The sequence below is a fragment of the Streptomyces sp. NPDC047525 genome (assembly GCF_040643025.1).
Taxonomy (GTDB): Bacteria; Actinomycetota; Actinomycetes; order Streptomycetales; family Streptomycetaceae; genus Streptomyces; species Streptomyces durmitorensis.
This window is the reverse complement of the sequence record NZ_JBEYTL010000006.1, coordinates 1-55,485: the sequence shown is the minus strand read 5'-3', so window position 1 is coordinate 55,485 and position 55,485 is coordinate 1. Positions and strand designations below refer to the sequence as shown.

Sequence of the window (55,485 nt, the reverse complement as noted above, 5' to 3'; positions counted from 1 at the left end):
GGCGCGTCCTCGAGGACCTGGGGCCCACCCTCCTCGACCTCGTGTGCGGCGACCCGGACGGCGCCGACGACATCGGCGGCGTCGTCATCCACGACCCGCACGACGAACCCGTGCCGCCCCCTCAGGCGCTGGTGCTCGGTGTCGCGGTGCACGATCCGGTGGAGATCGTCCAGCTTCTCGACGCACTCGCCGCGCAAGGCGCCGCGGGGCTCGTCGTCCGCGCGCCGGTCGCCGTCGACGAGAAGGTCACCGCGGCGGTGACGCGTTCAGGGGTGGCGCTCCTCGGCCTGACGCGAGGCGCCTCGTGGGCGCAGCTCGCCGCGATGCTGCGCGCGCTCATCGCGGAGGGAGACGTCGGGGAGACGGGCCGGGAAACGCTGGGCGGGGTGCCGTCCGGGGACCTGTTCGCGCTGGCCAACGCGGTCGGGGCGCTCCTGGACGCGCCCGTCACCTTCGAGGACCACAGCTGGCGGGTGCTCGCCTTCTCCGGGCGGCAGGACGAAGCGGACTCCTCGCGCGTCGAGACCATCCTCGGGCGCCAGGTGCCCGAACGCTTCACGCGCGTCCTGGAGGAGCGCGGAGTCTTCCAGGCCATGTACCGCAGCGACCGTCCCGTCTACGTGGAGCCCCTCGTGGAGGTGGAGGGCGGCGATCTCAGTCTGCCCCGGGTGGCCCTCGCCGTCCGCGCCGGTGACGAGATACTCGGCTCCATCTGGGCCGCGGTCCACGGCCCGCTCAGCGCCGAGCGCGACCAGGCGCTGCGCGACGCGTCCAAACTGGTCGCACTGCATCTGCTGAGGCTGCGCGCGGGCGCCGACGTCGAACGGCGGCTGCGCGCCGACCTCGTGGGCACGGCACTTGAGGGCGGCCCCGGCGCGGCCGACGCCGTCGCCCGGCTCGGGCTCACCGAACAGCCCGGCGTGGTGCTCGCCCTCGCCGTCGCGGACCGCGCGGACGGCGACCGGTCCGCCGCGCGGCACGCCCGGTACGTGGCCGAACGCCAGCGCCTCGCCGACGCGTTCGCGATGCATCTGACCGCCGTCCACCCCCGCTCGGCCGCCGCACTCGTGGGTGACGTCGTCTACGGCATCGTCCCGGCCACGGCAGGCCGCCCCGACGCCGAGGAGCGGGCCTGCCGGGTCGCGGACGAGTTCCTTGAACGCGTGGGCGAGCGGCAGGAGTTGCTCGTCGGGGTCGGCCCGCTCGCGCGGGAGAGCTCCGCCCTGCCCGTGTCCCGGGCCGGCGCCGACCGGGCGCTGCGGGTGCTGCGCGCGGGCGAGGGGACCCGCTCGGTGGCCCGCATCACCGACGTACTGGTCGAGTCGCTGCTCCTGGAACTGACGGACGTGATCGCCGAACGCGGCGACCCGCCGTCCGGCCCGGTGGCCCGGCTCGGTGCGTACGACGCGGCGCACCACACCTGCCTGGTCGAGACGTTGCGGGCGTGGCTCGACGCGTTCGGCGACGTGGCCGCGGCGTCCGCCGCCGTCCATGTGCACCCGAACACCTTCCGCTACCGGCTGCGGCGGCTCGCCGAGGTGGGCGGCCTCGACCTCACGGACGCCGACGCGCGCTTCGCCGCCATGCTGCAACTGCGGCTGTGGCCGCACGCGCGACGGTCCTAGGTCCTGTCCGTTCGACGACAGGGCCCAGCAGCTCACCCCACCGGTTTGGTGCCGGTCGATGGAACGTGGCCCCCCACATGGTGCGCGCGGACGAATCGCCGCTCGCGGACCACGGCCTAGCCTCGCTGCCAGACCCCCGATGGACAAGGGAGACGCATGTCGAAGGCACAGTCGAAGACACAGGCATCACGGCAGCAACTCGACGCCCTCCAGGCCTGGTTGAGCGAGCGCCTCGCGGCTCTGCTCGACGAGAACCAGGTGCCGGGTGCCGCCGTCGCCGTGAGCGTCGGTGACGTGGTGATCGACGCCGCCGCGGGCGTGCTCAGCAAGGACACCGGGGTCGACGCGACACCGGACTCCCTCTTCCAGATCGGCTCGATCACCAAGGTCTGGACGACGACCCTCGCGATGCAACTCGTCGACGAGGGGAGACTGGACCTCGACGCACCCGTGCGCGACCACCTGCCGGACTTCAAGCTCGCCGACGACGAGGCCGCGGCCCGCATCACCGTGCGGCAGCTGATGTGCCACGTCTCCGGTTTCGAGGGCGACTTCTTCACCGACACCGGGCAGGGCGACGACTGCCTGGAGAAGTTCGTCGCCACGCTCGGCGACACGCCTCAACTGTTCGCGCCGGGCGAGCGGTTCTCGTACAACAATGCGGCCTACTGCGTGCTCGGCCGGGTCGTCGAAGTGCTGCGCGGGAAGCCGTACGACGCGTGTCTGCGCGAGCACCTCTTCGCCCCGCTGGGACTCACCCACGCGGCCACAGGACCGTACGAGGCGATCCTGCACCGGGCCGCGGTCGGCCACATCCGGGCCACCCCGGACGCCGATCCGCGGCCCGCACCGGTGTGGGCGCTCGTCCGCTCCAACGCCGCGGCGGGCGCGATGCTCGCCATGCGGCCCCGCGACCTGCTGACGTTCGCCCGGATGCACCTGGCCGACGGCCTGGGACCGGACGGCGCGCGCGTACTCGGCGCCGACAGCGCGCGAGCCATGCGCCGACCGCAGGTGGACGTACCGCGCCTGGGGCTCATGGGCGACTCCTGGGGGCTCGGCTGGGAGATCTTCGACTTTCCCGGCGGCACCGTCGTCGGCCACGACGGCGGCACCATCGGCCAGTCCTCGTTCCTGCGCGTCGCGCCGGGGCACGACATCGCGGTGGCGGTCCTGACCAACGGCGGCAATCCGTTCGGCCTCTACACCGAGATCGTCGGACGCGTCTTGCGCGACCTCGCAGGCATCAAACTGCCCGCGCTGCCGGTGCCGGACCCCGAGGCACCACGCGTCGACGCGTCGCGGTACGTCGGGACGTACGCGTCGTCGGTCGCCGACACGGTGGTCAGCCAGGACGCCGAGGGGCGGATATGGGCCGAGCGGACCCCGAAGGGGATCTTCGCCGAAATCGGCGGCGTGCGGGAGCGGATCGAGCTGGTGTCCTCGCGCGAGGGCACGCTGATCGCCGCCGAGCCGGAGCACGGCGTGCACCGGCTGCACTCGTTCGTCGGCGACGACGGCGCGGGCCACGCCCAGTTCCTGCACACCGGGCGGGCCGACCGCAGGGTGGCGCCGTGAGGGCCGTGGCGAGGGCCGGGAGCAACGTGGGCGGCCTGAGCACCGCGGCCGCCGTGAGCGCCGTGAGCAACGTGGGTGCCCTGAGCACCGCGGCCGCCGTGAGCAACGTGAGTGCCGTGAGTGCCGTGAGCAACGTCAGCACCGCGAGGGCCGTCAGCGCTGGAAGCGCCGCCAGCACCGCGTGCACCACAATCGCCGCCAGCACCGCGTGCACCGCGAGCACCACAAACCCCACAGACGCCGCGACCAGTCACGCCGCCTGAACCCGCACCCCCGACCGGAGCCGGGCCCGCACCGCCGGAGCCCGCGGCAGCGCCCGCCGCGCACACACCACCCCACACCGCCCCACACCACCACCCACCACACACCCACCCACCGCAGGGAGACACGGATGAGATCTGCGCGCATCGCCGCGGCAGTCGTCGGCGCCGCCGCTCTGGGCCTCGCCGGTTGCGGCGGTGCGCCGGACGCAGGCGGCCCCGCGGCCTCGGGCGGCAGCCTGGCCGACGGGAAGAGCTTCACCATGGCGGTCCCGTCCGACCCCGGCACGCTCGACCCGGCGATGACCGTCATGGCGACCGCCATCCAGGTCGACCGCTTCCTCTACGACCCGCTGATCCGCGTGGCCAGGGACGGCGGTGTGACGGCAGGTCTCGCCGAGAAGTGGGAGGCGGACACCACCACGGCCCGCTTCACCCTGCGCCCGGGCCTCACCTGCGCGGACGGCGCGCCGCTGACCGCGCGCGACGTGGCCGCGAACATCGCGTTCGTGGCCGACCCGAAGAACAGATCGCCGCTGGCCGGTCTGTACGTGAACCCGGGCGCCACGGTGAAGGCCGACAACGAGACCCGTGAGATCACCGTCACCAGCAAGATCCCCGACGCCTTCCTGCTGCGCAACATCGGCATGGTGCCCATCGTCTGCGGCAAGGGCATGGACGACCGCGACTCGCTCGCCAAAGGGCAGCACGGCACCGGCATGTTCACCCTCACCGAGGCGGTGCCGGGCGATCACTACACCCTGACCCGGCGCGAGGACTACACCTGGGGCCCCGGCACGTGGCAGGCCGACCAGAAGGGGCTGCCGGACAAGGTCCACATCCGCGTCATCGCGAACGAGACCACCGCGGCGAACCTGCTCCTGTCCGGCGAACTGAACGCCGCGAGCCTCGGCGGACCCGATCAGCAACGGCTCCTCGGCCGCGGCCAGTTCCACGCCGATGTGACGTCCGCGCGGGGCGAGATGTGGTTCAACCAGGCTCCGGGGCGCCCCGCACGGGACGAGCCGGTGCGGCGCGCCCTCGCCAAGGCCGCCGACCTGGGGGACATCGGCAAGGTGCTCACCGCCGGGACCGGCAAGCCGTCGCGGGGACTCCTCACCGTCGACCCGAAGCCCTGCAAGGGCGACGCGGTGTCCGGGAACCTGCCCGCCCACGACGTGCGCGCGGCCAAGTCCGCCATCGACAAGGCGGGTTGGAAGGAGAACGCCGACAAGATCCGCGTCAAGAACGGCAAGCGCCTCACCCTGACCCTCGTCTACCCCAGTCAGATCGGGCAGCCGGCCGCGTCCGCCGCCGAGCTGGTCCAGAAGGCCTGGCAGGACGTGGGGGCCGACGTGACGATCAAGGGAGTCGACAACACGGGCATCAATCAAGTGGTCGCGGGCAACGCGTCCTGGGACGCCGCCGTCCTGCCGCTCGGCCTGGGGCTCCCGCCCCAGCTCAGGCCCTTCGTCTCCGGGCCGAAGCCCCCGGACGGCACGAATTTCGCCCACATCGAGAACGACGCGTACGCGAAGCTCGCCGACGAGGCCTCGCGCATGCCGGGCGGCAAGGGGTGCCCCACGTGGAGCCGCGCCGAGGAGGCGCTGATCACTTCGGTGGACGTCGTGCCCTTCGTCGACGCCGTCGTGCCGACGTTCGGGGCGGGCGCGCGCTTCGAGCTGAGCCACGGCAGCATCACGCCGTCGTCAGTACGCATGTACGGGGGCTGAACGGAAGGTGACACGCAGGGATACGCCGCCCGCGGACGACGGCCCTCCAGCGGTCTCGTAACCAAGTGACGCTACGCTGCCCCACGGCAAGGGAGTGATCACCCCTCGCTCTCACACCTCCCGTATCCCCATCACATGACCGCACCCGCAGCCCATGATCCGTAGTTGGACGGCGCAGTTTCCATGTCTTGGCTTGAATCCTTCATCCTCGGGCTCGTCCAGGGACTGACCGAGTTCCTCCCGATCTCGTCCAGCGCGCATCTGCGGCTGACCGCGGCGTTCGCCGGATGGCACGATCCGGGGGCCGCGTTCACCGCGATCACCCAGATCGGCACCGAGGCCGCCGTGCTGATCTACTTCCGCAAGGACATCGCGAGGATCATCTCCGCGTGGTTCGGCTCCCTCTTCGGGAAGGTGCCGCGCTCGGACCACGACGCGCAGATGGGCTGGCTCGTCATCGTCGGCTCGATCCCGATCGGCGTGCTCGGCGTCACGTTCAAGGACCAGATCGAGGGCCCGTTCCGCGACCTGCGGCTCATCGCCACGACACTGATCGTCATGGGCATCGTGCTCGGCATCGCCGACCGCCTCGCGGCCCGCGACGAGACGGGCGGCAAGCACCGCGCCGTCAAGGAACGCAAGAGCCTGAAGGAACTGGGCGTCCGCGACGGCCTGATCTTCGGCATCTGCCAGGCGATGGCCCTGATCCCCGGCGTCTCCCGCTCCGGCGCCACGATCAGCGGCGGCCTGCTGATGGGCTACACCCGCGAGGCCGCGGCCCGCTACTCCTTCCTGCTCGCCATCCCGGCGGTCCTCGCGTCCGGCGCCTTCGAACTGAAGGACGCGGGCGAGGGCGGACACGTCTCCTGGGGCCCCACGATCTTCGCGACGATCATCGCCTTCATCGTCGGGTACGCCGTCATCGCATGGTTCATGAAGTTCATTACGACGAAGTCCTTCATGCCGTTCGTGTACTACCGCATCCTGCTCGGCATCGTGCTGTTCGCCCTGGTGGGAGCGGGTGCGCTGAGCCCCCACGCGGGTGAGTCCGCGGGGTGAGGGGCGCCCTCACTGATCTCGGCGTGCCGGAACGAGCGGCCTGCCACACCCTGGGGTGAAGCCCGGCAGAGCCCTCAGGCAGCAGGAGGAATGACCATGCCCGTCGAGAACGCCACGATGCCCGGCCTCGTCGAGGCGCTGTTCGCGAAGTGGCGTGCCGTCGAGGGGCAGGAGTTGCTCCGCGAAGGCGCGAAGATCGTCCTTCATCTGAAGGATCACGGGCCGCTGCCCATCGAGGTCGCCGACGCGATGCTGCCGGATGCCGAGCGCGCCAAGGGCATCGGCATGGTGCGGTTCTTCCGGGACCGGAAGTACGACCTGGAGATGGACGGCCGCGGCAACATCGTCGGCGCCGGCCTGTCGCTGATCAGCAATTCCCGGCACACCGCCGAGATCGACGGGACGCTGTTCCATCAGTGGTGCGTGGCGGATGCCCTGATGTTCCCCATCATCTTCGGGGACCGCTCACCGGTCACGACCACCTGCCCGGCCACCGGGGAGAAGATCACGTTCACGGCGACGCCGGACGGCATCGAGGACTCCTCGCACCCGGACGCCTGGTTCACCCTCGCCCCGGGCACGGGCGGGTCGGTACGGGTCCGCTTCTGCGACCGCGTCAACCTGTACGCGGACCGGGCAGGCGCCGAGGCGGCGGCCAAGGCCGACCCGGAAATCGCCGCAGGGCCCGCAGGTCAGGCGTGGACCGTCTCCAAGGACCTCGCCGAGCTCTTCTAGCCCCGGCCGGGCTCCACGTTCCCTCGTTCACGGCTCGCCTTGCAGAACTCCAGGCCCACCCAGATGGCCACGGCGGCGACGGTGGCCAGGACGGTGACGCCGATGAGGAACGGGATGATCATGCGGGGAGTTTACCGAAGCGCCGTGCCTCCGGCCGCGGCCGGGGCGCTGTGACCAAAGGCATGCCGAAAGACCCTCTTCAGGAGGGTTTGCCCGGCCTACGGTGAAGGGATGTCGCCCCTCGCCCGCATCAGCGCCTCGTACGCCCCGCGCTTCGCCGAGTTCGCCTTCGAGCCCGGTTTCACGGCCGCCGTGGACCAGCACGTCGCGGAGCTGCGCGAGCGGCTCGAGATGCGTGGGGCCGACCTCGTACCGCCGGCGCCGGACCCGGAGATCCTCTCCGACTACGCCCTGGGGTTCCTCGACGCGCTCTCCGAGAACGGGTGGCGGGAGCCGGTGGGCCACGACTACGCGGTGTGCCGCCTCACGGCCATCTCCTGGCTGGTGAGGCGGCACGACCTGGTGCCGGAGTCCTCGGGGTCCTGACGGGCCCCGAGGCAAGGGCGGGTCACATGTCGTTGCGTTCGCGCTCCTGGACCGGCTGGTTGGTCATCGCGTCCTGCCGGCCCGCCTGGTAGGCGCTGACGCTGCCACGGGCCTTGGCCGTCTCCTGCTCCGCCGTGTTCAGCCAGCGCTCCCAGCGCTGGCGCATCGGGCCGATGAGCCCGCCGCCCACACCGACGATCAGGATGCCGGCGCCGGCCGCGAGGGCCGCGTACAGAACGGGCTGGGTGACCGACGTGGCGATGCCCGCCTGGCCGAGGGCCGCGATCACGCCGAGCGCGACGATGCAGGCCCAGACGATCGTGCCGACGGTCTTCCCGTACGACATCGAGGACAGGGCGCTGGTGACGATGTCCCGTACGACGTTGGCCACCGCCATGGCGACGACCATCAGGACGATGGCGACGACGGCGCGCGGAATCCAGGAGACGATGCCGTCGAGCATCGTGGAGACCGGGTTGCTGCCGAAGACACCGAAGCCGAGCTGCAGGGTGATCAGGAGCAGGGCGTAGTACACGACCTTGCAGACGATCCCCGTCATGTCGTACTTGGAGTTCGCCAACATGCGGGAGGCGCCCGCCCGTTCGGCGAGTTTCTCGGAGCCGACCTTGCGCAGGACCCGGTCGAGGACCCTGGCGATCATCTTCGACACGAACCAGCCGATGGCCAGGACGACCAGGAAGCCGATCAGCTTCGGCACGAATTGAGCGACCTTCGACCAGGCGTCGTTCAGGCCTTGGGTGAAGTCCACGGAGAGACTGATGTTCTGGGACATGAGTGGTCCTCCACTCGGTGGGCCCCGGCCGCCACGGCGGCGTCCCAGGGCGTCGGATCCCCCACGGCGCGCGGCTTCCGGCGCGTCCCTGCCCCCTGGATATCAGGGGCCACGGCCGGGCACGGTGCGGTGATGGGCCGTACGGGTGAAGGACGAGTGACGCGGCGACCACTGTGCGGATGCTCACTTGGAGGATCTGTCCAGTAGCTGAGAGTTCCGATTGTCGTAGCTATCCCCTAGGCTTGACGCATGCCCTTAAACCCCCAGTCCCGTGGTTCCGCACGGTCTGCCGCGGAATTGAACGAGCGAATCCGCGGCCTGTGGATGCGTGCAGGCGGCCGCCTCTCGCCCGAACAGCGCCGCGAGTACGAACAGTTGGTGACGGCGTGGGCGACCGCTGTGCGCGAAGAGGTCGTGGAGGCGGCCTAGTTGACGCCCTGGCGCCCCGGCGCCCTGGCGCCCTGCGGGGCGCTCTCGATCGTCGTCGGCCAGTGCCTTGCGCGTGGTCACCGCCGAGCCGTGAACTCCTCGACGCGCGCGAGGGTTTCGGCCGTTCCGGTGTGCACGTGACCGTCCATCCCCAGCGCCCGCGCGGCTGCGACATTGGCGGCGGTGTCGTCGATGAACAGCGCGTCCGCGGGCTCGATGCCCAGCAGCCGCAGCGCGATCTCGTAGATCCGCCGGTCCGGTTTGGCGCATCCCGCCTCGCAGGACAGGACGAGGTGGTCGGCGACGTCCAGCAGCCCGCCCCGCGACATCCGGGTGCGAAGGCCGGGCCAGGTGTTGCTGACGACGGCCGTCGGCACACCCCGCGCCCGCAGGCCGCGCAGGCCCGCCACGAGCGCTTCGTCCCAGGTCTCCCTGGACGCCAGGTCCCTGCGCAGCTCTGCGATCACGTCCGGGCCCGTGCGCAGCCGCTCCCGGACGGTCTCCCACCACGCCTCGGCGCTGACGCGGCCGACGAGGACCCCGGACTCGTCCCCCTCGTACAGCGCGGCCATGAAGGCGGCGGCCGGAAGACCAAGACGCCTGCCCCAGGCGGCCGAGGCGGCGGGAAAGTAGTCGCGGACGAGCACGCCGCCGACATCGATCAGTACACCGCGGGAGTGCGGGCTCATGAGCCGTACCTTCGCCGAGCCGCAGCCGCGCCGTCAACGGCCACCGTGTCAGCCCTTGCCCTGGCGCTCCTTCTTCGCGATGCGGCGCTTCTGTTGCCCCGTCAGTTCACTGCGATTGCCCTGGCGTTTGTACGCCGCGATGCGCATCTCGTTCTTCACCGGGCCTCCAAGATCGGAGTGTTCCTGCTCCTGCCGGTTCTCAACTGCCGGGCATAGTACGACAGTTCGCCGCACCACGACCCGATCCGGCCGCAACATGGGCGCCGCGATTCCGCACCCTTTCCCGCACGTTCCTGCACGCCTCTTGGCTCGGCACCCCCCGTGCCCAACACTGACCCGATGACGCAGCGCGTGGAACTGGCCGCCGTGATGGACCGATTGGCCATCGACTCCCTCATCACCGAGTACGCAGTGACCGTCGACGACGGCGACTGGGACGCCTACCAGCGGCTCTTCACGCCGGACGGACGCGCCGACTACAGCTCGGCGGGCGGCATCGACGCGAGCGCCGCGGAGGTGGCCGGATGGCTGGCCGGGACGATGGAGCTCTTCCCGATGCGCCAGCATCTGATCGTCAACAGGAGGCTGCGGTTCGGGACGCTCGACCAGGACATCGACGACATCGCGCAGGTCCAGGCCGACTACGTGAACCCGATGCGCTTCACGTCAGCCGAGGGCGGCGGGGATGGTGCCGCCGGCACGGAGTCCTCGGCCCCCGACTTCATCTGCGGCGGCCGCTACGCCTTCACGGCACTGCGTACGCCCCAAGGCTGGCGGCTGCGTCAGGTGACCGTGCAGGAGAAGTGGCGCCAGGTACAGCAGCGGTCCCAAAACCATACGGCCGGCTGAGAAACGGCACGGTAGGCGCACTGTCCTAGATCGTCCGGGGCGCGCACACTGGAGGAACGACCGGGCGTCGGGGCGGAGGGAGGCGCTGCATGGACCGAACCAGCGACGACCGGGACCGGCGGTGGCCAAGCTTTTCGGCCGCCTCGGCGGCGGGGCTGCTCGCCTCGGCCCGCTGGCGCGGCTGCCTCGCCGTCCTCGCCGGCGCCCTGCCCGCCCTCGCCTTCCCCGCCCCATCGCTGTGGTGGTTCGCCTACGTGGCGCTGGTGCCCTGGATCCTGCTCGCGCGCTCGGCGCGGACCGGGCGCAGGGCCGCGCTCGACGGCTGGCTCGGCGGTCTCGGGTTCATGGTGGCGGTGCATCACTGGCTGCTGCCGAGCCTGCATGTGTTCACCCTCGTCATCGCCGCGCTGCTCGGACTGCTGTGGGCGCCGTGGGGCTGGCTGGTGCGGCGGCTGCTGGGCGGGATGCCTTCGGCCGGTCGGACCGCGGCCGCGCTGGTCGTCCTTCCGTCCGGCTGGCTGATGGTCGAACTGGTCCGTTCCTGGGAGGGGTTGGGCGGGCCGTGGGGTCTGCTCGGCTCCAGTCAGTGGCAGGTGGGGCCCGCCCTGCGCCTCGCGTCGGTCGGCGGGGTGTGGCTGGTCAGCGCCCTGATCGTCGCCCTGAACACCGCCGTCGCGGCGCTCGTCGTGGCCCAGGCCGCACGCCCGCCGGGGACGTCACGTACGGCCGCGCGCACCCTCCCCGCCACCGCGGGACTCGTGGCCGTGGCCGCCGTGACCACCTCCGCCTGGGCGTGGGCGCCGCGCCCCGAGGCCGCGGGCGGGATGCGCGTGGCCGTCGTCCAGCCCGGCGTCATCGACGGGGTCGGCGGCGCCGACAAGCGGCTCGCGCGCGAGGAGGAGCTGACGCGCGGCCTGGCGGGCCGCGACCTCGACCTCGTCGTCTGGGGCGAGAGCAGCGTCGGTTACGACCTCGCGGAGCGCCCCGACGTCGCGCGGCGCATAGCCGCGCTGTCCCGGGAGGTCGGCGCCGACATCCTGGTGAACGTGGACGCGCGCCGCTCCGACGAGCCGGGCATCTTCAAGAGCTCCGTCCTCGTGGGCCCCCAGGGCCCCACCGGCGACCGCTACGACAAGATGCGCCTCGTCCCCTTCGGCGAGTACGTCCCCGCACGCGAGCTACTCGGCTGGGCGACGTCCGTGGGCAAGGCGGCGGGCGAGGACCGCATGCGCGGCGAGCGCCCCGTCGTGATGGACGTCGGGAACGGCCTGAAGGTCGGCCCGCTGGTGTGCTTCGAGTCGGCGTTCCCCGACATGAGCCGTCATCTGACGCGCGAGGGGGCCCAGTTGCTGCTCGCGCAGTCGTCCACCTCGTCGTTCCAGTCGAGCTGGGCGCCCGAGCAGCACGCCTCGCTCGCCGCGCTGCGGGCCGCGGAGACCGGCCGCCCCATGGTGCACGCCACGCTCACCGGTGTCTCCGCGGTGTACGGCCCGGACGGCGAGCGGGTCGGAGCGCCGCTCGGCACCTCGGCGAGCGCCACGGCGACGTACGACATTCCGCTGGCCAAGGGCGTCACGCCGTACGTCAGGCTGGGCGACTGGCCCGTGCACGCCGCCCTCGCCGTGCTGGCGGTGCTCTGCGCGGCACAGGGCGTGCGTTCCGTGCGGGGACCCGCGAAGGGGCGGTTCAGGCGGCCTGCTCCTGAGCCGCACGGACCACGCGCTCGCACAGCTCATGGGTCGCCAGCGCATCACGGGCGCTGAGCACCTTGCCCGCGCGGACGGCGTCGAGGAAGGCGAGGACGACCTGCTCGATGCCGCGCTGGCGGGCCACGGACACCCAGTCGCCGCGCCGCCGCACGCTGGGCTGGCCCTTGTGGTCGATGACCTCGGCGAGGTTGAGCACCTGCCGCTTGGTGTCCTGTCCCGACACCTCGAGGATCTCCTCGGTGGAACCGCTCAGCCGGTTCATCACGCCGATCGCCGTGAACCCGTCCCCCGCGAGCTGCAGCACGACGTGCTCCATGAGCCCGTCCTGGATGCGGGCGCGCACGCCGACGTGGTCGATGGGCCCGGGGGCGAGGAAGCGCAGCGTGTCCACGACGTGGATGAAGTCGTCCAGGACGAGCGTGCGCACGTCCTCGGGCAGCCCGACGCGGTTCTTCTGCATCAGGATCAGCTCGCGCGGGTGCTCGACGCACTGCGCGTAGCCGGGTGCGAAGCGGCGGTTGAAGCCGACGGCGAGGCTGACCGAGCGCTCATCGGCCAGGCGCACGAGCCGCTCGGAGTCGGCGAGTTCATACGCGAGGGGCTTGTCGACATACGTGGCCACCCCCGCTTCGAGCAGCCGCGTCACGATCTCGGGGTGCGCTGCGGTCGAGGCGTGCACGAAGGCGGCGTCGATGCCCTGGGCGAGCAGCGCGTCCAGGTCGGTGTGGCAGCGCTCCTCGGGGATGTGGTGGACGCCCGCGACGCGGGCGAGGGTCGCGGGCGTGCGCGTCTGCAGGTGCAGCTCGACTCCCGGCAGGGTGGTGAGCACAGGCAGGTACGCCTTCTGCGCGATGTCACCAAGTCCGATACAGCCGACCTTCACCACTGTCCCCTGTCTCCTCTGCCGAAATGTCTCACTGCTGCGCTCATGTCTCACTGCTGCGCTGTGCGAGTTCTGTTCCCGCAGCATACGGCTGCTGCGGCGGGCGCCAGTCGGCGATCGAGGCGAAGCTCCGCAGGATGAGGTTCGGACCGAGGCGCGCCGCCGCGGCGATGAGTCCGTTGCGTACGGCGATGAGCGGGGCGCTCGTCAGGTGGTTCATGCGGGCTGCGCGCGCCGCCTGCCGGACGATCGCGGTGGTACGCGGCACCCGCACCGCGCTGTAGCCGGCGAGCCCCGCGGTGAGGTCGCCGCCCGGGGCCGCGTGGTGGGCCAGGACGACGGCGTCCTCGATGGCCTGGTTGCCGCCCTGGGCCAGGGTGGGTGCCATGGCGTGCGCGGCGTCACCGATGAGGGCGGTCCGGCCCCGGTGGTAGTGCGCGAGGGGCGTGCTCATGTGGCGCACGTCATTGCGCAGGATGTCATCGGGGCGTGCGGCGGCGATGATCTCGGGGATCGGGTCGTGCCATGCGGAGAAGCGGCGCACCAGCTCGGCCTTCTCGCCGTCGGGGCTGTGGCCGCCTTCGGGGACGGTGGCGGTGGCGTACGCGTAGATCCTGCCGTCCTTGAGCGGATGGGTGCCCCAGACGCCGCCGCGCCCCCAGGTCTCGTGCGGTTCGAAGGGGCGGTCGGGCGCGGGAACGACCAGGCGCCAGGCCGTGAATCCGGCGTACGTCGGCTGCGGGTGCGCCGGGAACAGGGCCGAGCGCACGGCCGAGTTGATGCCGTCGGCTCCGACGACGAGGTCCGCCTCGATGTCCCCGTCGTCGGTACGGACGACGGCCCTGCGGTCGGCGGCTCCGGGATCGGCGAGCTCGGCCCGCACTCCGGTGCGCAGGGCGTCGGCGGGCAGTGCGGAGACGAGCAGGTCGACGAGGGTCGCGCGGTGCACGAGGACGAGGTCGCCGCCGAACTCCGCCGCGGTCGCCGCGCCGCTGATCCGCACGAGCCAGCGCCCGTTCTGCGCGCGCATCCCGCCGCCGCCCTCCCAGGCGGCGAGCGCGCGGACCCGGTCGCCGAGGCCCAGGACGTCAAGCGCGCGCTGGGAGTTGGGGGCGAGCCCGATGCCGGATCCGACGGGCTCCAGGGTGGCGGCCCGCTCCAGGACGGTGACCCGCCAGCCCGAGAGGTGCAGGACGATGGCGGAGGTGAGTCCGCCGATGCCGCCGCCGATGACGACGGCGTAGGGCCTGCGGTCTTGCTGTGCCATGGCTGACTCCTCCGCGACTCGTGCACTACATCTGTAGTAGCAACGACACTGACGCTACTACACCTGTAGTGAATGCGGCTAGGGTGAACACCATGTCCGTACACCGACGCAGCGCGGGGCCGCCCCGCAGCGAACTGATCGCCGACACGGCCCTGGCCCTGCTCGCCGAGCGCGGCATGCGGGGGCTGACGCACCGGGCCGTGGACGAGGCCGCGGGGCTCCCGCAGGGCTCGACCTCGAACCACGCGCGCACCCGGCTCGCCCTCCTGGAGGCGGCGGTGGGGAGGCTGGCGGTACGCGAGTCAGCGGTACTGACCCCTGCCGAGCTGCAGACCCTCACCACCCCCGACAAGAGCAACCGCGAGCCGCTGATCACCGCGCTCGCCCTTGCCCTGCACCGCTACCTGACCGGCGACCACCGCCACCTGCTGGTCTCCCGCTACGAACTGGCCCTGGAGGCAACGCGCAGACCGGAACTGCGCGCCTACTACGACGCGGCGGGGGCCCGGTTCAGGGAGCCGCTGGTGGCCCTGATGCGGACGATGGGCTCGCCGGATCCCGAGCGGCACGCGCTGTCTCTGGCGGCGTGGTGCGAAGGCCTCCTGTTCTCACACGCGGCGGGCTCCTTCGGCACGCCCCCGCCGAGCGAGGAGTCACTGCGGACCGGCTTCCGCGAGCTCCTCGCCGGAATGCTGAACGAGCCCTAACGGCTCCGCCGCTGCGGGGCCTCCCTCACCCGTTCACCCGGCCCCACGAAAAGGCCCCCTCCCGCCGCTGCGCGGCGGAGCCCCCCACCCACCCACCCACCCACCCGTTACCGGGCGGACGGGAAGGCAAGCACAGCACCGCGGCACCACGGCACCACGGGGCAAACGGGTGGGTGGGTGGGAGAGATCCGCCGCGAAGCGGCGGGACAGACCGGCGTCGGCCCGCAGACGAAAACACCGAGCCCCCACCACGGAGTGGCGAAGCAACAGAGCCCCTCACCAGCCCCCCCCCACCCCCTCCCCCCGCCGGCCAGAGGCGCACTCACTCGTGCGGGCCAACTTCCCCCCATTCCCTCGCCGAAGCCACCCCCCACACCCCAGAGTTGCGCGAATGCACCGAACCACGACCGCCGCCACGCTCCTGGTCTCTGTGGCGGTCACCGCCGTCTCCGGCTGTGTGAGCGTCGAGCGGCAGCCCGCGTCAGGGCCGTCCCTCGCGAGCGCCCCACCCCCGGCACCCCGCACCGACGGCGACTCCCGCCCGCGGGTCGTGGAGGCCCCCGCCCGCGAGGCCCTGGAGCTCATCGGACCGCCCCGCGGCCCGGCGCCCCGCGCCACCGGCACCGCCCCGACCGTCCCCGCCGCACCACCCCGCACCGCGAACCCCGCGCAGCGCTCCGGCCCGCCCCCGCAGCGCCACGGTCACCGCCCCGAGGCCGTCGAACCGCCCGCGATTCCCACCGCGGCGCCGACCAACCCGGACCTCTGCGCCCTCGGCAAGAAGTACGGCGGCTGGCAGCCCGGCAGCCCCGAGGCGGTCATCTGCGAGGACGCCTACGGGCATTGACCCGCACCCGCCCCGCGGCCCCCGCCCCCACCTGCCTCACCCCAACTCCACTCCACTCCCCCCACCTCACCCCACCTCACTCCACCTCGCTACCCTCCCCCAACCGCATCTCCAGCCTCCCGATGGCCGCCCGAACCCCGTCCCCGTACCCGTCGTCCCCCAGCGCCCCGACCGCCCCCCGCGCCCGCCGAATGTGGTTGCGCGCCGCCTCGGGGCGCCCCAGCTTCGCGTAGTCCGCGGCGAGGTTGAGGTGCAGGGACGGATAGAAGCCACGGACCGCGATCGAGTCGTGGTGCTCATGGAGGCGCTCGTCCGTCAGCTCGTCCGCCGCCGACAACGCCCGCAGATCCCACGCCAGCTCGTCCGAGGGATCCTCCTGCGTGTCCGCCATGTAGTGCGCCAGCGTGCAGCGGTGCAGCGGGTCGCCCTCCTCGCCGATCTCCGACCACAGCCCCAGGAAGCGTCCCTGCGCCTCCTCACGGTCGCCCCCGTGATGCAGCATGACCGCCTGCCCGATCCGGGTCATCATGGCGTCTTCCGCCGCCTGCTCCTGCTGCTCCGCCACCGGGTCCTCCACACTCGTACGCCGTACGGCCATCGTGCACACCGCTCTCGACGCTATCCGCCTCCACTGACAATCACGGTCAGGCGCGATCGGCCGCGAGGCGCTCCCCCATACCGCTGGGCCAGCCCGGTGACAGCCCTGGCCGAGCCCGAGAAGGTCACGTACGGCTACGGGCGGCCGCACGGCAAACGAACGGCGGCGCACGCATCGCGCACGCCGCCACCGCAAGCAAGTTCACCCGCACCACAAGGCCCCGGCATCACCAGCACCACCAGGCCCCGGCGTCACCAGACCCCGGCCAAGCTCAGCCCAGATCCGGCACCCGCCAGTCGATCGCCTCATGGCCCTGCGCAGCGACCGCCGCGTCGATCTGCGTGAAGGGGTGCGAGCCGAAGAACTTCTTGGCGGAGAGCGGCGACGGATGCGCGCCCTTCACCACCACGTGCCGCTCCTCGTCGATGAGCGGCAGCTTTTTCTGAGCGTAATTGCCCCACAGTACGAAGACGGCGGGGTCGGGGCGGTCGGCCACCGCGCGGATCACCGCGTCCGTGAACTTCTCCCAGCCCTTGCCCTTGTGGGAGTTGGCCTCTCCCGCGCGGACCGTGAGCACCGCGTTCAGGAGCAGGACGCCCTGCTGGGCCCACGGCATCAGATAGCCGTTGTCCGGCACGGGGTGGCCGAGCTCTTCCTTCATCTCCTTGTAGATGTTGCGCAGCGAGGGCGGGGTCTTCACGCCGGGCCGCACGGAGAAGCAGAGGCCGTGCCCCTGCCCCTCGCCGTGGTACGGATCCTGACCGAGGACGAGGACCTTGACCTGGTCGTACGGAGTCGCGTCGAGCGCGGCGAACACTTCGTCACGCGGAGGGTAGACGGGACCCTTCTCCCGCTCTTCCTCGACGAACTCGGTGAGCTCCTTGAAGTAGGGCTTCTGCAGCTCCTCGCCGAGGACTCCGCGCCAGGACGCGGGCAGCATGGCGATGTCGGTCACGTCAACAACCTCCGGTGTGCGGTCACTTCTCACCACAGAACCTACCGGCGGCCACTGACAATCGGCCCGACCCCGCCCCGCTGCCCGCGGACTCCCACCACCGGCCAGTCGTGCGCGCTACCAGCCGGTCGGGTCGCGCGCTACCAGCTGGTCTTGCGCTGGAGCTCCCACATCATCATGATCGCCGAGGGATCGAGGGCGCGCTCGCCGCCCGCGATCTCCTCGCTCGCCATGATGTATTGCTTGCCCTGCCACATCGGGAGCAGGCGCGCGTCGTCGACGAGGAGCTTCTGGGCCCGCTCGAAGTCGTCGGCCACCGCGCCGCGATCGGCCTCACGGCGCGAGCGCGGCAGCACCTCGTCGGTGATCTCCCGTGACGGGTACGGCGTGTTGAGCACGTTCTTCGTGCCGATGAACGGCGCGATGAAGTTCTCCGCGTCGGGGAAGTCGGGGAACCAGCCACGGCCGAAGACGGGGTACTCGCGCTTCTTGGTGCCCGCGTCGAACTCGGTCCAGGGACGGCCCTTCAGCGTGATCTTGAAAAGACCCGAGTCCTCGAGCTGCCGCTTGATCTCCTTGAACTCCCCCTCGGTCGCCGAACCGTAGCGGTCGGTCGTGTACCAGAGCGTGAGCGGAACCGGTTCGTTGATGCCCGCGCCCTTGAGGATGTCCGCGGCCTTGGTGACGCTGGGGTCTCCGTAGTCGTCGAAGAAGCCCGTGCCGTGTCCGGTGAGGCCCTGGGGGACCATCGAGTACAGCGGCTCGACCGTGTCCTGGTAGATCTTGTGGGCGATGGCCGGGCGGTCGATGACCTGGGCGAAGGCCTGGCGGACCGGCTTCTTCCTGGCCCAGGGGTCATCGGGGTTGAACACCAGGTAGCGGATCTCGGTGCCCGAGCCCTCGACGAGCTGGATGCCCTCGCGCGCGTGCTTGTTGGCCTGCATCTCGACGATGTCCTCCGCCGCGAGTCCGCGGAAGGTGACGTCGATCTGCTTGTTCTTCAGGGCCTCGACCATGGTGGCCGACTTCTTGAAGTAGCGGATCGTGACGGCGTCGTTCTTGCGGTCGGCCGCACCCTTGTAGTGGGTGTTCTTGACCAGCTCCGCCCGCTCACCGGCCTTGTACGCCTCCAGGGCGTACGGCCCCGAGCCCGCGATCGAGGTGCCCTCGCGGAGCTTGTCCGCGGGGTACTCGCGGGGGTCGACGATCGACATGGCGGGCGTGGAGAGCACGAACGGGAACGTGGCGTCCGGCTTCTTGAGCCGGAACGTGACCGTCCGGTCGCCCTTCGTCTCGACCGAGTCGAGCGATCCGAGCAGACCGGTGGGACCGCCCTTGACGTCGATGCGCCGCATGCGGTCGAAGGTGTACTTGACCGCCTTCGCGTCGAGCTCGTGGCCGTCGGAGAACTTGAGGTCCTCCCGCAGCTCACAGGTGAAGACCTTGTTCGTGGCGTCGGTGAACTTGCAGGACTCGGCCGCGTCCGGCTCGGGCTCGGCGGCCCCGCTGGGGAAGCTCAGGAGCGTCTGGAAGACGTTCCGGTACAGCTCCCAGGAGCTGTCCCAGGCGGCCGCCGGATCGAGGGTACTGGGGGCACTCATCGTGCCGACGGTGATCTTCTGCTCCTCGTCGGACTCGTCCGAAGAGAAGACTCCGCATCCCGAGAGCAGGGATATGGACACCAGCGCCGCGGCCGGCCGCAGGCCCCGGCGGGGCAGCCTGGCCAGGCCACGGAGACCCGCCGCCGCCACCAGGCGAACTTCACTGAACACGCGCACGCTCCTCGATCGGCCATGCCATGGGTCGGGAGACAATATCGCAATGCCCCGCCGGGCCAACTTGCGGCGCCGACGGGGCACTTGATGCGCGTGTACGTCCCTTTTGAGTGGCGTACCTGGCGATTGTGCAGCCTTCGTCAGCTGACGCCCGCATTGAGGAAGATGCCGCCATCGACCACGAGTGTCTGCCCCGTGATCCAGTCCGACTGGCTGGACGTGAGGAACGCGGCGGCGCCCCCGATGTCCTCGGGCACACCGAGCCGCCCCAGGGGGTACGCGGCTGCCGCCTCCTCCTCACGGCCCTCGTACAGCGCCTGGGCGAACTTCGTCTTGACCACGGCCGGCGCGATCGAGTTGACCCGCACCTTCGGGGCGAACTCGTGCGCGAGCTGCAGGGTGAGGTTGACCATGGCGGCCTTGCTCATGCCGTACGCGCCGATGAACGGCGAGGGGGCGACGCCCGCGACGGAGGCGATGTTCACGATCGCGCCGCCGTTCTCGCTCTGCCAGGCCTTCCAGGTCTGCTGGGCGAAGCCGAGCGCCGAGATCACGTTGGTCTCGAAGACCTTGCGCGCCACATTGAGGTCGAGCTCGGCCATCGGCCCGAACACCGGGTTCGTACCGGCGTTGTTGATCAAGAAGTCGACCCGCCCGAAGGCCTCCATGGCGCGCTCGACGGCGACCGCCTGGTGGGCCTCGTCGTGGGCCTTGCCCGCGACGCCGATGACGCGGTCGGCGCCGAGCTTCTCGACGGCCTCCTTGAGCGCGTCCTCGTTGCGTCCGGTGATGCACACGCGGTCACCGCGGGCGACGAGCGCCTCCGCGATGCCATAGCCGATACCGCGGCTCGCGCCCGTGATGAGCGCTGCCTTGCCACTGTCCTGCACTGTCATCTCCGCATCCCTCCGGGACAGAACTACCGGTACCGAACTAGTTGAGCGGGCCGCCGGCCACGTACATGACCTGGCCCGAGACGAAGCCCGCGGCGTCGCCCGTGAAGAACGCGATGGCGTTGGCGATGTCCTCGGGGCGGCCCACCCGCTGCACGGGGATCTGCGTGGCGGCCGCGGCCTGGAAGTCCTCGAAGCCCATGCCGACGCGGTCGGCGGTGGACTTGGTCATCTCGGTGACGATGAAGCCCGGGGCCACGGAGTTGGCGGTGACGCCGAACTTGCCGAGCTCCTTGGCGAGGGTCTTGGTGAAGCCCTGCAGTCCTGCCTTGGCCGCGGCGTAGTTGACCTGGCCCCGATTGCCGAGCGCGGAGGACGAGGAGAGGTTCACGATCCGGCCGAACTTGGCGTCCACCATGTGCTTCTGGATCGCGCGGGACATCAGGAACGCACCGCGCAGGTGCACGTTCATGACCGTGTCCCAGTCGTTCGCGCTCATCTTGAAGAGGAGGTTGTCGCGGAGCACACCGGCGTTGTTCACGAGGATCGTGGGGGCGCCGAGCTCGTCGGCGATCCGGGCGATGGCCGCCTCGACCTGAGCCTCGTCGGACACGTCGCAGCCGACGGCGATCGCCCTGCCACCGGCAGCGGTGATCGTCGTGACGGTGTCCTTGCAGGCGGCCTCATCGAGGTCGATCACCGCGACGGCGCGGCCTTCGGCGGCCAGACGCACGGCGGTCGCCGCGCCGATGCCTCGCGCTGCTCCGGTCACGACCGCGACGCGCTGCTCAGTGGTGGACATGCTGGTTCTCCTCGCCCTTGGGATGCGGCTCTACGGTACGCCCCGATGGTGAGCGACCGCTTAGTACCTTCAGCTGAACGAGACGCTAGAAGCCCTGGCACCCGGTGTCAACGGCACACCGGGAGCTGTGATTCTTCACCTCACCAGGAGGTCGAGGAGTCGGTCCACCTCTGCGGCGGGATCCGCCGTGAGGCCCGTGTGCACCGGCCCCGGCTGCACGACGGTCGAGCGCGGCGCGATCAGCCACCGAAAGCGCCGCCCGGCATCGTCCCGCTCGGCCTGACCTGCCCCTTCGCCGCCCGCACAGATCCGCTCGACGGCGCCGAGGGCGGCCTTGATGCTCTCGGGGTCGGCTTCCGGGTCCAGGGCCCGCAGCTTGGCCTCGTCCAGATGCGTACGGGCGGCCACGAAGGACTTGGCCCGGCAGTAGACCACCACTCCCGCGTTGAACTGCTCCCCGCGCTCCACACGCGGCACGACGCGCACCAGGGCGTACTCGAAGACGTCCCGCTGGATCGCCTGGACAGGCAACGGCTGCTCGGTCACTGGTCGGCGCCCTTCCGCTGCGGCTCGGGCAGCTGGATCCGTTCGTGGATGGTCCTGGCCCGCGGCAGCAGCGCCGCCACATAGGCGCGGCGCACGGCGTCGGGGCCGTCGAAGCCCGGCTCGTCCACGAGCCACACGTCGGGCACATCGGCGGCGGCCGCGGCGAGCAGCTCCTCGGTCACCAGCGGGGCGAGCTCGGCTGCGGCCGTGGCGACGTCAGGGCCGAAGGGGGCCAGGGCGTGGTCGGACGCGTCGTACGGCTTGGCGGCCGCGGTCTCGGCGGTGCGCCAGTTGTGGTGCCAGATCATGCTCGCGCCGTGGTCGATGAGCCACAGGTCGCCGCCGACCACGAGCATGTTGGGGTTGCGCCAGGAGCGGTCCACGTTGTTGATGAGCGCGTCGAACCACACGACGCGGCCCGCCTCGGCCGGATCGACGTCGTGGGCGAGCGCGTCGAAGCCGAGCGCGCCCGAGAGGTACTCCATCCCGAGGTTGAGACCGCGGCTCGACTTGAGCAGCGCCTGCACCTGCTGATCGGGCTCACCGAGGCCGAGCACCGGGTCGAGCGTGATCCCCGTCAGACCCGGCACCCGCAGGCCGAGGCCGCGCGCCAGCTGCCCGCAGATCACCTCGGCGACCAGCGTCTTGCGGCCCTGTCCGGCCCCGGTGAACTTCATGACGTACGAGGCGTACATTCCCCGGCCGTCGACGGCCTCGACGAGGCCGGGGAGCGATCCGCCCTCCCGCAGGGGCGTCGCGTACCGGACCGCGGTGACTTCGGTGAGCATTGCCCCAGGTTAATGCCGGTCCGAACTCGGCTCGCGCAAGAAGTCCTTGAGCGTTTGAACACGGCGGTGCGCGGTCTCGTACCACCGGACATGACCCTTTCGAAGGAACCTCTGCCCACGCCCACCCGCCGTTCCGTCGTCGCGGCGGCGGGTGTCGTCAGCCTGGCCGCCGCGCTCGCCGCCTGCGGGGAGAGCGACGACTCGTACGACTCCGATCCGGCCGCGGACAAAGTGCCCGACAAGGCCGCGGAGCCCGAAGGCGCCGCCGGGGCCGTGCTCGCCAAGACCTCGGAGATCCCGGTGGGCGGCGGCAAGATCTTCAAGGAGGAGGGGGTGGTCGTGACCCAGCCGACGGAGGGCGAGTTCAAGGCCTTCTCGAACCGCTGCACCCATAAACAGTGTCCGGTGACGAGCGTGGAGGGCGGCACCATCAACTGCCCTTGTCACGGGAGCAAGTTCGCCATCGCGGACGGAAGCGTGAAGGCTTCCCCGGCGACGAAACCGCTGCCCACCGCCGAGATCCGCGTGGACGGGGACTCGATCACACTGGCCTAGGACGCTTCCAGCTGCCGAGGACGTCCTCGGTGGTGGCGATGGTGGCCACCAGGGCGAGCGTGTTGCGGATCATCGCGGGTGCATAGTCGGAGGGGACTCCCGCGATGGCGTCCGATGCCACGACGGCGGTGTAGCCGAGGTTCACGGCGTCGAAGACGGCGTTCGGTATCGCCACGTTCGCCGACACACCGGTCACCAGGAGGGTGCGGCACCCCAGGTTGCGCAGCAGCGGGTCGACGTCCGTGCCCGCGAGGGGCGAGAGCCCGTGCAGCCGTCGTACGACGAAGTCCTCGTCGGCCACCTCGATGGGCGGCGCGATCCGTACGGCCTTGGTCCCGGACAGCTGCTGCACGGGCAGCCGTCCCGCGGCACGGAAGAGGCGCGCGTTGTGGTTGGCGCCCCGCCCGTCGGGCCGCCGTTCGGCGACGGCGTGCAGGACCTGGACGCCTGCCTGGTGGGCGGCGGAGACGAGCCGCGCGACATTGACGAGACAGCCCGACGAGCGCGCCTCGTCGGCGAGTTCGGGCAGCGCGCTCTCCGTCCCCACCACACCCTGCTGGCACTCGACGGTCATCAGTACGGTGGTGGCGGGATCGAGGAGTTCCCTGAGCTGTTCGTACGACGGCATGGCTCCCCCTGTCCGGGTCGTCCGGGTCGTCCGGGACAGCCGTGGCAACCGGCGCCCGGGATGCGCGGAGGTTAGCCGCCATTGCGCCACGGCGGAAGAGACCGCATGCTTTCCTGACGCACGAAACTGACGACCAGTCAGTTCCCTTCGTGCACCCACCTTTTCCCTTTGCCGCGGGAGGACCGATGGCCGTCACACAGCGCCGGGGCCGCAGGATCATGATGTCGCCGGGCGAGCTCGACGCGTTCCTCGCCGAGGAGCGCACCTGCCGGGTCGCCACCGTGTCCGCGGACGGCGCCCCGCACGTCAGCGCGCTCTGGTTCGCCTGGGACGGCACGTCCTTGTGGCTGTTCTCGATCACCCGCAGCAAGCGCTGGGCGGACCTGCGGGGCGACCAGCGGATCGCCGTGGTGATCGACTCGGGCGTGGAGTACGGAGAGCTGCGGGGCGTGGAGCTGTCCGGGACGGCGGTCTTCGTCGCCGAGTCACCGCGCGTGGGCGAGCCCTGCCCCGAACTCGACGCCCCCGAGCGGTTGTTCGCCCAGAAGTACTTCGGGATGGACGCGATGCCGTACGACGGGAAGCACGCCTGGATCCGGCTCACGCCCGACGCGATCGCGTCCTGGGACTTCCGGAAACTGGCCGAGCTGCAGTCCCGCCCCTGATCACCGCCCCAGAGCCGCCCCGGCTCCCTGGAGCGCCTCCACCGCGGCCCTGATCGACGGCCTGCGGTCCGCGTCCGCGCGCCACACCACGTACACCTGACGGCGCACCCGGTGCCGCACCGGGACCGTCCTGACCCCGGCAGGCATCGGATCGCGCCCCAACTGGGGCGCCACGCACACGCCGAGCCCCGCGGCCACCAGCGCCAGCTGGGTGTGGTGCTCCTCCGCGCGGTGGGCGATCCGCGGCTCGATGCCCTTGGCGCGCAGCGTGAACATCAGCCACTCATGACAGAACTCGCCCTCCGCCCAGGTGATCCACTCGTCGTCCACGAACTCCTCCAGATCCACTTCGTCGCGGTCGGCGAGGGGGTGCCCCGCGGGCATGGCGACATCGGTGGGATCGTCCAGGAGGGCCGCCTTGACCAGGCCTTCGGGCATCGGCAGCGGCTTGTTGTACCAGTCGAGGACGACCGCCATGTCGATGTCGCCGCGCACCACGGCGGCCACCGCGGGCTGCGGCTCCATCTCCTGGGAGCGGACGCGCAGGCCGGGGTGCCCGGCGCTCAGCGAGGCGAGCGTGGCGGGCAGCAGGCCGCGCATCGCCGTGGGGAACGCGGCGATGCGCAGCTCACCGACGGCCTTGCCGCGCTGCTCCTCCAGGTCGGCCCTGGCGAGCTCCACCTGGGAGAGGATGCGCGCGGCATGCTCGGCGAGCAGCCGTCCGGCGTCGGTCAGGCGCACCCCGCGGCCGTTCTTGGCCAGGAGCTGCTGGCCCACCTCGCGCTCCAGCTTGGTCATCTGCTGGGAGACCGCCGACGTCGTGACGTGCAGTCCCGCCGCGGCGCCGCTGACGGAGCCGTGCCGGGCCAGTGCGTCGAGCGTGCGCAGACGCTCCAGGTTCAACATGTAAGCGATGCTACGGGATATCGGGCAGTTTATTTCGCTTGTTCTACGAGGTTGGCTGCTTCAAGGTGACGTACATGAGCGCCACCACCACCCCGTCCGGCTCCCTTGCCGCCCCCTCCGCCCCTGACTCCCCTGACTCCCCCACAGACCCGAAGCGCCGCGCCCTCGGCTGGCGCCTCCGCTTCGGCATCCTCTCGCTGATCTGGGGCTTCAGCTTCCTGCTGATCAAGGTCGGCACGGAGGGCTACGCACCGTTCCAAGTCACCTTGGGACGACTGGTCTTCGGCACCGCGGTCGTCGCGGCCGTCCTCGTGACCAAGCGCGAGCGGCTGCCGCGCGGGGCGCGCACGTGGGGCCATCTCGCGGTCGCGGCGCTGCTGCTCAACGCCCTGCCGTTCTCGCTGTTCGCGTACGCGGAGCTGACGATCCCGTCCACGCTCGCCGGCATCTGCAACGCGACCTCACCGCTGTGGGGCATGGCGCTCTCCCTGGTCGCGCTCTCCGAGGACCGTCCGACGCGGCGCAGGGTCGCGGGGCTCGGCATCGGGTTCCTGGGAGTGCTCACGGTCCTCGGCGCCTGGCAGGGCTTCAGCGGCCTTGACTTCCGCGGTACGGCGATGGCCCTGCTCGCCTCGGTGTGCTACCCGATCGGCTGGATCTACGTGCGCCGCACGCTGGCCGGCTCCTCCCACTCGAACCTCTCCCTGACCGGCGCCCAGCTTCTGGTCGCGACCGGCGAACTGGCCGTGGTGACCCCGCTGTTCACGTCCTTCCCCACGCACTTCCCCGTCGTGCCGCTCCTCGCGATCGTGGCACTGGGTGCCGTCGGCACCGGGGTCGCGTTCCTGATCCAGTACGGCCTCGTCGCCGAGGTCGGGCCGACGACGGCCCAGATGGTCACGTACTTCGTCCCGGTCATCGCCACCGCCGCGGGCGTGGCCGTGCTCGGCGAGTCCCTGAGCTGGTCGACGCCGGTCGGCGCGGTGATCGTCCTGGCGGGCGCGGCGCTCACCCAGTCAAGGCCGCGTGATCGCTCGCGGAAGCCCGCTCACTCATAACGCCGCGCGGGAGCGGGCCCGGTGGCGGAGGCGACGGCGTCCGCCACCGCTTCGATGTCACCGTCCCCGAGCGTCGACACCGTGATCCGCACCCCGGGCCGCGCACTCATCCGGAACCGCGCCCCCGGGGCGACGGCCCACCCCGCGTGCAGCAGCCGGGAGACCGCACCCGTCTCGTCCGGCACGGGCACCCACACGTTCATGCCGCTGCGCCCGTGCGCCGTGACGCCCCGCGCGGCGAGTGCGGCGATCAGGGCGTCACGGCGCCGCCCGTAGGACGCCGCCACCTCGGCCGGGTCCACCGCCCCTTCCGTCCACAGCCGCACCACGGCGCGCTGCGACAGATGGCTCACCCAGCCGGGGCCGAGCCGCTGGCGCCCCTGGACGCGATCGACGGTGACCGCGTCCCCGGTGAGCAGGGCGAGGCGCAGGTCAGGGCCGTACGCCTTGGCCGTGGAGCGGACGAAGGCCCAGCTTCGGGTCACGCCCGCCAGCGGGTGCAGCGGCAGGTCGACGATGGCGTGGCCGTGGTCGTCCTCGATGAGCAGTACGTCCTTGTGCGCGGAGAGCACTTTGCGCAGGGCACGCGCGCGTGGCGCACTGATCGCGGCGCCCGTCGGGTTCTGGGCGCGGTCGGTGACGATGAGCGCCCGGACGCCGCCGCGCAGCGCGTCCTCCACGTCGGCGGGCAGCGGCCCGTCGTCGTCGACGCCCATCGGGACCGTACGCAGCCCGAGCACCGGCATCAGGTCGAGCAGGCTCCCCCAGCCCGGGTCCTCGACCGCCACCGCGTCGCCGGGCTTGAGGTGCGCCGCGAGCACGCGCTCGATGGCGTCGAGGGACCCGGAGGTGACGGCGACGGGACCGTCCGGCACACCGTCCTCGTCGAGGGCCACGCGCGCGTGGCGGGTCAGTTCAGGGTGCACGGCCTCCTGCCCGTACAGCACGGGATTCCGGTCGCCCTCCGCGGCGGCGGCCGCGAACACCTCGGCGAGCGGCGGGAGCAGCGCCGTGTCCGGATTGCCGTTCGACACGTCGCGCACTCCGGCGGGCACGTCCACGCGGATCAGCTCGCGCACCGTCGTCGCGGGCTTGGGGCGTACGCGGCTGCCGCGCCGCCCCGCCGTCTCGATGACGCCGCGTTCGCGCAGCGTGCGGTAGGCGGCGGCCACCGTATTGGGATTCACCCCGAGCCGCTCCGCCAACTCGCGCATCGGCGGGAGCAGTTGACCCGGTTCCAGGTCTCCGCCACCCACCGCACGCTCCACGCTGGCAGCGATCTCAGCTGCGCGCCGGCCTTCGATCCGATACTCTCCTAGCACAAACCACATTATGCACTAGTGCAATGGAGAAGGCAATGAGCGTCGCATCCGAGTCCGGCATCGAGACCGGTGACGGGACCGCCACCGACACCGCCTCGTACGCGCCGACCGAACTCACCGTCCCCACCCGCGGCCGTGACCGCGCCTCGTACGACCAGGAACTGGTGCACGCGATACTCGACGAGGCCTACGTCTGCCACCTCGGCTTCGTGCGTGACGGCGCCCCCGTCGTCCTGCCGACGCTGTACGGCCGGGTGGGCGAGCGCCTGTACGTGCACGGCTCGACGGGCTCCCGGCCGCTGCGGATGGCGGGCGACACCCGGCAGCAGGAGGAGGACCCGGGGCTCGCGGTCTGTCTGACCGTCACCCACGTCGACGGCCTCGTCCTTGCCCGGTCGGCCTTCCACCACTCACTCAACTACCGCTCCGTGGTGATCCACGGCACCGCCCACCAGGTCACGGACCCCGAGGAGAAGCGCACCGCCCTCGACGCGCTCGTCGACCACGTCGTGCCGGGCCGCTCCGCCGACTCCCGCGCCGCGAACGCCAAGGAGCTCGCGGCCACCGCAGTGCTCAGCCTCGACCTCGCCACGGTCTCCGCCAAGATGCGTACCGGCGGCCCGAACGACGACGCCGAGGACCTCGGCCTTCCGTACTGGTCCGGCGTCGTCCCGCTGGTCACGGGCTACGGCGCCGTCATCCCGTCGGCCGACCTCGCCCCCGGCATCGACACCCCCGGCTACCTCAGCGCACTGTGATGCTGATCCACCCCTGGGACGCCCCGCACTCCGACGCCGAGTGGCAACAGTGGCTCGCCGGCCACGACTTCGGGCAGCTCGCCGTGAACGGCCTGCCCGGAGAGCCCCCGCACGTCCAGCCGGCGCACTTCGCGTACGACCGCGGGGCCGGGTGATCACGCACCTGGCGCGGCCCAACCCCCTGTGGCCCGCACTGGAAGCCGATCCCGAAGTGCTGCTCAGCGTGGTCGACGACTACGCGTACGTGCCGGGCCCCTGGAAGGCGCCCGCGGGCACCCCTGCCGAGCACGGGGTGCCGACGAGCTTGTACGCCGCCGTCCAGCTCCGCTGCACCGCCCGCGTCGTGGACTCCCCGCAGGAGAAGGCCGAGCTCCTCAACCGCCAGGTCGCCCACTTCCAGCCGGAGGGCGGCACGGTCCCGGCCGAGGTGGGCGAAGACCCCTTCGGCCGTCTGCTCTCCGGCATCCGTGTCCTGTGGCTCGAAGTGACCGACGTACGGGCGAAGTTCAAGTACGCGGGCAACAAGCCACAGGACGTCCAGGACCGGATCGCGGCGGGCCTCGCGGCACGAGGCGGACCGCGTGACGCGGCGGCACAGGCCCAGCAGCTGCGCCGCCGCTGAGCGCCCCATCAGGGGCGCGGGCCGTGACATGTGCGGCTCCGCCGCGTGGGCGCGCCCAGCCCCCACCGGCGCGCGGTTCAGGACAGAACACGCGGGGCACGGCCACTCCAACCGTGCCCCGCAAGATCCCTCCCCCGCCGCGCAGCGACCGTCTCGGCGACCGCAAGACCCGTCACCGCGGCCAGCATCAGCAGAGTGCCGAGCACCATCGACACGGTCAGCTCCTCGCCGAGCAGCACGACCGCGATGACCGCGGCGCTCAGCGGCTCGAGGAGCGTGATCACGGAGACGGTCGCCGACCGGATGACGGCGGCGCCCGCGAAGTACAGGGCGTAGGCGACGGCCGTCGGGATCACGACGATGTAGAGCAGGTAGAGCCCCATCCGCGCCGGGTCGGCGGCGTGCGGGACGAGCCCTTCCACCGCGGCGAGCGGCAGCAGGCAGACGGACACCACGGCGAACGACCAGACCGTCGTGTCGGACGAGTCGGCGCCGCCGTCCCGCCCCCACCACCGCGTGAGCAGCGTCATCGCGGCGTACGCGGCGGCCGAGAGCAGCCCCCACCCGACGCCCACCGGACGCACGCTCGCGCCCCCGCCGCCCAGGACGAGCACCACGAGCCCGGCGACCGCCCCCGCCACGGCCACGACCCCGCCGCGCCCGAGCCGCTCCCCCATGGTGAACCGCGCCCCGAGCGCGATGAGTACGGGCCCTGCGCCCATCGTGACCACCGTGCCGACCGCGAGCCCGGTCGACTCGACGGCCGCGAAGTAGGCGGTCTGGAACACGGCGAGGGCCACGCCGGTCGCCACGATCCGCGGCAGCCTGCGCCGCAACGGCGCGCTCTCGGCGACGTACGAGGACCGTCGGCGCGAGCGCACCAGACGGACGGCGTAGAGCAGCACGAAGCCGCCCGCACAGCGCCAGAAGGACAGGCTGACCGGCCCCATGTCACTGGCGTTGAAGACCAGCGCGGCGGCGGCACCCGCGGTGCCCCAGGCCGTACCGGCGACGATCAGATAGAAGAGGCCTCGCCCGACGGACAGGCCGGAGGCAGCAGTCGACACATTCGACACGTGAGTTCTCCGCAGAAAGGAAAAGAGAGGTCCTTGGCTCCGTCTGCGGGCAGCGTCGTTCCACCCGGCCACCGGCCGGGCGTGATCCAGGAGATGCCCGCGCTTAAGCGGCGGGAGGCGGAAGAACGAGCGCGCGTGAATGCATGATCGACACCCTAAGCGGCCGTGCCGGTCGACGACAACTGTTCCTTCGGCTCCGGCGACCCGCCCGCGGTGGGCCCCTCACGCGGTTTGGCGGGCGTGGACGACTGCGCGATGAACGCCCCCGCGAGCACCACGGCGCCCCCGATGATCTGCGGCGCCGACAGGTGTTCGCCCAGCATCACCCAGGCGAGCACGGTCGCGATGACCGCTTCCAGACAGGCCACGACCCCGGCCACCTGGGGCGAGAGCCGGCGCACGGAGAGCACCCCGGTGACGTACGCCACGACGGTCGCGACGATCACGATCCAGCCGATGAGCGCCCACGCGGGCACGGCCGAGCCGTCCATGTCCGCGCTCCCCGCGAGCACCGACCAGTCCATGCCCCAGGGGCGCGCCACGACGGTGAGCACGGCGGTGCCGATCAGGAGCCCGAACGCGATGACGCCGAGCGGGTCAGGGGCGTCGTCGCCCGCGTCGCTGCCCTGGTCGGACAGGACGAAGTAGCCGACCTGGCAGCACGCGGCGCCCAGCGCGAGGAGCAGCCCCACGGCGTCGAAGCTCAGCCCGGCCCACACCTCGACGACACAGGCGAGTCCGCCGACGGCGAGCACCACGCCCACCGCGGCCGCCCGCGTCACGGGCCGCCGCTGCACGAAGCGCACCCAGCCGAGGACGAGCGCGGGTGCGAGGTACTCGACCAGGAGCGCGACACCCACGGGGATACGGGAGATCGCCGCGAAGTAGCAGGCCTGGACGCCGGCCACGGCGAGCAGGCCGAAGCCGAGCAGGAGCGCGGGCCTGCGGCGCAGCAGTCCGCGGTGGCGCCAGGCGACCGGCAGCATCACCAGGGCGGCGCCCGCCACCCGCAGCCACACCACGTGCAGCGGGTCGAGACCCGCCTCGATCAGCGGCTTGGCCGCGACACCCGAGCCGCCGAAGGCGACCGCCGACCCCAGGGCGAGCCCCAGCCCGACGCCTCTCCCCCGGCTCGGCATCGAGCCCGTCTGTTTCCCCTGAGACGCTTGCACCGGCACATCATGACAGGACGTGTCATGAGCGTCACCCCCGATAGACCCTGTCTCAATCGGCGGACGTCCCGGCGTACGGATCGGGGTACGGACCGACGTAGGGATCGGCGTACGTCTCTGCGTACGGAGCGTCCTCGACCCGCCGGAGGATCACCTGCGCGTCGGCTCCGGCCCGCCCGAGCACCTCGACCGCGCGGCAGTCCGGATCGGCGACGAGCGCCACCAGGAGGTCGATGCCGAGGGTGCGCGGTTCGCCGCGCAGGGCGGCCCGCCCGATGGCCGCCTCCATGGCCGCGGCGGCGGACGGCGACCAGCCCGTCTCCTTCACGGACGCGGAGCCGCCCTGGCGCACCAGCGGCACCGCTCCGGAGTCCTCGACCGTCCCCTGCCACTGCAGGCCGTAGCCGATGCTGCGCTGGACGAGATAGCCGAGGAGCCGCACCACCTGGCCCCCGTCGTCGAAGGCGGCCCGCACGTCGGGGTCGGTCTCCAGCAGGGAGTGCAGCAGATGCGCGGTGTCGACCTGCCGGTCCCCGTCCCGCACGGCACGCCGGCGCGCGCCTGCCACCACCGACGCCAGCGCGGCGCTGAGCCGGGAGTCGATGTCTGCTCGGGTCGGGCCGGGCTCGGCGCCCTGCGGGGTACGGCTTTGCACATCTCCCACCCCATCAGCCCCCGAAGGCGGCGTCATCGGCGGCGGGAAGCATCTTCGCGTCCGACACAGGTTGGGTACGCATGTGTGGCTTCTCCTCCTTACGGATGAGATCCCACTCTTCTTCCCTGAGGGGCGCGCGCCGTCTTGATTCGCGCCGGGAACGCAACCGTGGCGCACCGGTCACTCGTCTTTCAGGCATGGAGTGCAGGTGCTGGATGGTCGCGCTGCCGGCGATCGACGGCAGGCAGTACGTGTATCGGGTGTACGCACCCGATGACGCACTGCCCGCCGACCTGTTCTGGGAGGCCTGGCACTGCCACGACGAGGGCCCCTTCCCCAGGGCGTGCGACCTGTTCGACGCGGCGGTCATACGCAAGGTCGGCTGGCTCCCGACCGAGCGGGCCCCACACGAGGCCTAGGCGGGCCGCGTCCCGACGACGACCGTCGCGTACATCTCCTCGTCACTCACCGACCGCGCCACGAGACCGCCGTCGGCGACCGCTTCGAGCGCGTACGGCACCTGCCGCTCGCTCGTCTCGAACAGCAGCCGGCCGCCGGGCGCCAGCCAGCGTGCGGCGTCCGCGGTCACCCGCCGCAGGACGTCGAGGCCGTCCGCACCGCCGTCGAGCGCCACACGGGCCTCGTGGATGCGGGCTTCCGGCGGCAGGAGACCGACCTCTTCGGTGGGTACGTAGGGGACGTTCGCCAGGAGTACGTCGACCCGGCCCCGGAGAGTGCCGGGCAGCGGCGCGTAGAGGTCGCCCTCGTACACCCGTCCCCCCACGTCGGCGACGTTGCGCCGGGCGCACCGCACGGCCGCGGGGTCGATGTCGGCGGCGTACAGCTCGACCCGGTCGACGGCGGCGCCGAGCGCGGCCCCCAGCGCGCCCGAGCCACAGCACAGGTCGACGACGACGGCCCCGGGACCGGCGAGGGCGGCGGCCTCCTGCACGAGGAACTCGGTGCGCCGCCGGGGCACGAAGACCCCGGCGTCCACGGCGATCCGCAGACCGCGGAACTCCGCCCAGCCCAGGACGTGTTCGAGCGGACGTCCTGCGACGCGCCGCTCCACCATGGCGGCGAGTTCGGCGTGGTCACGGGCGGTGGCGACGAGCAACTCCGTCTCGTCCTCGGCGAAGACACAGCCGGCGGCGCGCAGCCTGGTGACGATGGCGGAAGGGGCCAGGGATTCTATGGGTGATGACGCGGGTGACGAAGGTGAGACCGACATCAGAAGTGAAACCTTTCGGGACGCCTGTGGGGCTCCCTCGGTCACCTATGCCGGGTGAACCGCGCGGTCGCGAAGGGGGAGCGCCCTACCTGCTGCTGCGGTGATGGGTCTCACCTCCCGGGTCTCTCTGCCCGCGTCCGTCGCGGGGAGGGCAACAGTACCCGACCCCGTACGGGGCGGCTCGGGCGGAGGGTCCACAATATCTGACGGTTCATCAGTATTGAATGTTCCAGGGCCTGCGGCTACGTTCCGCGACACCGCAGCTGCGCCCGCCGCAGCGCCCAACGAGAAGGGGTCGTCGCATGGCCGAAGTCAGCGCGGAAGCACGGATCGAGGCGCCCGCAGAGAAGGTCTGGGCCCAACTCACCGACTTCTCCTCGTACGGCGAGTGGAACGCCACGCACACGAGTTTCCCGAAGGGCGGCCCCACCACGCTGGAGGTGGGCGGCACGTTCGCGGAGAACATGAAGCTGATGGGATTCCCCGCCGAGGTCAACTGGACGATCGAGGACCTGGAGAGCGAGCGCACCCTGGCCATCAAGGGCAAGGGCCCCATGGGCGTCACGGTCGGCACCCGCTACACGCTCGCCCCCGACGGAGGCGCGACGAAGGTACGCATAGACGGGGAGTTCACGGGCGCGGCGGTCTCCCTGATGGCGGGCAAGCTGAAGGACTCGGCGACGGCGGCGCTGGACGAGTCGCTGCGGAAGCTGGCGGGCCTGGTGACCTGAGCCCGCGTATTCACGAGCCCCCGCCCTTCACGAACCCCCGCCCTTCAGACGAACACAAAGAGGCGCCCCACACACGCAGTGCGGGGCGCCTCAATGGCACTGGGGGTCGTCGACCCCCACCACCTCAGTCCTCATCGGCGAGGATCAGGTACAGCTTCTTGCGGGCGTCGTTGATGACCGTGAGGGCCTTCTCGCGCTGGTCCTTGCTGCCGGTCTTCCAGACCTGGCCGAACGCCTCCATCAGGCCGAAGCCGGCCTGCCGGATCTCGTTCAGCGTCTCCCAGTCGACTCCGCGCCCGGCCTCTTCCCAAGGCGCGTCGGGACCTTCCTCGGCCGCGGTGACGCCGGCCTCGGTGAGCGAGAAGAGCTTCTTGCCGCCCTCGCTCGCGCTGCTGATCAGGCCCTCGTCCTCCAGGAGCTGGAGGGTCGGGTACACCGAACCGGGGCTGGGCTTCCATGCCCCGCCGCTGCGCTCGGCGATCTCCTGGATCATCTCGTAGCCGTGCATCGGCCGGTCCTTCAGGAGAGCCAGGATCGACGCGCGTACGTCGCCGCGCCGCGCCCTGCCTCGCGGACCGCCCCTGCCGCCTCGTCCGCCACCCCAGGGGCCGCCGGGCCCACCGGGACCGCCGAAGCCGGGCCCAAAGGGACCGAACGCGGCGCGCCGCCCCTCGAAGCCGCCGCGACCCTCGTGTCCGGGGCCGCACTTTCCGCGTCCGTGCTCGTGTTCATAACCGTGGGAACGCATGGCAATCACTCCTCAGTGTGCTTGATCTTGTACTTGCGTAGGTGATCTATCGCGCCATCGTTGATCTGTCGCGATGCGTCAACGATATATCGGAACTGTTCGGATGGCAAGGCTCCTCGGGAAGGCGGGCAGAGCCGCAGGTCAGAGGGGCGACGCCGGGGAGAGCGGGTCACACAAGGGCTGGGCGGTGGACCGGTCGACTGCACGTCGGCGACACCTCGGCCGAGCCGCGCCGCGTCACCACGGGTCGGGCCACCAACCCCCGATTGGCCTTGTCCCACCTCCGCATCGGCCCGCTAGCGTCGTCGACATGCCGACTTCTCACCGCATCCGCATCGTCGACGCCTTCACCGACCGCCCCTTCGCGGGCAACCCGGCAGGCGTCCTCCTCCTCGACGCCTTCCCCGAGGACGCCTGGCTCCAGAACGTGGCCGCAGAGGTCAACCACGCCGAGACCGCCTTCGCCCACCCCCTCCCCGCGGACGCTGAAGCCGACTGGGCGCTGCGGTGGTTCACTCCCGCCACCGAGGTCGACCTCTGCGGCCACGCCACGCTCGCCACCGCCCACGTCCTCCAGGTCACCGGCACCGCCGACGGCCCCGTACGGTTCGCCACCCGCAGCGGCGTCCTGACCACGACCGCCCGCGCCGACGGCACCATCACCATGGACTTCCCCACCGCCCCGCTCACCCCGGCGAAGATTCCCGACGGCGCGGCCCAGGCGCTCGGCGCCGAGCCGCTGGCCGTGTTCGACGCCGGGGCGAGCCTCGGTGACCTGCTGGTCGAGCTCGCGGACGAGAAGACGGTGCGCTCCCTCACCCCGGACCACAAGGCCCTCGCCGAGTTCTCCGAGCGCGGCATCATCGCCACCGCACCCGCCGAAGACCCCACCCGCGGCTACGACTTCGTCTCCCGGTGCTTCTTCCCCAACGTCGGCATCGACGAGGACCCGGTGACCGGCAGCGCCCACACGGCCCTGGCCCCCTTCTGGTCCCAGCGCCTCGGCCGCGCGGAGCTCACCGGCCTGCAGGCCTCGGCCCGCAGCGGCCTCGTCCGCACCGAACTGCGCGGCGACCGCACGCTCCTGACGGGCCGCGCCGTCACCGTCATCGAGGGCGAGCTCTACGCCTGACACGCCGGACGCGCCTGGCATCACTGTGGGGACGTACGACCCCGTCGTACGTCCCCACAGTGACGCCAGGAACCACCCGCCCGCCCGCCGCCTAAGGCGTGGGCAGCCACCCCACCTTCCCCGCGAGCAGCGCGTATCCGACGAACGCCCCGATGTCCAGCAGCGAATGGGCCACCACCAGCGGCCCGACCCTCCCCCACCGCCGGTACAGGAGCACGAAGACCACCCCCATCGCCATGTTGCCGATGAAACCGCCGATGCCCTGGTAGAGGTGGTACGAGCCGCGCAGCACCGAGCTCCCGACCAGCGCGGCCATCGGCGTCCACCCCAACTGCCCGAACCTGCGCAGCAGATAGCCGACGACGATCACTTCCTCGAGCACCGCGTTCTGCACCGCGGACAGCACGAGCACCGGGTACTTCCACCACACGTCGGGCAGGTCCTCCGGCACCACCGTCAGGTTGAACCCGAGCCCCCGCGCCGCCAGATAGAAGGCGATCCCGGTGCTGCCGATCACCGCCGCGATCGCCGCCCCGCGGCCCAGGTCCGGCCAGGGCCGGCTCCGGTCGAAGCCGATCGTGCGCAGCCCGGCGCCCTCCCTGATCAGGAAGTGCGCGACCAGCGCCACCGGCACCAACGCCGTCGTGATTCCGAACAATTGCCACGCGAGATCAAGCCATGGCCGCCCGGGAGCGGCCGACGCATTCATGGTCGCCGCCTGGTCCTTGAGACCACCCGGTCTGGTGACCGATCCGACAAAGCTGATCAGCGCGGACACACCGCTCGCGCCCAGCGAGAGCGCCAGGACGAGCAGTGTCTCGTCCCTGAGGATCCTTCGCGATGGCCCCTCGCCCCGAAAAGAACCGGCCAACGGCCCGGACTCCGCTTGCACTCCGCCTCCAGTTGAGTAATCCCGCCTCATCCCCATCCCCGCCCCGCTAGGGTCTCGAATGTAGTTGCGAAGATCGTGCGCGACAGGCCGAGGGGGACGGACGCCGATTGCGGTCATGCCACCCCCTCTTTCCTTGCTTCATCGTTCAAGGAGGGGCACCACCGCCATGGGACGTCACAGCTTGCCCGATGAGTACGGGACGGACGCACCCGACCCACGGCCACGCGCCCGCGGCCGCACGGTGACCATCGCGACGGCGCTCGTCCTGACGGTCGCCGCGGGCACCGCGGTCGCCGTCCGCAGCGATCTGCTCACCTTCGGCGGCTCGTGCAGCGACGACGCGGTGAGGGTGGACGTCGTGGCCGCCCCCGCCATCGCCCCCGCCCTGCGCACGGCCGCCGACGACGCGCGCGAGAAGGAGGTCTCCTCCGACGGCTCGTGCATCGACGTACGGGTCACCGCCCGCGATTCGTACAAGGTCGCCGACCAGCTGCGCACGGGCACGGGCGACCCCGGCTACGACGTGTGGGTGCCGGACTCCGAGCTCTGGCTCCAGCGCGTCGGCCTGGGCGGCAAGCAGACCAAGGTGTCGCCCGCGGGGAACATAGCCTCGTCCCCGGTTGGCATGGCCATGGTCCCTTCCGCCGCCGAAGGCCTGGGCTGGCCCAAGAAGACGTACAACTGGCCGGAGTTGGCGGGCGCGGCGATGAAGGGCGACAAGCTGCGGCTCGGCGCCGCCGATCCCGCCCGCAGCGCGACCGGCCTGCTTGCGCTCGCCAAGCTGAGCACGTCGGCGAAGAAGTCGGGCGGCAAGGACGGCGACACCCAGGCCGCCGGGATGGCCAAGGCCCTGTCCGCGCGCACGTCCGACAGCGATGGCCAGCTCCTGGACACCCTGGCCCGCGACTCCTCCGGCACGGAGCAGGGCAACCCGCGCCGCAATCAGGCGCTGATCCTCTCCGAGCAGGCCGCGTTCGAGCACAACGCCTCGGCGGGCGAGGAGAACAGCCTGGACATGTTCTATCCGAAGGACGGATCGCCGCGCCTCGACTACCCGTACACGCTGGTCCAGGAGGACGAGCTGTCGACGGACCAGAGCCGGGCCGCCCTGCGCTTCATGACCCTGTTCGGCGACGAGCAGGGGCGCGCGATCCTGGAGAAGCACGGCTTCAGGACCGGCACCGACGACCCCTCGGCCAAGCTCGTCACGGCCGCCGGCGGCCGCACCCCCCAGCCGTACTCCGACGATCCGAGCGAGCCTCCCTCCGAGAAGGAGCTCCAGGAGACGCTCGGCATGTGGACGATCACCGTCCAGAGCGCCAGGATCAGCACGGTCGTCGACGTCTCGGACTCCATGGGCGAGTTCGTGCCGGGCCGGGGCCAGACCCGGATGGAGGTCACCAAGTCCTCGCTCCTGCAGGCGCTCGCGGGGTTCACCGACGAGGACGAGATCGGCCTCTGGGAGTTCGCCACCCTCCTGGACGGCAAGCGTGACTACCGCAAGCTCGTGCCGACCCAGCGCCTCGGCGACCGCAAGGGCGACGGCACCCAGCGGGACAAGGTCTCCGAGGCCTTCAGCGGCCTGGCGCCCATCCCGGGCGGCGCGACCGGCCTGTACGACACCACGCTGGCGGCGTACAAGGAAGCCACGTCCACGTACGCGAAGGGCAAGTTCAACGCGCTCGTGGTGCTCACGGACGGCGCCAACCAGGACCCCGGATCCCTCTCGCGCAGCAATCTCGTCTCGCAGCTGGAGAACCTCTCCGACCCCAAGCGCCCGGTGCCGCTCATCGCCATCGCGGTCGGCCCGAACGCGGACAAGGAGGAGGTCGTGCAGATCGCGGAGGCGACCGGCGGATCAGGTCACCAGGTCGACGACCCGGCCCAGATCCACGCGGTCATCCTCAAAGCCATCATGGAGGCGGGCAGCCACGGCTGAGCCCTGAAAGCTCAGCTCAGCACCGCCGGTTCGGGCAGCCCCACCGGCCAGGTGTGCACCGGGTCCCCCGCGTGCATCAGCTCGGCATAGCGCCGGGTGGTCGCGGCGAGGGCGTCCTCGCGTTCGAGCCCGGTCTCCAGGGCCTGGTGGTACGTCGCCGCCTGCCAGGACGCCCCGTTCACCCGCCGCCTGCACCGCTCCTCGATGACGCCGAGATAGAAGTCCCGGTCGGCGGGCTCGACGCCCCACGCGTCGAGCCCCGCCGCGGCGAGCGGCAGCAGCTCGTCGCGCACCAGAGCCACCGCCGGCACCTCGACGACGCCTCCGTACCGGCCGCGCCGGGGCCACTGCAGACGGGCCTCGATGCCGTCGCGGCAGGCGGTGTCGAAGTTGGCGGCTGCGGCCTCGAAGGGCAGCCGGGTCCACACGGGCCTCGGTTCCTCCGCCAGGGCGCGTACGACGCCGTAGTAGAAGGCCGCGTTGGCGATGACGTCGGTGACGGTGGGGCCCGCGGGCAGGACGCGGTTCTCCACGCGCAGGTGCGGGACGCCGTCGGCGATGCCGTACACGGGGCGGTTCCAGCGGTACACGGTGCCGTTGTGCAGGACGAGTTCGCCGAGCTGCGGCACCCGGCCGTCGTCGAGCACCTCCAGCGGGTTCTCGTCGTCCATGAGGGGAAGCAGTGCGGGGAAGTAGCGCAGGTTCTCCTCGAAGAGCTCGTACGCGTCGCTGATCCAGCGCTCCCCGAACCAGGTCCGCGGCCGCACGCCCTGCGCCTGGAGTTCGGGCGGGCGGGTGTCGGTGGACTGGAGGAACAGCGGGGGCCGCGACTCGCGCCACAGCTCACGCCCGAACAGGAACGGCGCGTTGGCGCCGACGGCGATCTGCGCGGCGGCGACGGCCTGCGCCGCGTTCCACACGTCGGCGAACCTGCCCGGCGTGACCTGGAGGTGCAACTGCACGGATGTGCAGGCCGCTTCGGGCGCGATCGACCCCGACGTGCAGGTCAGCCGCTCCACGCCCTGGATGTCCAGGACGAAGTCCTCGCCGCGCGCGGCCACGATCTGGTCGTTGAGCAGCGCGTAGCGGTCGACGTCGGAGAGGTTTCCCGAGACCAGGTCGTGGTGCGCGAGCGTCGGCAGAATGCCGATCATCACGATGCCCGCGTTCACCTCGTTCGCTTTGCGGTGGGCATAGGCGAGGCCGGTGCGCAGCTCCTCCGCGAGTCGGTCGAGAACGCGTCCGCCCAATCGGTGCGGTGCGATATTGACTTCAAGATTGAACATTCCGAGTTCCGTCTGGAAGTCGCGGCTCGCGATACGTTCCAGCACTTCCGCATTCAGCATTCTCGGCATGCCGTCGGGGCCCGCGAGATTCAGCTCTATCTCCACACCCATCAGGTTCTTGGGCCGGTCGAACCGCTCCTCGTCCAACAGCCTCCGGAGCCCCGCGAGACACTCCCTGAGCTTGGCCCGGTACCGGCTCCGCTCAGCCAGGTCAAACGTTCCTGCTACGACCTTCTCCCCCATCGAAGCGTCCCTCCTCGGATGGGCAGCCAATGATCCGGCCGCTGCGTCTCGGTGGATGATGCCCAGGATGATGCCCTGCAATGTGATCGATAACGCCCCGCACATGCCTCCGGCCCAGTACGCTCGACGCACGATCCGTGCGGCACATTCACCAGGCATGAACGGACGTCGGGGAATCCTCGCACCGCACCCTGGTGAAAAACACCGATGAGAATCGGCCGACCGCTCCTGACAAGGGGGCCGAGGTCAAACGCCCGGGCTCATCCGGAATCGGGATGAAGCCCGCAAAATGGCGACCGAATAACGCCTTGCAGGCAATATCTGGTGCGGTTAGACGAAACAATGCCTGAACACGTGTCGTATAAACTCCGCGAACGAGGCAGAGAGTTGGCGCTCGCGGTCCCCTGCCCCCGCCCCCTCTGACTTCGGAGCAGACAGCGACGTCCGCACCTGTCCTCGTTCCACCGTGCCTGTCGAATGAGAGAGGCGACCCATCATGCCGCTGCAAGTCCCCCCGGCTCCCGCGCCCGCCCTGCGCAGCGTCCTCGCGGCACTCGGTTCACCCACCGCCGTACGCGAAGCCCGCACTCCGTCCCTGCGCGCCGCACAGGGACCGACGAGCCCCGAACTCCCGTTGCCCGTCCACGTGATTGACCGGATCAGCCCGTCGGGCACATCGCCCACCCGGCTCGCCGGGTGGCGCTTCCTGATCCGCTCCGGCGAGCGAGCCGTCGCCGCGGCGGACACGATGCTGACACCTGACGGATGGACCTTCTCCCACTTCTTCGAGGGCCCCTACATCGCGTCCACCGAGCGCGCCCTGCGCCATGCCGAGGCGATGCCGATGCCCTACCAGCCCCGCCTGTTGTCCGTACCCGAGCTCTACATGCTGACACTCTGGCTGCACGGCGACTGCACGGCGGACGGCTCGGGCGGTCACCTCGCGCCCTCCGACATCCTCGTGCCCCTGGCGCCCGCGCCTCCCGGCATCGCGGCACACCGCCCGCACCGCGCCGCGGAGCTCCTCAAGGTCCTCACCCACCGCATGACCCCGGCACCGCTGCTCGGCTCACCCGCCTGACCTCGCCGTACGTTCACGTGCCCCGCCGCCGTTCCCGGCCGCGGGGCTCGGCGCATCCTGTGCCCCTACGGACGCGCGTACGTATGCCCATACGGACTAGCCCGGTATGACCACCCCGAACCACCCGAAGAGACAGTGCAGTTGGGCTGAACCGTCCGGGCGGGTGATACGTCATTAAGCAGTAAGGAGCGCTGCAGCCAAATCCCTGCGGATTGACTGCCGTAGGGCAACACTGGGACCGGACCGACTAAACGGGGGGCGGCCATGAACACCGCATCGAGCCGCAAGGCAGACGTCACAGCCATCACATCGCAGCGAAAGAACCCTTCCATGTGCCAGCACCAACCACCGTGCCCGACAGCCGACTCCGCCGACCGGGAAGCCGCGCTCCTCACGGCGAGCCACCCGGAGCAGGGCTGGAGCCTGCTGTGCAACGGCGTCCTGCTCTTCGAGGACACCGGTGAACTGCTGCCGGACGGCCAGATCATCGCTCCGCACCGGCCACTGGGCACGGACGAGATCATGACCGCCGCCTGACGCGGCGACGCACGGCACAGAGAACAAAGGGGCCGACCCGGAGCAACAACCTCCGGACCGGCCCCCACGCATGTTCGGGACCCGATATCAGTCCTCGTACGCATCCAGCGGCGGGCAGGAGCAGACCAGATTCCGGTCGCCGTACGCCTGGTCGACGCGGCGCACCGGCGGCCAGTACTTGTCCGCGGGCACGACACCGGCCGGGAAGACGGCCTCCTCGCGGCTGTAGGCGTGCTCCCACTCACCGCCGAGCGCGGCAGCGGTGTGCGGGGCGTTGCGCAGCGGGTTGTCGTCGGCCGTCCACTCGCCGCCGACCTTCTCGATCTCGGCACGGATGTTGATCATCGCCTCGCAGAACCGGTCGATCTCGACCAGGTCCTCGCTCTCGGTCGGCTCGATCATCAGCGTCCCCGCGACCGGGAACGACATGGTCGGCGCGTGGAAGCCGTAGTCGATGAGCCGCTTGGCGATGTCGTCGACGCTGACACCGGTCGCCTTGCTCAGCGGGCGCAGATCGATGATGCACTCGTGCGCGACGAGCCCGCCGGGACCGGTGTAGAGCACCGGGTAGTGCGGCTCGAGGCGCTTGGCGATGTAGTTCGCGGAGAGCACGGCGACCTGCGTGGCGCGCTTGAGGCCCTCGCCACCCATGAGGCGTACGTACGCCCAGGAGATCGGCAGGATTCCCGCGGAGCCCCACGGCGCGGCGGAGATCGGGCCGACGCCCGTCTCGGGGCCCGCGGCGGGCTGCAGCGGGTGGTTGGGCAGGTACGGAGCGAGGTGCTCGCGCACACCGACAGGACCGACGCCGGGGCCACCGCCGCCGTGCGGGATGCAGAAGGTCTTGTGCAGGTTCAGGTGCGAGACGTCGCCGCCGAACTTGCCGGGCTGGGCGAGGCCCACCAGGGCGTTGAGGTTGGCCCCGTCGACGTAGACCTGGCCGCCCGCCTCGTGCACCTGGGCGCAGATGTCGGCGACGTGCTCCTCGAACACACCGTGCGTGGACGGGTAGGTGATCATGAGCACGGACAGCTCGTCGCGGTGCTTCTCGATCTTGGCGCGCAGGTCCTCGATGTCGATCTCGCCGTCGTCGCTGGTCTTCACGACCACGACCTTCATGCCGGCCATCACGGCGCTCGCGGCGTTCGTGCCGTGCGCGGAGGACGGGATGAGGCAGACGGTGCGCTGCGCGTCGCCGTTGGCGCGGTGGTAGCCGCGCACGGCGAGCAGTCCGGCAAGCTCGCCCTGCGAACCGGCGTTGGGCTGCAGGGAGACCTTGTCGTAGCCGGTGACCTCGGCGAGCCGCTCCTCCAGCTCACGGATGAGCGTCAGATAGCCCTGCGCCTGCTGGGCGGGCGCGAAGGGGTGCAGCTGGCCGAACTCGGGCCAGGTGACCGGCTCCATCTCCGTGGTCGCGTTGAGCTTCATGGTGCAGGAGCCCAGCGGGATCATGCCGCGGTCGAGCGCGTAGTCGCGGTCGGCCAGCTTGCGCAGGTAGCGCAGCATGGCGGTCTCGGAGCGGTACTGGTGGAAGACGGGGTGCGTCAGGTAGTCGTCGGAGCGCAGGAGACCGCCGGGGAGCGTGTCCTCGGTCTGCGCGTCGAGCGTCTCGATGTCGGCCTCGACCCCGAACGCGGTCCAGATCGCGGTCAGTTGCTTGCGCGTGGTGGTCTCGTCGCAGGCCAGGGAGACGTGGTCGGCGTCGATCTGGTGGATGTTGACGCCGCCCTCGCGGGCCGCGGAGACGAGCTCCTCGGCCTTGCCGGGCACCCGCACGGTCAGGGTGTCGAAGTACGCACCGTGCACGACCTCGACCCCGCCGGCGGTGAGCCCCGCGGCGAGCACGGTGGCGTAGCGGTGGGTGCGCCGCGCGATCGCCTTGAGGCCCTCGGGCCCGTGGTAGACCGCGTACATTCCGGCCATCACGGCGAGCAGCACCTGAGCGGTACAGATGTTGCTGGTGGCCTTCTCGCGGCGGATGTGCTGCTCACGGGTCTGCAGCGCGAGCCGGTAGGCCTTGTTGCCGTCCGCGTCGACGGAGACGCCGACGAGCCGCCCGGGCAGGCTGCGCGCGAACTTCTCGCGCACCGCCATGTAACCGGCGTGCGGGCCGCCGAAGCCCATCGGGACGCCGAAGCGCTGCGTGGTGCCGACGGCGATGTCGGCGCCCAGCTCGCCGGGCGAGGTGAGCAGCGTCAGGGCCAGCAGGTCGGCGGCGACGGAGACGATGGCGCCGATCTCGTGCGCCTGCTCGATGAGGGGCTTGATGTCGCGTACGGCGCCGGAGGCTCCGGGGTACTGGATCAGTACGCCGACGACACCGCGCTCGGCGGCCTCGGCCGGAATGCCCTCGCTCAGATCGGCGACGACGACCTCGACACCCGTCGGCTCGGCGCGGGTCTGGATGACGGCGATGGTCTGCGGCAGCGCGTCGGCGTCGACGAGGAAGACACCGTTCTTGACCTTGCCCATGCGCCGCGACAGGGCCATGGCCTCGGCGGCGGCGGTCCCCTCGTCGAGCAGCGAGGCACCGGAGGTCGGAAGCCCGGTCAGCTCGGCGACGACGGTCTGGAAGTTGAGGAGCGCCTCGAGCCGTCCCTGGGAGATCTCGGGCTGGTACGGCGTGTAAGCGGTGTACCACGCCGGGTTCTCCATGACGTTCCGCAGGATCACGGGCGGAGTGAAGGTCCCGTAGTAACCGAGCCCGATCATGGAATCAAGCACCTGGTTGCGGTCCGCGAGGGAGCGCAGCTCGGCCAGGACCTCGGCCTCGGTGCGCGCTCCGGGCAGGTTCAGCGCCTCGGCGTTCTTGATCACATCCGGCACGGCGGCGGCGGTCAGCTCGTCGAGCGAGCCGTATCCGACCTGCGCGAGCATCTTGGCCCGTGCTTCCACATCGGGACCGATGTGCCGCTGCTCGAAGGGAATGCCCTGCTCGAGCTGTGAGAGCGGGATACGAGGGGTGGCGGTCATTGCGGAGGCCTCCTGGTCTGACGCGACCTGCGAGGGGCACCACGGCGCGGGTACCCGGACGGCCTCCCCCTCTGTCATCTCAACCTGAGAGTTTCACCGGCCCGTGCCTCGCGAGAGACGCCGTGCCGGCTTTCACCGTCGGTGAGGAAGGGATTCGAACGTGCCCGCCCGACGCCCGCCCTACTTTCCAGAGTGACCTCGTCCGTGCGGTACAGGGGCCTGAGAGATTCCGGGGAGGAGTTGCTCCTTCGGCGCCCCCGGTGTCTCCACCGGAGAGCTCTCCCGCACGGGGTCAGCAGCCAAGCGCCAGCCTACCAGCGAGGACAACGGCCGATCCCTCGAGTGGCCGCCTGCCCCGAAGTGCTCTTTCGTAGTGATTACGAACGAACAAGGATGAGTTACGCCCCACTTCGACAAGCCTCGACCAGTTGGAGGGCCCGTGCAGACCGATATCGATCCGCGCAACCTGATCGGCCGCAAGGCGTTCGACCGGAACGGGGCGAAGATCGGCACGATCGACGAGGTCTATCTCGACGACGCCACCGGCGCCCCGGAGTGGGCGGCCATACGCACCGGTCTGTTCAGCAGGGACGCGTTCGTCCCCCTGGAGCCCAGCGAGCTCAGGAGCGACGGCACCCTGTGCATCCCCTTCGAGCGCTCCCTGATCAAGGACGCCCCCGATTTCGGCGTGGGCCGCCACCTCTCCCCCGAACAGGAACTCCAGCTCTACCACCACTACGGCCTGGACATCACGCCCCCGCAGTCCCCACCGCCACCGGACCAGGACTTCGGCCACATCGCGGGCCAGGAGACGCCCTGACCTTCACCGGCCGCCCCCGATTGCCCGCGGCGGCAGGCGCACCGCCGTCACCGCGGCTCCAACGCCTCAGGAGAGGCCACCAGCGGCAAGGGCTCCGCGGGCTCCAGCTCCGGATCATCCGTACGGAACGTCCGCACCCGCCCCGGAACCGACGACTCCGGCGTCTCGAAACGCACCGTGACCCGCCCGAGGCCGCTGCCCTGCACCCACCCGTGCCCGTACTCGGCATGCCGCACATCGTGCCCGGCGGCCCACCGCCGCTCGGCCGGAGCGACCGGCACCTCCACCGTCTCGCCCTCGCCCTCGCCCACGGCCTCCGCCGGAGCCTCCCCGGCCCGCTCCCCCTGCGCCTGAGCCTCGGCCTCCCGCTGCGTCTCCATGGCCTCCTCGGCCTCGGCCTGGGCCTGGGCCTGCGCGAAGAGATCCTCCTGCGTGTAGTCCGCGAGCCCCGTGACGCCCACTCCAAGGAGCCGCACGCCCCCGGTGGTGTCCACGGACTCGAGCAGCCGCGCGGCGGCCTCCCGCACCACTCCAGGGTCGTCCGTCGGCCCACGCAGCGTCTCGGAGCGCGTCAGCGTCGAGAAGTCGAAGCGCCGGACCTTCAGGACGATGGTCCGCCCCGAGTGCCCTGCCGCCCGCAGCCGCTCCACACAGCGGTCGGCGAGCCGCGCCACCTCGCCCCTGACGCGTACCCGGTCATGGATGTCCACGTCGTACGTGTCCTCGACGCTGACCGACTTGGACTCCCGCTCCGCCACCACGGGCCGCTCGTCCCGCGCCAGCGCCATCGCGTACAGCGCGCTCCCGTGCGACTTCCCGAGGAGCCGGACGAGCTCGTCCTCGCCCGCCTCGGCGATCTCCCCGACCGTCATGATCCCGCCCCGCCGCAGATGGTCCCCGGTGGCAGGACCGACACCGGGCAGGGTCCGGACCGACATCGGCGCCAGCAGGTCCCGCTCGGTCCCCGGCACTATGAGCCGCAGGCCGTCCGGCTTGGCATCCTCCGAGGCGATCTTCGCCAGCATCTTGCACGCGGCGAGCCCGACCGAGCCCGCGAGCCCGGTCACCGCCTTGATGTCCGCGCGCAACCGCTCGCCCACGGCAAGCGCCGACGCCTGGTCGTCGGCCACACCGCCCGCCTCCAGGTCGACGAAGGCCTCGTCCAGGCTGAGCGGCTCCACCAGCGGCGACAGCTCGCGCAGCAGCGCCATCACCTGGTCGCTGATGTCGCGGTAGAGCGCGAAGCGCGGCACCAGGTAGGCGGCATTGGGCGCCAGGCGCCGCGCCTGCCCCATGGGCATCGCCGAGTGCACTCCGAACTTCCGCGCTTCGTACGAGGCCGTGGCCACCACACCCCGCGGTCCGAGCCCGCCCACCACCACGGCTTTCCCGCGCAGACTCGGCTTCGCGGCCTGCTCGGCAGACGCGTAGAAGGCATCCATGTCGAGATGCAGAATCGTGGGCGCGGTTCTCACACCTCTGATGCTGCCCTACGCCACTGACAACGCACCGGGATCGCCACCGCCGCACCGGAGGCGTCGGCTGCCTCACACGGCCCTGTTGCGCCGCCTCGCGAGCTCGTCGGCGGGGTTCTGCCGCACCAGCGTCTCCCCGGTGTCGATCCGCTCCCCGTGCAGCTGGGAGAGCGCCGCTTCCACGTCCCGCCACACGACGCCCACGGCGATCCCGAAGACCCCCTGGCCGCCCTGGAGCAGATCGTGGACCTCGTCGGGCGACGTGCACTCGTAGACCGTCGCGCCGTCGCACATGAGCGTCATCCGCTCCAGATCCTGGAAACCGCGGTCGCGCAGATGCTGGACCGTGGTCCGGATGTTCTGCAAGGACACACCCGTGTCGAGGAACCGCTTCACGATCTTCAGGACGACGACGTCCCGGAAGCTGTAGAGCCGCTGGGTCCCCGACCCGCCCGCGGACCGCACACTGGGCTCGACGAGGCCCGTACGGGCCCAGTAGTCGAGCTGTCGGTAGGTGATGCCGGCGGCCGCGCACGCGGTCGGCCCCCGGTAACCGATCTGTTCCTGTTCGGACTGTCCGGACGTGGCGTCCCCGCTCCCCTGAACCGCCATCGGCCTCTTCGGAGAGTGACCGGCCGCGCTGCTGGTGAGCGGATACGGACCGCCCATCGCCGTACCGTCGCCGCTGCTTCTCACGCCGACCTCCGTCCTTGACCTGCCTGCACGACGGTAGGCAGTCACCAGGGGCTCGTCAACGATCGCCACACTCGGCACGCCGAGTGATAATCACCCTAAGAGTGGTTTGCCGTACCGCGCCGCCGGGAAAGGCTTGCCGAATGGTCCGCCGGGACCCTTCGGACGCGACGGACTACTGGCTGTTGGTACCGAAATCCTCGGGCGAGATCTGGTCGAGGAACTCGCGGAACTTCTCCACTTCGTCCTCCTGCTCGTCCGGAATGGCGATGCCCGCGTCGTCGAGGACACCGTCGCTGCCGTAGATCGGCGTTCCGGTGCGCAGGGCGAGCGCTATGGCGTCGGACGGCCGGGCGCTCACCTCGACTCCGCTGGCGAAGACCAGTTCCGCGTAGAAGACCCCTTCTCGGAGGTCCGTGATGCGCACCTCGGTGAGCTCCTGTCCCACCGCCTCCAGCACGTCCTTGAACAGGTCGTGGGTCAGCGGCCGTGCGGGCGCCATCCCCTGCTGTGCAAAGGCGATCGCGGTCGCCTCACCTGGTCCGATCCAGATGGGGAGGTAACGATCGCCTCCCACTTCACGCAGGAGCACGATCGGTTGGTTGGAGGGCATTTCCACCCGGACACCTACGACGTCGAGCTCGTTCACACAGCAACCCTAGGACGTGCCCGGCCGGTTTGGGTAGTCGGGCACCCCCTGAGTCAGGGCAACCGCACTCCGAGCGCACTCTGCACCAGTGCAGAATGCAGCTTTCCTGTCAGCCCCGCGAGTTCCTTCGTACGGGCTTCCGCATGGGCTCTGGTCTGCGGATTACGGTGCCTGCGCAGCGGCGCCACGACCTGATCGACGAGGCCGGCCTCGCGTTCCGCTGCCGACTTCATGGCGCGCAGATGTCTGGGTTCGATGCCGAACCGCCCGAGTTCGACGACGAGCGCGGCCACGGTGACGGCCTCCGCGTCGTAACCGCCCTCCGGCAAGGGCACGATGAGCCCGTACGTCTCCCAGTCCGCGAGCTGCTCCGCGTCGATCTCGGCGGCTGCGAGGAGCTCGGCACGGCCCACCCGGGCAGCGGTGGGCTCATCGGCGTCACTCACGCCCCAGGCGTCACCGGGCTCGCGTGGCTGCCCCAGGGAGGGCAGAGGGGCCCGTTCTCCGCGCTCCAGGGCGTCCAGGTGCTCCCGGATGACCTTGAGCGGCAGATAGTGGTCCCGCTGCATCCGCAGGACGTGACCGAGCCGCTCGACGTCCTGCGGGCTGAACTTGCGGTAGCCGGACGGCGTGCGCTCCGGCTCAATGAGCCCTTCCGACTCCAGGAAGCGGATCTTGGAGATCGTGACCTCGGGAAACTCGTCACGCAGCGCGTTCAACACGGCGCCGATGCTCATCAGCCGACGGTCCTCGGCGGCGGTGCCGTTCCCGGCACCGCCCCTCGGTGTTTGAAGCATGGACCTTCCTGACAGGTCAGATACCGATGCCCCGCTGGCTCGCGTAGAAGACCAGACGGTACTTGCCGATCTGCACCTCGTCGCCGTTCGACAGCGCGACCGAGTCGATGCGCTCCCGATTGACGTACGTGCCGTTGAGGCTGCCCACGTCGGCGACGGTGAAGGAACCGTCCCCGAGACGACGGAACTCCACGTGGCGGCGCGACACGGTCACGTCGTCCAGGAAGATGTCGCTCTGCGGGTGACGCCCCGCCGTGGTCAGCTCGCCGTCCAGGAGGAAGCGGCTGCCCGAGTTCGGACCCCGGCGCACCACAAGGAGCGCGGAGCCGAGCGGCAGTGCGTCAACGGCGGCCTGGGCCTCCGGCGAGAGGGCGGGCGAGGCGGTCTGCCCCGTCACCTCTGCGTCGTAGGCCTCCAGGCCCGAGATGGAGATGGTGGAGGTCGTCTCGGAGGGACGCTCCGGCGCGGCCCCGGCCCGCAGCGGCGCGCCGCAGTTGGAGCAGAACCGGCTCGCCTCGGCGTTGCGGTTGCCGCACCTCGTACACACCAGGGCCATGGACGGATCCTCCTGCCGCGGCTGCCCCGCGGGGGCATTCGATGCGTACGGATCGGGGGGAAACCCTCCACCCGTACTTGAGGTTGACGGTTCTCCGAAACCTATGCGGCCCGGACCGGCAGGGTCAACAGACGACGCGCCCTGCGCGCCCGAAATGTCACCGCCTGGCCCACCGACCTGGTCACGGAACATCGGGCGCTCGGCGCCCTGCCCCTCGGATCCCTCGGCATCTCCATGGCGCGGGGCACGGTGCCGGGCAGTGGCGGGGTTGCCACTGTCCTCACGTGCGCTCTTGCCGAACAACTTCGCAAACAACTTCACGGGCGATTCCCCTTGACCGAAACAGACCCGCCCGTGGGGCAGGACGAACCCTGATTGCACACACCGGCGTACATCGGCAGCACAGACATCCTCACAACGTCCGCATCCGCCAAACAGTTTCCACCACGCACCACGCTTACGGTGCGCCGACCCCCCGCAACCTCATGCCCTCGACCGGCGGCCCCCATGCACCCCCGCCTCACTGGGACGACGACCGAGCGTAGTCAGGCCGCTTCGCCGCTCGCAAGGCGTCCACCACGATCTTCTCCGCTCGCGTCACGGTGACGGTGGCCTGCTCCTTCTCCAGAGTCTGCACCACGCCACCTGGGATGTTCAGTGCCGGCTCGAGGTCCTGCGGCTTGCCGATCACCTTGAACCGGTAGGGCTTGCCGACCTTGCGGCCGTCCACCCGGACACCACCACTGTCCGTATCCGACAGATAGGTGTTGGCCACTACGCGTACGTCATTGATCTGGATGGCCTCGGCACCCGCGGCGCGCAGCTCCTGAATGGCGTCGAGCAGCATGTCCGCCTCAACCGAACCCTTCTTGTCATCGATGGTCAGCGTGATGCCAGGACCCTGCGCGGCCACGGTGCCCGCCAGAATGCCGAGTTGACGTTCCTTCTCGACCGTCTGCTTGCGGGCCTCCTCGGCCTGGTCCGAGCTGTTCTCGAGCCCGGTGCGCTGGTCCTCTAGACGCTGCTTCTCACTTTCCAGACGCTGTGTACGGTCATCCAGTTCATCGAGGATGCGTACGAGATCTTCCTGACGTGCGCCGCGGAGCGCGCTGCTGTCGTTGTTGGACCGCACCTGGATGGCCAGACCGAGCCCCAGCACGAACAGCAGCAGGGCGACGATGAGTTGGGGGCGCGTGACGCGAGGCGGCCAGAGCCCCTCCGCGAGCCGCTGACGGCCGCTGAGCGGCGCCTGCTCGTCCTGCTGCTCGTCCTGCTGCTTGTCCTGCTGTTCGTCCGGCTCGGGCACCGGTCCCCGCACGGGCTCCGCCGGCGCGGCGCCATGCACCTCGGCGGGAAGCTCCTTGCCCCGGTTGCCCCGGTTCTCGCCCCCGGGCGTCTCGTCCGTACCCATCCGCGTCACGCCCTGAAGATGTGTCGGCGGATGGCGGCGGCGTTGGAGAAGATCCGGATGCCGAGCACCACCACGACACCGGTGGAGAGCTGCGCGCCCACGCCCAACTTGTCGCCCAGGAACACGATCAGGGCGGCCACGACCACGTTCGAGAGGAACGACACCACGAAGACCTTGTCGTCGAAGATCCCGTCGAGCATCGCGCGCAGGCCTCCGAACACCGCGTCCAGTGCCGCCACCACGGCGATCGGAAGGTACGGCTCGACCACGGCCGGAACCTCGGGCCGGACCAACAATCCGGCCACGACTCCCACGACGAGGCCCAGTACGGCGATCACGATGTGCCCTTTCCTGCCTTCGGCTCTGCTGTACGTACGGTCACACTCGGTGCTGCCGGCAGTCGGACGTCTTCGTGGACGGAAATGCTGGTCCGTACGCCGAAGTTCTCCTGCAGAGCATGCAGATACTGACCGTCGCGACTGTTCTGGAATCTCGTGCTCAAGCGCTGCCCGTCACCCACGGCAAGCACCGTATACGGCGGTACCAGCGGCTTGTTGTCGACCAGTATCGCGTCACCCGCGGCCCTGATCGCCGACAGGGCCGTCAGCCGCTGGTCGTTGATGGCGATCGCCTCCGCGCCGGACTGCCACAGGCCGTTGACGACCCGCTGCATGTCACGGTCGCGCACCCGTCCGGTGTCGGAGAACCCCGCGCTCTCCCGCGGCCCGCCCCCGCCCTGGTCGGCTTCCTTGGCGTCGTCCACCACAAGCTTCACACCGCGGCCGTGGACCTTGGTGGCACCGGAGAGCAGGGACACCAACTCGCCCTGGCTTCCCCCGTGTTTCTTCAGTGCCTCGCGCTGCCGTTCGCCCACGTCGTCGCGGAGCGTCTCGACGTCACCTTCGAGCTCGTCGGCGTCCGAGGTCGCCGACTCGATGCGGTCGATGAGCTCCGCGCGCTCCTTGGCGACGACCGGAGCCGCTATCCGCGCCTGCGCGGCTCCCACCGTGACCACCAGGGCCGCGAGCACAAGTCCGAGTGCGAGGCCGAGCTTCGCCCGAAGGGGACGCGGCACTCCAGAGGCGCCTTTGGCCTTCTTGCGGGCCGCCGCCTCGGCGTACCCCTCGTCCAGACTGTGGTCCATGACCGTGGTCAGCAGCGACATGGAGGCGTCCGGGCGCCGGGGGCGCGAGGGGGTGCTCCGAACGGGGGGCTGCTGCGGCATGCCGCACATCGTCGCACGTCGCGGGCGTTACCTCCGAATGGCCCCACCGGCGTGCCGGACAGCACCTCTCACGGGTGCCGTCCGGCCCACGCCACCGGTCAGCGACCGGCGCTGTCCACCACGGCGGACCACTCGTCGAGCAACGCCTGGGCGGAGGCGTCGTCGGGCCCCTCGGCCCACAAATGGGTGACGGCCTCGGCGGGGTCCGGCAGCACCAGCACCCACCGGCCATCGGTCTCCACGACCCGGACGCCATCGGTCGTGTCCACCGACCGCTCCCCCGCCGCCTCGACCACGGTCCGCATCACGAGCCCCTTGACCGCCCACGGCGTCGCAAGATCCCGCTTCAGGACATGGGCGCGCGGGATGCGCGCGTCGATCTGGCTCAGCGTGAGCTGCGTCCGCGCCACCAGGCCGATGAGCCGCACAAAGGCGGCCGTACCGTCGAAGACGCTGCTGAACTCCGGGATGATGAATCCGCCCCGGCCGTCTCCACCGAAGATCGTCGACTCGTCACGCCCCACGCGCGTCAGATCGTCGGGCGACGTCGTCGTCCAGTCGACCTGGGTCCCGTGGTACGCGGCCACCTGCTCGCCGATGCGCGTCGTCGTCACCGGCAGCGCGACCCGCCCACTGCGGCGTTCCGCGGCGACCAGATCGAGCATGACGAGCAGCGCGCGGTCGTCCTCGATGATCCGCCCCTTCTCGTCGACGAGCGAAAGCCGCTCGCCCACAGGGTCGAACCGCACACCGAAGTCGGCACGCGACGAGGCCACCATCTCGCCCAGCCGCACCAGTCCCGACCTGCGCGCTTCACGGGTCTCGGTCGGACGCGACTCGTCGAGACCCGGATTGATGGTCAGCGCGTCGACACCCAGCCGCCCGAGGAGGCTCGGCAGCACGAGGCCCGCGCTTCCGTTGGAGGCGTCGACGACCACCTTCAGGTCGGACTCGGCCACACCTGTCGTGTCGACGTTGCGCAGCAGCGAACCGGTGTAGGAGTCGAAGACGCTGGACGGGAAGTGCAGGTCCCCGATCTCCCCGGGAAAGGCCCGCCGGTACTCCTGGCGCGCGTACACCCGGTCCAGCTTGCGCTGGCTCCCCTGCGACAGGTCGGCCCCGCGCGCGTCGAAGAACATGATGTCGACGGAGTCCGGAACCCCTGGCGTCGTCCGGATCATGATCCCGCCGGCACTGCCCCGAGCCGTCTGCTGCCGCGCCACGGGCAGCGGTACGTTCTCCAGGTCTCGTACGTCGATGGCGCTGGCCTGCAAGGCCGAGATGACCGCTCGCTTCAGCGCACGGGCGCCTCGCGAATGGTCACGGGCGGTGGTGACGGTCGAGCCCTTCTTGAGGGTCGTGGCGTACGCCCCCGCGAGCCGCACCGCGAGCTCCGGCGTGATCTCCACGTTCAAGATCCCGGAGACCCCGCGCGCACCGAAGAGATGGGCCTGGCCCCGGGACTCCCAGATGACAGAGGTGTTGACGAACGCGCCGGCCTCGATCGTCTTGAACGGGTAGACCCGGACATTGCCCTGGATAATCGATTCCTCACCGACGAGGCACTCGTCGCCGATGACGGCACCGTCCTCGATGCGGGCGGCCCGCATGATGTCGGTGTTCCTGCCGATGACACAGCCCCGCAGGTTGCTGTGCTGGCCGATGTAGACGTTGTCGTGCACGACGGCCCTGTGCAGGAACGCACCCGTCTTGACCACTACGTTCGAGCCCACCACCGTGTGCTCACGGATCTCGGCGTCGGCCTCGACCTTCGCGTAGTCACCGATGTAGAGCGGCCCGCGCAGCGTGGCGTCCGGGTGCACCTCGGCGCCTTCGGCGACCCACACACCGGGCGAGATCTCGAAGCCGTCGAGCTCGACGTCGACCTTGCGCTCCAGCACGTCGGCCTGAGCCTTGACGTAACTCTCGTGCGTGCCGACGTCCTCCCAATAGCCCTCGGCGATGTACCCGTAGACGGGCTTGCCTTCCTTCATGAGCTGGGGGAAGACGTCGCCGGACCAGTCCACCGACACGTCGGCGTCGACATAGTCGAAGACCTCGGGCTCCATTACGTAGATGCCCGTGTTCACCGTGTCGGAGAAGACTTGCCCCCAGGTCGGCTTCTCCAGGAAGCGCTCGACCTTTCCTTCTTCGTCCACGATGGTGATGCCGAATTCCAGCGGATTGGGAACGCGCGTCAGGCAGACGGTGACAAGCGCGCCCTTCTCCTTGTGGAAGTTGATGAGCTCGGTCAGATCGAAATCTGTCAGAGCATCACCGGAGATCACGAGGAACGCATCATCCTTCAACGCTTCCTCGGCGTTCTTCACACTCCCGGCAGTACCGAGTGGCTTCTCCTCATTGGCATAGGTGAGCTCCATTCCGAGCTCTTCACCATCGCCGAAGTAATTCTTGACCAGGGAAGCCAAGAACTGGACTGTTACTACGGTCTCGGTGAGCCCATGCCTCTTGAGCAGCCGCAGCACGTGCTCCATGATGGGCCTGTTGGCCACAGGCAGGAGCGGCTTGGGCATGCTCGAGGTCATAGGGCGAAGGCGCGTGCCTTCGCCTCCGGCCATTACGACGGCCTTCATGTCGGAAGCGTCCTCCTCAATAGACGACGATCTAGCCGACTTAGCCCGCCAAAATAGGCCCGTATATGTCACTTACGGGACTGCAAGCCTCTACAGCTGCCGAATCGGCAAGCTCAATCGGCCGTGGCGTCCGCACGGACAAGTCGGCGGACCTGAACCACGTAGAGGATCCCTGCCCACCAGTACAGAGTTGTACCCCATCCTGCGAACGCCCATCCGAAAATAGCAGCGAGAGTGCTGATCCAGCCACTTCCGTCGCTGAGGAGCAGTAGTGGAAAGGCGTACATCAGGTTGAAGGTGGCGGCCTTGCCCAGGAAGTTCACCTGAGGCGGCGGATAGCCGTGACGCCTGAGGATCCCGACCATCACCAGCAGAACCAGCTCCCGCAGGAGCAGCACCGCGGTCAGCCACAGCGGAAGAATCTCCCGCCACGTGAGCCCGAGCAATGTCGACAAAATATAGAGCCGGTCGGCCGCAGGGTCGAGCAACCGCCCAAGGTTGCTGATCTGATTCCAGCGGCGGGCCAGCTTGCCGTCGAGATAGTCACTGATGCCGCTCAGCATCAGCACCAGCAGCGCCCAGTGGTCACTCTTGGGACCGCCGAACTCCGGCCTGAGGATCAACCACAGGAAGAGGGGTACGCCAAGGAGACGCGCCATGCTGAGGATGTTCGGGATGGTGAGGACTCGGTCCGTCTGGACGCGAGTCTCCTGGACCTCCACCCGGGGGCCTCCTGTGGGAAACGAGCCGATGATGCCCCCTGACCTTACCCTCAGTTGTCAGCCGGCGGTGCAGAGGGGTAGCCAAGGCCCAGAAAGGCCCCGGAAAAGATCCAGAAACACAAAAAGCCGTGGTCCCTGGACAATAAAGTCCAGGGACCACGGCTATAAATTGAGTTCGGCGGCGTCCTACTCTCCCACAGGGTCCCCCCTGCAGTACCATCGGCGCTGTGAGGCTTAGCTTCCGGGTTCGGAATGTAACCGGGCGTT

General features: G+C 70.5%; 55 protein-coding genes, 1 rRNA gene, 1 pseudogene and 1 riboswitch (1 of these 58 only partly in view). Of the genes and pseudogenes, 23 read left to right on the top strand and 34 right to left on the bottom strand.

From position 1 onward, the window contains the following. The 5 genes from ABZ833_RS18410 to merB all read left to right on the top strand — a co-directional run. On the top strand, positions 1–1,625 hold the 3' portion of the coding sequence (locus ABZ833_RS18410) for a helix-turn-helix domain-containing protein (RefSeq protein ID WP_361047692.1). It extends 28 nt beyond the left edge of the window; only the last 1,625 of its 1,653 coding nucleotides appear in the window; its start codon lies beyond the left edge, outside the window; it ends in the stop codon at positions 1,623–1,625. Positions 1,626–1,781: 156 nt separating this feature from the next. Beyond that, complete coding sequence (locus tag ABZ833_RS18405; RefSeq protein ID WP_361047689.1) at positions 1,782–3,203, top strand: serine hydrolase domain-containing protein; 1,422 nt, start codon at positions 1,782–1,784, stop codon at positions 3,201–3,203. A gap of 391 nt (positions 3,204–3,594) precedes the next feature. After that, positions 3,595–5,196 (top strand): ABC transporter substrate-binding protein, encoded by a 1,602-nt coding sequence (locus tag ABZ833_RS18400; RefSeq protein WP_361047686.1) that lies wholly within the window; start codon positions 3,595–3,597, stop codon positions 5,194–5,196. Positions 5,197–5,379: 183 nt separating this feature from the next. Beyond that, complete coding sequence (locus ABZ833_RS18395; RefSeq protein WP_361047683.1) at positions 5,380–6,255, top strand: undecaprenyl-diphosphate phosphatase; 876 nt, start codon at positions 5,380–5,382, stop codon at positions 6,253–6,255. A gap of 96 nt (positions 6,256–6,351) precedes the next feature. Next, complete coding sequence (gene merB, locus ABZ833_RS18390) at positions 6,352–6,990, top strand: organomercurial lyase (protein ID WP_361047680.1); 639 nt, start codon at positions 6,352–6,354, stop codon at positions 6,988–6,990. On the opposite strand, the gene ABZ833_RS18385 is transcribed toward merB, so the two are convergent. Beyond that, a complete protein-coding gene (locus tag ABZ833_RS18385) occupies positions 6,987–7,112 on the bottom strand; it encodes a hypothetical protein (RefSeq protein WP_361047677.1) in 126 nt (41 codons plus the stop codon). The genes merB and ABZ833_RS18385 overlap by 4 nt on opposite strands. Positions 7,113–7,221: 109 nt before the next feature. On the opposite strand from ABZ833_RS18385, the gene ABZ833_RS18380 reads away from it, so the two are divergent. Further along, positions 7,222–7,536, top strand: a complete 315-nt coding sequence (locus ABZ833_RS18380; protein ID WP_361047674.1) for a DUF6401 family natural product biosynthesis protein — start codon at positions 7,222–7,224, stop codon at positions 7,534–7,536. A gap of 22 nt (positions 7,537–7,558) precedes the next feature. Here ABZ833_RS18380 and ABZ833_RS18375 read toward each other — a convergent pair whose 3' ends face one another. Further along, positions 7,559–8,329 (bottom strand): hypothetical protein, encoded by a 771-nt coding sequence (locus tag ABZ833_RS18375; RefSeq protein ID WP_361047671.1) that lies wholly within the window; start codon positions 8,327–8,329, stop codon positions 7,559–7,561. A 249-nt stretch (positions 8,330–8,578) separates the two neighbouring features. Here ABZ833_RS18375 and ABZ833_RS18370 point away from each other — a divergent pair, with 249 nt between their 5' ends. Next, positions 8,579–8,758, top strand: a complete 180-nt coding sequence (locus tag ABZ833_RS18370) for a hypothetical protein (protein ID WP_249591271.1) — start codon at positions 8,579–8,581, stop codon at positions 8,756–8,758. 77 nt (positions 8,759–8,835) lie between these two features. Here ABZ833_RS18370 and ABZ833_RS18365 read toward each other — a convergent pair whose 3' ends face one another. Beyond that, positions 8,836–9,447: an HAD family phosphatase gene (locus ABZ833_RS18365; RefSeq protein ID WP_361047668.1), complete on the bottom strand. Its 612-nt coding sequence runs from the start codon at positions 9,445–9,447 to the stop codon at positions 8,836–8,838. A 339-nt stretch (positions 9,448–9,786) separates the two neighbouring features. On the opposite strand from ABZ833_RS18365, the gene ABZ833_RS18360 reads away from it, so the two are divergent. Together ABZ833_RS18360 and lnt are read left to right on the top strand one after the other, a co-directional pair. Beyond that, positions 9,787–10,296, top strand: coding sequence for a nuclear transport factor 2 family protein (locus ABZ833_RS18360; RefSeq protein ID WP_361047666.1), 510 nt, complete (start codon positions 9,787–9,789; stop codon positions 10,294–10,296). An 89-nt stretch (positions 10,297–10,385) separates the two neighbouring features. Next, entirely contained in the window at positions 10,386–12,059 is a 1,674-nt protein-coding gene (lnt, locus tag ABZ833_RS18355; RefSeq protein WP_361047663.1) for an apolipoprotein N-acyltransferase, read from the top strand. Here lnt and ABZ833_RS18350 read toward each other — a convergent pair. Together ABZ833_RS18350 and ABZ833_RS18345 are read right to left on the bottom strand one after the other, a co-directional pair. Then, positions 11,983–12,888 carry a Gfo/Idh/MocA family oxidoreductase gene (locus ABZ833_RS18350; protein WP_361048727.1) on the bottom strand — a complete coding sequence of 302 codons (906 nt, stop codon included), beginning with the start codon at positions 12,886–12,888 and terminating at the stop codon, positions 11,983–11,985. The genes lnt and ABZ833_RS18350 overlap by 77 nt on opposite strands. Before the next feature lie 43 nt (positions 12,889–12,931). Continuing rightward, positions 12,932–14,155 carry an FAD-dependent monooxygenase gene (locus ABZ833_RS18345; protein WP_361047660.1) on the bottom strand — a complete coding sequence of 408 codons (1,224 nt, stop codon included), beginning with the start codon at positions 14,153–14,155 and terminating at the stop codon, positions 12,932–12,934. A 92-nt stretch (positions 14,156–14,247) separates the two neighbouring features. Between ABZ833_RS18345 and ABZ833_RS18340 the strand changes: the two genes are divergently transcribed. Beyond that, positions 14,248–14,862, top strand: a complete 615-nt coding sequence (locus ABZ833_RS18340) for a TetR family transcriptional regulator C-terminal domain-containing protein (protein ID WP_361047657.1) — start codon at positions 14,248–14,250, stop codon at positions 14,860–14,862. Positions 14,863–15,253: 391 nt separating this feature from the next. Next, the gene (locus ABZ833_RS18335) at positions 15,254–15,709 is read left to right on the top strand and encodes a hypothetical protein (protein ID WP_361047655.1); all 456 of its coding nucleotides are present in this window, start codon (positions 15,254–15,256) and stop codon (positions 15,707–15,709) included. Positions 15,710–15,785: 76 nt separating this feature from the next. Here the strand turns inward: ABZ833_RS18335 and ABZ833_RS18330 are convergent, their stop codons facing one another. The 7 genes from ABZ833_RS18330 to ABZ833_RS18300 form a co-directional block, all read right to left on the bottom strand. Further along, the gene (locus ABZ833_RS18330; RefSeq protein WP_361047652.1) at positions 15,786–16,307 is read right to left on the bottom strand and encodes a hypothetical protein; all 522 of its coding nucleotides are present in this window, start codon (positions 16,305–16,307) and stop codon (positions 15,786–15,788) included. Positions 16,308–16,578: 271 nt separating this feature from the next. Then, complete coding sequence (ung, locus tag ABZ833_RS18325) at positions 16,579–17,262, bottom strand: uracil-DNA glycosylase (RefSeq protein WP_361047649.1); 684 nt, start codon at positions 17,260–17,262, stop codon at positions 16,579–16,581. A gap of 140 nt (positions 17,263–17,402) precedes the next feature. Continuing rightward, on the bottom strand, positions 17,403–18,989 hold the full coding sequence (locus ABZ833_RS18320; RefSeq protein ID WP_361048725.1) for an ABC transporter substrate-binding protein: 1,587 nt from the start codon (positions 18,987–18,989) through the stop codon (positions 17,403–17,405). Positions 18,990–19,177: 188 nt separating this feature from the next. Beyond that, positions 19,178–19,933, bottom strand: a complete 756-nt coding sequence (locus ABZ833_RS18315) for an SDR family oxidoreductase (protein WP_249591259.1) — start codon at positions 19,931–19,933, stop codon at positions 19,178–19,180. Between the two features lie 37 nt (positions 19,934–19,970). Next, complete coding sequence (gene fabG, locus ABZ833_RS18310) at positions 19,971–20,732, bottom strand: 3-oxoacyl-ACP reductase FabG (RefSeq protein WP_361047646.1); 762 nt, start codon at positions 20,730–20,732, stop codon at positions 19,971–19,973. A gap of 135 nt (positions 20,733–20,867) precedes the next feature. Then, positions 20,868–21,278 carry a DUF3037 domain-containing protein gene (locus tag ABZ833_RS18305; protein ID WP_361047643.1) on the bottom strand — a complete coding sequence of 137 codons (411 nt, stop codon included), beginning with the start codon at positions 21,276–21,278 and terminating at the stop codon, positions 20,868–20,870. Beyond that, positions 21,275–22,066, bottom strand: coding sequence for a HipA family kinase (locus ABZ833_RS18300; protein WP_361047640.1), 792 nt, complete (start codon positions 22,064–22,066; stop codon positions 21,275–21,277). Before ABZ833_RS18300 ends, ABZ833_RS18305 begins: the two co-directional genes overlap by 4 nt. A 90-nt stretch (positions 22,067–22,156) precedes the next feature. Between ABZ833_RS18300 and ABZ833_RS18295 the strand changes: the two genes are divergently transcribed. Next, complete coding sequence (locus ABZ833_RS18295; protein WP_361047637.1) at positions 22,157–22,621, top strand: Rieske (2Fe-2S) protein; 465 nt, start codon at positions 22,157–22,159, stop codon at positions 22,619–22,621. Here ABZ833_RS18295 and ABZ833_RS18290 read toward each other — a convergent pair. Then, on the bottom strand, positions 22,608–23,249 hold the full coding sequence (locus ABZ833_RS18290) for a cysteine hydrolase (RefSeq protein WP_361047635.1): 642 nt from the start codon (positions 23,247–23,249) through the stop codon (positions 22,608–22,610). The genes ABZ833_RS18295 and ABZ833_RS18290 overlap by 14 nt on opposite strands. A 185-nt stretch (positions 23,250–23,434) precedes the next feature. On the opposite strand from ABZ833_RS18290, the gene ABZ833_RS18285 reads away from it, so the two are divergent. After that, positions 23,435–23,914, top strand: coding sequence for a pyridoxamine 5'-phosphate oxidase family protein (locus ABZ833_RS18285; RefSeq protein ID WP_361047632.1), 480 nt, complete (start codon positions 23,435–23,437; stop codon positions 23,912–23,914). Here ABZ833_RS18285 and ABZ833_RS18280 read toward each other — a convergent pair whose 3' ends face one another. Then, positions 23,915–24,820 (bottom strand): LysR family transcriptional regulator, encoded by a 906-nt coding sequence (locus ABZ833_RS18280; RefSeq protein ID WP_361047629.1) that lies wholly within the window; start codon positions 24,818–24,820, stop codon positions 23,915–23,917. A gap of 74 nt (positions 24,821–24,894) precedes the next feature. Between ABZ833_RS18280 and ABZ833_RS18275 the strand changes: the two genes are divergently transcribed. Further along, positions 24,895–25,878 carry a DMT family transporter gene (locus tag ABZ833_RS18275; RefSeq protein WP_361047626.1) on the top strand — a complete coding sequence of 328 codons (984 nt, stop codon included), beginning with the start codon at positions 24,895–24,897 and terminating at the stop codon, positions 25,876–25,878. Here the strand turns inward: ABZ833_RS18275 and ABZ833_RS18270 are convergent. Next, entirely contained in the window at positions 25,869–27,200 is a 1,332-nt protein-coding gene (locus tag ABZ833_RS18270; RefSeq protein WP_361047623.1) for an aminotransferase class I/II-fold pyridoxal phosphate-dependent enzyme, read from the bottom strand. The genes ABZ833_RS18275 and ABZ833_RS18270 overlap by 10 nt on opposite strands. A gap of 35 nt (positions 27,201–27,235) precedes the next feature. Between ABZ833_RS18270 and ABZ833_RS18265 the strand changes: the two genes are divergently transcribed. After that, the gene (locus ABZ833_RS18265) at positions 27,236–27,958 is read left to right on the top strand and encodes a pyridoxamine 5'-phosphate oxidase family protein (protein ID WP_361047621.1); all 723 of its coding nucleotides are present in this window, start codon (positions 27,236–27,238) and stop codon (positions 27,956–27,958) included. Then, a pseudogene (locus tag ABZ833_RS18260) lies at positions 27,958–28,580 on the top strand (FMN-binding negative transcriptional regulator). The gene ABZ833_RS18265 and the pseudogene ABZ833_RS18260 overlap by 1 nt, the downstream one beginning before the upstream one ends. A gap of 77 nt (positions 28,581–28,657) precedes the next feature. Here ABZ833_RS18260 and ABZ833_RS18255 read toward each other — a convergent pair. The 3 genes from ABZ833_RS18255 to ABZ833_RS18245 all read right to left on the bottom strand — a co-directional run bounded on the left by ABZ833_RS18255 (position 28,658) and on the right by ABZ833_RS18245 (position 31,483). Then, positions 28,658–29,647, bottom strand: coding sequence for a DMT family transporter (locus ABZ833_RS18255; RefSeq protein ID WP_361048723.1), 990 nt, complete (start codon positions 29,645–29,647; stop codon positions 28,658–28,660). Between the two features lie 164 nt (positions 29,648–29,811). Beyond that, positions 29,812–30,795 (bottom strand): EamA family transporter, encoded by a 984-nt coding sequence (locus ABZ833_RS18250; protein ID WP_361048721.1) that lies wholly within the window; start codon positions 30,793–30,795, stop codon positions 29,812–29,814. Positions 30,796–30,880: 85 nt separating this feature from the next. Then, positions 30,881–31,483 (bottom strand): Clp protease N-terminal domain-containing protein, encoded by a 603-nt coding sequence (locus ABZ833_RS18245; protein WP_361047618.1) that lies wholly within the window; start codon positions 31,481–31,483, stop codon positions 30,881–30,883. Positions 31,484–31,680: 197 nt separating this feature from the next. Between ABZ833_RS18245 and ABZ833_RS18240 the strand changes: the two genes are divergently transcribed. Then, positions 31,681–31,902 carry a hypothetical protein gene (locus ABZ833_RS18240; protein ID WP_361047615.1) on the top strand — a complete coding sequence of 74 codons (222 nt, stop codon included), beginning with the start codon at positions 31,681–31,683 and terminating at the stop codon, positions 31,900–31,902. Here the strand turns inward: ABZ833_RS18240 and ABZ833_RS18235 are convergent. Next, entirely contained in the window at positions 31,899–32,714 is an 816-nt protein-coding gene (locus ABZ833_RS18235) for a putative protein N(5)-glutamine methyltransferase (protein WP_361047612.1), read from the bottom strand. The genes ABZ833_RS18240 and ABZ833_RS18235 overlap by 4 nt on opposite strands. A 302-nt stretch (positions 32,715–33,016) precedes the next feature. Here ABZ833_RS18235 and ABZ833_RS18230 point away from each other — a divergent pair, with 302 nt between their 5' ends. Then, positions 33,017–33,445, top strand: coding sequence for an SRPBCC family protein (locus ABZ833_RS18230; RefSeq protein WP_361047609.1), 429 nt, complete (start codon positions 33,017–33,019; stop codon positions 33,443–33,445). 124 nt (positions 33,446–33,569) lie between these two features. On the opposite strand, the gene ABZ833_RS18225 is transcribed toward ABZ833_RS18230, so the two are convergent. Continuing rightward, complete coding sequence (locus tag ABZ833_RS18225) at positions 33,570–34,193, bottom strand: PadR family transcriptional regulator (RefSeq protein ID WP_249593144.1); 624 nt, start codon at positions 34,191–34,193, stop codon at positions 33,570–33,572. A 310-nt stretch (positions 34,194–34,503) separates the two neighbouring features. On the opposite strand from ABZ833_RS18225, the gene ABZ833_RS18220 reads away from it, so the two are divergent. Further along, positions 34,504–35,325 carry a PhzF family phenazine biosynthesis protein gene (locus ABZ833_RS18220; protein WP_361047605.1) on the top strand — a complete coding sequence of 274 codons (822 nt, stop codon included), beginning with the start codon at positions 34,504–34,506 and terminating at the stop codon, positions 35,323–35,325. Between the two features lie 91 nt (positions 35,326–35,416). Here the strand turns inward: ABZ833_RS18220 and ABZ833_RS18215 are convergent, their stop codons facing one another. Then, positions 35,417–36,217 carry a type II CAAX endopeptidase family protein gene (locus ABZ833_RS18215; RefSeq protein WP_190084170.1) on the bottom strand — a complete coding sequence of 267 codons (801 nt, stop codon included), beginning with the start codon at positions 36,215–36,217 and terminating at the stop codon, positions 35,417–35,419. Between the two features lie 166 nt (positions 36,218–36,383). On the opposite strand from ABZ833_RS18215, the gene ABZ833_RS18210 reads away from it, so the two are divergent. Then, positions 36,384–38,156: a substrate-binding and VWA domain-containing protein gene (locus tag ABZ833_RS18210; RefSeq protein WP_361047602.1), complete on the top strand. Its 1,773-nt coding sequence runs from the start codon at positions 36,384–36,386 to the stop codon at positions 38,154–38,156. Positions 38,157–38,167: 11 nt separating this feature from the next. Here ABZ833_RS18210 and ABZ833_RS18205 read toward each other — a convergent pair whose 3' ends face one another. Then, positions 38,168–39,685, bottom strand: coding sequence for a glutamate--cysteine ligase (locus tag ABZ833_RS18205; RefSeq protein WP_361047600.1), 1,518 nt, complete (start codon positions 39,683–39,685; stop codon positions 38,168–38,170). Positions 39,686–40,181: 496 nt separating this feature from the next. Here ABZ833_RS18205 and ABZ833_RS18200 point away from each other — a divergent pair, with 496 nt between their 5' ends. Together ABZ833_RS18200 and ABZ833_RS18195 are read left to right on the top strand one after the other, a co-directional pair. Further along, positions 40,182–40,766 carry a hypothetical protein gene (locus ABZ833_RS18200; protein ID WP_361047597.1) on the top strand — a complete coding sequence of 195 codons (585 nt, stop codon included), beginning with the start codon at positions 40,182–40,184 and terminating at the stop codon, positions 40,764–40,766. 330 nt (positions 40,767–41,096) lie between these two features. Further along, complete coding sequence (locus ABZ833_RS18195) at positions 41,097–41,303, top strand: DUF5999 family protein (protein ID WP_323178639.1); 207 nt, start codon at positions 41,097–41,099, stop codon at positions 41,301–41,303. Positions 41,304–41,390: 87 nt separating this feature from the next. Here the strand turns inward: ABZ833_RS18195 and gcvP are convergent, their stop codons facing one another. After that, the gene (gcvP, locus tag ABZ833_RS18190) at positions 41,391–44,276 is read right to left on the bottom strand and encodes an aminomethyl-transferring glycine dehydrogenase (RefSeq protein ID WP_361047593.1); all 2,886 of its coding nucleotides are present in this window, start codon (positions 44,274–44,276) and stop codon (positions 41,391–41,393) included. A 197-nt stretch (positions 44,277–44,473) separates the two neighbouring features. After that, positions 44,474–44,571: riboswitch (glycine riboswitch) on the bottom strand. 144 nt (positions 44,572–44,715) lie between these two features. Here gcvP and ABZ833_RS18185 point away from each other — a divergent pair. Continuing rightward, positions 44,716–45,096 carry a PRC-barrel domain-containing protein gene (locus tag ABZ833_RS18185; RefSeq protein ID WP_361047590.1) on the top strand — a complete coding sequence of 127 codons (381 nt, stop codon included), beginning with the start codon at positions 44,716–44,718 and terminating at the stop codon, positions 45,094–45,096. 47 nt (positions 45,097–45,143) lie between these two features. Here the strand turns inward: ABZ833_RS18185 and ABZ833_RS18180 are convergent, their stop codons facing one another. The 11 genes from ABZ833_RS18180 to rrf all read right to left on the bottom strand — a co-directional run. Further along, positions 45,144–46,571, bottom strand: coding sequence for a DNA polymerase IV (locus ABZ833_RS18180; RefSeq protein WP_361047587.1), 1,428 nt, complete (start codon positions 46,569–46,571; stop codon positions 45,144–45,146). Between the two features lie 72 nt (positions 46,572–46,643). Then, positions 46,644–47,267, bottom strand: coding sequence for a MerR family transcriptional regulator (locus ABZ833_RS18175; RefSeq protein ID WP_361047584.1), 624 nt, complete (start codon positions 47,265–47,267; stop codon positions 46,644–46,646). A gap of 172 nt (positions 47,268–47,439) precedes the next feature. Next, entirely contained in the window at positions 47,440–47,913 is a 474-nt protein-coding gene (locus ABZ833_RS18170; protein ID WP_006123076.1) for a bifunctional nuclease family protein, read from the bottom strand. A gap of 53 nt (positions 47,914–47,966) precedes the next feature. Next, positions 47,967–48,710, bottom strand: coding sequence for a MerR family transcriptional regulator (locus ABZ833_RS18165; protein ID WP_361047581.1), 744 nt, complete (start codon positions 48,708–48,710; stop codon positions 47,967–47,969). 16 nt (positions 48,711–48,726) lie between these two features. After that, positions 48,727–49,704: an FHA domain-containing protein gene (locus ABZ833_RS18160; protein ID WP_361048719.1), complete on the bottom strand. Its 978-nt coding sequence runs from the start codon at positions 49,702–49,704 to the stop codon at positions 48,727–48,729. An 82-nt stretch (positions 49,705–49,786) separates the two neighbouring features. Beyond that, complete coding sequence (locus ABZ833_RS18155) at positions 49,787–50,677, bottom strand: DUF881 domain-containing protein (RefSeq protein WP_361047578.1); 891 nt, start codon at positions 50,675–50,677, stop codon at positions 49,787–49,789. Between the two features lie 5 nt (positions 50,678–50,682). Then, positions 50,683–51,015 carry a small basic family protein gene (locus ABZ833_RS18150; protein ID WP_030794354.1) on the bottom strand — a complete coding sequence of 111 codons (333 nt, stop codon included), beginning with the start codon at positions 51,013–51,015 and terminating at the stop codon, positions 50,683–50,685. Beyond that, on the bottom strand, positions 51,012–51,911 hold the full coding sequence (locus ABZ833_RS18145; RefSeq protein ID WP_361047574.1) for a DUF881 domain-containing protein: 900 nt from the start codon (positions 51,909–51,911) through the stop codon (positions 51,012–51,014). Before ABZ833_RS18145 ends, ABZ833_RS18150 begins: the two co-directional genes overlap by 4 nt. Before the next feature lie 89 nt (positions 51,912–52,000). Further along, positions 52,001–54,496 carry a mannose-1-phosphate guanyltransferase gene (locus tag ABZ833_RS18140; RefSeq protein ID WP_361047571.1) on the bottom strand — a complete coding sequence of 832 codons (2,496 nt, stop codon included), beginning with the start codon at positions 54,494–54,496 and terminating at the stop codon, positions 52,001–52,003. Positions 54,497–54,609: 113 nt separating this feature from the next. Then, complete coding sequence (locus ABZ833_RS18135; RefSeq protein WP_249591227.1) at positions 54,610–55,218, bottom strand: CDP-alcohol phosphatidyltransferase family protein; 609 nt, start codon at positions 55,216–55,218, stop codon at positions 54,610–54,612. A gap of 173 nt (positions 55,219–55,391) precedes the next feature. Next, a 5S ribosomal RNA gene (gene rrf / locus ABZ833_RS18130) occupies positions 55,392–55,485 on the bottom strand; the annotation flags it as partial.

Excerpts from the sequence above, each read along its gene's own strand:
- ABZ833_RS18405 (WP_361047689.1), top strand. The coding sequence starts at position 1,782 with ATGTCGAAGGCACAGTCGAAGACACAGGCATCACGGCAGCAACTCGAC.
- ABZ833_RS18400 (WP_361047686.1), top strand. The coding sequence starts at position 3,595 with ATGAGATCTGCGCGCATCGCCGCGGCAGTCGTCGGCGCCGCCGCTCTG.
- ABZ833_RS18395 (WP_361047683.1), top strand. The coding sequence starts at position 5,380 with ATGTCTTGGCTTGAATCCTTCATCCTCGGGCTCGTCCAGGGACTGACC.
- merB (WP_361047680.1), top strand. The coding sequence starts at position 6,352 with ATGCCCGTCGAGAACGCCACGATGCCCGGCCTCGTCGAGGCGCTGTTC.
- ABZ833_RS18385 (WP_361047677.1), bottom strand. The coding sequence starts at position 7,112 with ATGATCATCCCGTTCCTCATCGGCGTCACCGTCCTGGCCACCGTCGCC.
- ABZ833_RS18380 (WP_361047674.1), top strand. The coding sequence starts at position 7,222 with ATGTCGCCCCTCGCCCGCATCAGCGCCTCGTACGCCCCGCGCTTCGCC.
- ABZ833_RS18375 (WP_361047671.1), bottom strand. The coding sequence starts at position 8,329 with ATGTCCCAGAACATCAGTCTCTCCGTGGACTTCACCCAAGGCCTGAAC.
- ABZ833_RS18370 (WP_249591271.1), top strand. The coding sequence starts at position 8,579 with ATGCCCTTAAACCCCCAGTCCCGTGGTTCCGCACGGTCTGCCGCGGAA.
- ABZ833_RS18365 (WP_361047668.1), bottom strand. The coding sequence starts at position 9,447 with ATGAGCCCGCACTCCCGCGGTGTACTGATCGATGTCGGCGGCGTGCTC.
- ABZ833_RS18360 (WP_361047666.1), top strand. The coding sequence starts at position 9,787 with ATGACGCAGCGCGTGGAACTGGCCGCCGTGATGGACCGATTGGCCATC.
- lnt (WP_361047663.1), top strand. The coding sequence starts at position 10,386 with ATGGACCGAACCAGCGACGACCGGGACCGGCGGTGGCCAAGCTTTTCG.
- ABZ833_RS18345 (WP_361047660.1), bottom strand. The coding sequence starts at position 14,155 with ATGGCACAGCAAGACCGCAGGCCCTACGCCGTCGTCATCGGCGGCGGC.
- ABZ833_RS18340 (WP_361047657.1), top strand. The coding sequence starts at position 14,248 with ATGTCCGTACACCGACGCAGCGCGGGGCCGCCCCGCAGCGAACTGATC.
- ABZ833_RS18335 (WP_361047655.1), top strand. The coding sequence starts at position 15,254 with ATGCACCGAACCACGACCGCCGCCACGCTCCTGGTCTCTGTGGCGGTC.
- ABZ833_RS18330 (WP_361047652.1), bottom strand. The coding sequence starts at position 16,307 with ATGGCCGTACGGCGTACGAGTGTGGAGGACCCGGTGGCGGAGCAGCAG.
- ABZ833_RS18315 (WP_249591259.1), bottom strand. The coding sequence starts at position 19,933 with ATGACAGTGCAGGACAGTGGCAAGGCAGCGCTCATCACGGGCGCGAGC.
- fabG (WP_361047646.1), bottom strand. The coding sequence starts at position 20,732 with ATGTCCACCACTGAGCAGCGCGTCGCGGTCGTGACCGGAGCAGCGCGA.
- ABZ833_RS18300 (WP_361047640.1), bottom strand. The coding sequence starts at position 22,066 with ATGCTCACCGAAGTCACCGCGGTCCGGTACGCGACGCCCCTGCGGGAG.
- ABZ833_RS18295 (WP_361047637.1), top strand. The coding sequence starts at position 22,157 with ATGACCCTTTCGAAGGAACCTCTGCCCACGCCCACCCGCCGTTCCGTC.
- ABZ833_RS18290 (WP_361047635.1), bottom strand. The coding sequence starts at position 23,249 with ATGCCGTCGTACGAACAGCTCAGGGAACTCCTCGATCCCGCCACCACC.
- ABZ833_RS18285 (WP_361047632.1), top strand. The coding sequence starts at position 23,435 with ATGGCCGTCACACAGCGCCGGGGCCGCAGGATCATGATGTCGCCGGGC.
- ABZ833_RS18280 (WP_361047629.1), bottom strand. The coding sequence starts at position 24,820 with ATGTTGAACCTGGAGCGTCTGCGCACGCTCGACGCACTGGCCCGGCAC.
- ABZ833_RS18275 (WP_361047626.1), top strand. The coding sequence starts at position 24,895 with ATGAGCGCCACCACCACCCCGTCCGGCTCCCTTGCCGCCCCCTCCGCC.
- ABZ833_RS18265 (WP_361047621.1), top strand. The coding sequence starts at position 27,236 with ATGAGCGTCGCATCCGAGTCCGGCATCGAGACCGGTGACGGGACCGCC.
- ABZ833_RS18250 (WP_361048721.1), bottom strand. The coding sequence starts at position 30,795 with ATGCCGAGCCGGGGGAGAGGCGTCGGGCTGGGGCTCGCCCTGGGGTCG.
- ABZ833_RS18240 (WP_361047615.1), top strand. The coding sequence starts at position 31,681 with ATGGAGTGCAGGTGCTGGATGGTCGCGCTGCCGGCGATCGACGGCAGG.
- ABZ833_RS18235 (WP_361047612.1), bottom strand. The coding sequence starts at position 32,714 with ATGTCGGTCTCACCTTCGTCACCCGCGTCATCACCCATAGAATCCCTG.
- ABZ833_RS18230 (WP_361047609.1), top strand. The coding sequence starts at position 33,017 with ATGGCCGAAGTCAGCGCGGAAGCACGGATCGAGGCGCCCGCAGAGAAG.
- ABZ833_RS18225 (WP_249593144.1), bottom strand. The coding sequence starts at position 34,193 with ATGCGTTCCCACGGTTATGAACACGAGCACGGACGCGGAAAGTGCGGC.
- ABZ833_RS18220 (WP_361047605.1), top strand. The coding sequence starts at position 34,504 with ATGCCGACTTCTCACCGCATCCGCATCGTCGACGCCTTCACCGACCGC.
- ABZ833_RS18210 (WP_361047602.1), top strand. The coding sequence starts at position 36,384 with ATGGGACGTCACAGCTTGCCCGATGAGTACGGGACGGACGCACCCGAC.
- ABZ833_RS18205 (WP_361047600.1), bottom strand. The coding sequence starts at position 39,685 with ATGGGGGAGAAGGTCGTAGCAGGAACGTTTGACCTGGCTGAGCGGAGC.
- ABZ833_RS18200 (WP_361047597.1), top strand. The coding sequence starts at position 40,182 with ATGCCGCTGCAAGTCCCCCCGGCTCCCGCGCCCGCCCTGCGCAGCGTC.
- ABZ833_RS18195 (WP_323178639.1), top strand. The coding sequence starts at position 41,097 with ATGTGCCAGCACCAACCACCGTGCCCGACAGCCGACTCCGCCGACCGG.
- gcvP (WP_361047593.1), bottom strand. The coding sequence starts at position 44,276 with ATGACCGCCACCCCTCGTATCCCGCTCTCACAGCTCGAGCAGGGCATT.
- ABZ833_RS18165 (WP_361047581.1), bottom strand. The coding sequence starts at position 48,710 with ATGCTTCAAACACCGAGGGGCGGTGCCGGGAACGGCACCGCCGCCGAG.
- ABZ833_RS18155 (WP_361047578.1), bottom strand. The coding sequence starts at position 50,677 with ATGGGTACGGACGAGACGCCCGGGGGCGAGAACCGGGGCAACCGGGGC.
- ABZ833_RS18145 (WP_361047574.1), bottom strand. The coding sequence starts at position 51,911 with ATGTGCGGCATGCCGCAGCAGCCCCCCGTTCGGAGCACCCCCTCGCGC.
- ABZ833_RS18140 (WP_361047571.1), bottom strand. The coding sequence starts at position 54,496 with ATGAAGGCCGTCGTAATGGCCGGAGGCGAAGGCACGCGCCTTCGCCCT.